The organism is Bacillus sp. 005/A4HT-01/001, from assembly GCF_004634445.1.
Classification (GTDB): domain Bacteria; phylum Bacillota; class Bacilli; order Bacillales; family Bacillaceae; genus Bacillus; species Bacillus altitudinis.
The window spans coordinates 115,344-156,058 of the sequence record NZ_SEIZ01000007.1 but is presented as its reverse complement, the minus strand read 5'-3'; the positions used below and the strand labels follow the sequence as shown (position 1 = coordinate 156,058).

The following is a 40,715-nucleotide window of genomic DNA, read 5'->3' as shown; positions in this document are numbered from 1 at the left end:
CAAAAAAGTTTCAATGCAGGCGATGCTTACTTTCGCTGCCATGAATCTTAAAAAGCTAGCAAACTGGACATGGAAAGGACCATGTCCAGTGTAAAACACATGATGTTTTTATCAAAAAATGTGAAAATCCCACTTTTACTTGAAGTAAAGGTGGGGTTTGTCTACGGTCTGAACCCAATAGATATACATCTATTGGGTTGTTTGTTTTGGCGCAGTCACACGAAGTGATTGATCTTTCCAAACGCTCTTCATATTGGTTTCATCTATTTTTGCAGGCATTAAAATGGTTTTGGTAAAGCTCGAATAGGAGGAAGTCGTGTCTGTTTTGATTTTTTCCTGTACCGATAAGTGTAAATATTGCGCTTTCACTTCTAGTGCGATATCACCTTCGACAAAATGGTCTGGAAATCGAATCTCAATATATACATATTGATCATCTTCTGCCACATCGGTTGTAATGGACGCAAGTGAATGGCTTGTGGTCATCAGCGCCTCCGCACTATTTAAAATGTCGTGAAACGGCGATGATGCAAAAAATTGTTCAATCGCTTCATATAGAATGTCTTCATTTGCTAACAACTCGTGTTTCTTTTCACTTTCATGTTTCATTTGAATCACCTCTCATCTATAGCCTATGCAAAAGGGGCTCAGGCGGTTATCAATTGATGAGAGGAAAAAATTATGATTAAATAGTGTTGAATGAAGCAAGGTGTATGAGCGAGAAGGTTTATACACTGAATAGATCTAGAAGCAAAGCTTGAAGGGAGCAAATGAACATTGCTGAAAAAATTATTCGGTTTCGGAAAAAACCAAGATGATGTAAAGGAAGAAGTCATTTATTCTCCAGTTGATGGAGAGTTAATGGATATGACCGATGTACCAGATCCCGTTTTTTCTCAAAAGATGATGGGAGACGGCGTAGCTGTAAAACCAAAAAACGGCACCATTGTGTCACCAGTAGATGGTGAAATTATTCAACTCTTCCATACAAAACATGCAATTGGGATTCGAACACTCTCGGGGCTTGAGCTTCTGATTCATATCGGACTTGAAACGGTTGGATTAAATGGTGAAGGCTTTGAAGCACACATAAAAGAAGGGGATAAAGTGAAAGCAGGTGATCCTCTCATTACGTGTGATTTAGCGCTGATTGAAGAAAAAGCGGCAAGCACAGTGACACCAATTGTCATCATGAATGGTGATTTAGTAGAACATCTTGACAAAGAACCTAAGGGCTCTGTAGAAAAGCAGACGTCCAAGCTTTTTACAGTGAAAATGAAATAATCCAAAAAAACTACCCTGAGTTGATAGGGTAGTTTTTTGATTGAGTACATTAATCCTCCATTGGAACCCAGCCTTTACTTGCTTCCATGACAGTCCATAAACCCTCTGGAATCATGTACTTGTCTTTTTGACTGCGTTTAATAACGGTTTCAATCTCGTTTTCTCTGCCTTCTTTAATCTTTACTGCCCAATCGGGATCAACAATGACTTCTCTTGCAACAGCGATGAGTGGAATCCCTTGATTGTATGCATTCAGTGCATCCTCAGCTGTAATGACGCTACCGACGCCGATGAGTGGAAGCGTGTCACCACAGCGCTCTTTTAATAACTCCATCCGCGTCTTACTTGTATCAGCACCACGTCTTGCCTTAGCGTCAATCTCCATTAAAGAAATATGCAAGTAATCAAGGTTTTTCGTCTTAAGTACGTCCACTAAAGTAAATGTTTCTGTCATGGTTAAACCAGGTGTTTCTGGTTCTTCAGGTGATAATCGATACCCAAAGATAAATGGTTTTGTTACATGCTCTTTGATTGCTTCTTTCACCGCATCTACAACTGCAATTGGAAATGCGAGACGTTTTTCTTCGCTTCCGCCCCATTGATCTGTACGCTGATTACTATGCGGGGAGTAGAATTGCTGTAATAAATATCCGTTCGCTCCATGGATTTCGATCCCATCAAATCCTGCTTGGATTGCGCGCCTTGCTGCTTCTTTAAATGAGTCGATGATGTGAGGTATTTCTTCTTCTGTCAAAGCTCTCGCAATTTGTTTTCCATCTTTAAATACATCACTTGGCGCAACGACATCACCGTTTGGGACTAAATGAGGGAGAGCCTGAGAGCCGCCATGATGAATTTGCATAATGGCTTTTGTTCCTTTCGCTTGAATCGCAGAAGCAAGCTTTTGAAGGCCAGGTATATCTTCATCCCTTGCAATAGAAGGCTGCCCTTCAAACGCCTTACCATCTGGCGTTACGTTTGCACATGCGGTGATGACCATGCCCATTTCGCTTGATCTAGCGGTAATAAAATCAATTTCTTCCTTTGAGATCGTGCCATCCTCATGAGAACCGAAGTGTGTCATTGGTGCAACGACTAAACGGCCATCAATGGAGGCACCCCCTGGGAATGTAAAAGGTTCAAATAAAGGCTTAAATTCGTTTTTCAATCTGATCATCTTCTTCCTTGATAAAATCATTTCACTATAGAAGTGTAATAGATATTGTTACAACACATCAAAATATTTGCTCACAAGCGGTGCATCAAAAAATTGCCGCCTAGTCATGCAAACAAATATTCGGTACACTAGAATGAGAGGTGGATACCAGATGAAGAAGAAAACAATGAACGAACTCATAGAAGATTTAAAAAAAGATGAACAGATTGAGCATTGGCATGAAATTGAAGCGAAGCCTGCACTGACTTCTTCAATTCCTGAAAGAGTAAATGACAGGCTCAAAGTGGCGCTTGAAAAAAGAGGTGTGAGCGAACTGTACATTCATCAAAAGGAAGCCTTTGAACGTGTGATGGATGGTGAGAATGTGGTGACTGTGACACCTACAGCTTCAGGTAAAACGCTTTGCTACAATCTGCCAGTTCTTCAGTCGATCGCAGAAGATCAGACAAGCCGCTCCCTCTATTTATTTCCAACAAAAGCACTTGCGCAAGATCAAAAAAGTGAATTAAACGAAATCATTCATGAGATGGATGTTCCAATTCACAGTGAAACCTATGACGGGGACACCTCCCCAGCGATTCGCCAGCGCGTCAGACAGGCAGGACATATTGTCATCACAAATCCAGATATGCTGCACTCAGCGATTTTGCCTCATCATACGAAATGGGTCAGTTTATTTGAGAACTTAAAGTATATTGTCATTGATGAACTTCATACATACCGAGGCGTGTTTGGCAGTCATGTCGCCAATGTCATTCGTAGACTAAAGCGAATTTGTGCATTTTACGGAAGTGACCCGACCTTTATTTGTACATCAGCGACCATAGCGAATCCGAAAGAGCTTGCAGAGCAGCTGACCGGAAGCAAGGTGCATCTCATTGAACGCAACGGAGCACCTAGCGGTAAAAAGAATTTTGTCTTTTACAACCCGCCAGTCGTCAATAAGCCATTAAACATTAGACAAAGTGCGGCCACTGTTGTGAATCAGCTCGCTAAAACATTTTTAAAAGAAAAAATTCAAACGATTGTTTTTGCTAGAAGTAGGGTAAGAGTTGAAGTCATCCTAAGCCATATTCAAGAACTAGTGAAAAAAGAAATTGGTCCTAAATCGATCCGTGGTTATCGCGGGGGCTATTTGCCGAAAGAGCGGCGTATGATTGAAAAAGGCTTAAGGGAAGGAGACATTCTCGGTGTTGTCAGCACAAACGCACTAGAATTAGGAGTAGATATTGGACAGCTAAAAGTCTGTATCATGACCGGATATCCTGGCAGTGTAGCGAGTACATGGCAGCAGGCTGGACGAGCTGGAAGGCGTCATGAGGAAGCACTCATTATCATGGTCGCAAGCTCATCGCCACTTGACCAATATATTGTCAGACACCCTGAATACTTCTTTAACAGACCACCTGAATCGGCAAGAATCAATCCTGAGAACCTTATCATCTTAGTCGATCATCTAAAATGTGCGTCCTACGAGCTACCGTTTCGAGAAGATGAACAGTTTGGCAGTATGGAAGTAGAAGAAATCTTGCAATACTTACATGAAGAAGGGGTTCTTCATTTCAGCGGGAACCGTTATTATTGGTCAGATCAATCGTTCCCGGCTCATGGCATCAGTCTGAGATCTGCAAGTCAGGAAAATGTCGTCATTGTCGATCAATCCGATGTAGCGAACGTTCGAATTATTGGGGAGATGGATCGATTCAGTGCGATGACCTTACTTCATGATGAAGCGATTTATTTACATGAAGGGGTTCAGTATCAAGTGGAAAAGCTAGATTATGAGCATCTTAAGGCTTATGTGAAACAAGTCGATGTAGAATACTATACAGATGCGAATTTAGCAGTTCAGCTCAAGGTGCTTGAAATTGATCAGACAACAGAGAAGGAAGCGGTATCTGTTCACTACGGTGATGTGACCGTCAATGCAATGCCGACCATTTTCAAAAAAATTCGATTATCAACTGGGGAAAATATCGGTTCCGGCCCGATTCACTTACCTGAAGAAGAGATTCATACGAGTGCTGCTTGGTTTGAATTACATGAAGCAGAGCGGACATTTGAAGAAAAAACACTTGAACAGCTCTTGCTCGGTATTGCCAATGTTCTTCAGCATATTGTTCCGGCGTTTGTCATGTGTGACCGTTCAGACATTCATGTCATTTCTCAAATAAAGGCAGCCCATACGGGGAAACCGACCGTATTTTTATATGATCATTACCCAGGTGGAATCGGTTTAAGTAAAGAGGTCCAGGCTCGCTTTGATGAAATTGCCCGTGCAGCCACTCAGCTGATTGAGCGATGCAGCTGCGAGAACGGCTGTCCATCTTGTATTGGCATGGAAATGAAAGAGATCGATGGAAAAATCAGGATCATTCAATTGATGGCAGGATTTTAAGGGAAGGGGGAATAGATGTACTCATGTCATTAAAAGGAAAATTAAACAGAATGAAAAAACACCTGTCGCACAATCAGTCAGATGAAAAGCGTGTGGCAGTAAAAGAGGGACAAACGCACACTGTGACGGCTGAAACCATTCCATTTCTAAAAGAGTGGGGGGAATTAGGTGCAGCTCCTTACTACTTTGAAGACTCTTTCTGCCTCATTCGGGAAGTGACCTATCCACTTGACCATCAGCATGGGCGATATTCATTTGCAGAACTGCCGGAGATGGTGAGTGCATGGAACAAAAGTGAGATTCAGCATTCTCTTTCTGCAAAAGGCTTCAAGCCTCACGAGCTATTTTTCTTCGATACAGAAACAACAGGACTGTCTGGCGGAACGGGAAATATGATTTTTCTGCTTGGGCATGCGAGAGTTTATTCAGATAAAGTAGTGGTAAAACAACATCTGCTCACGAATCCAGGAAATGAAGCGGCACTTTACAATAGCTTTCTTAGTGAGGTGGATGTCGAATCACTTGTGACATATAATGGAAAATCATTTGACTGGCCTCAAGTCAAAACGAGGCATACATTATTACGCGATCAAATACCTGCTCTACCTGAATTTGGTCATTTTGACCTTCTGCATGGGTCAAGGAGATTGTGGAAACATAAATATGAGCGTATGGCTCTTTCGGTTGTAGAAAAAGAGGAACTGCACGTCAATCGGGAGGGAGATACACCGGGGTTCCTCGCACCAATGATCTATTTTCACTTTTTAAAGGAACAAAACCCGAAACTGATTGAAGGAATTTTGACTCACAATGAACTTGATGTCTTATCGTTAATCAGTCTCTACATTCATTTGTCTAAAAAAATCTTATCTAAAGATGCGGTGAAGGAAGACGATGAGAAATATGCATTAGCTAAGTGGCATCTTGCTCACCGTGATGTGCAGGAAGCAACAAAGCACCTGCAAGAATTAACGGGAGCAGCGTTTGAGCATGCGGATCAAGCAGCTTATGATCTATCATTACAGTACAAGCGATTAAAACAGTGGGATGAAGCGGCATGTATATGGAGGCGTCTATTTGAATCAAGTGATGTTCATGTAAGATTAAAAGCGGGTGTAGAGCTTGCAAAGTATGAAGAACACCTTCAAAAAGATCCAAAAGCAGCCCTTTCCATTACCCAAACATTGTTATCACAATCGTCTTTAAGTGAACGAGACATTGTGGAACTTGACAAGCGAGAAAAGCGGCTCTTAAGAAAAGCTGGGCAATGAAATTATTGCCTGGGAAAGCGCAAAAAATGACAACGTTCGGCTCTCGGTCGAAAATAAAAATTGTTTAGCACTTTTATTGTAGAAAAGTCACGAATCCTGTAAAATAACGTTAGATATTGAATGAGGAGCGTAGAGCATGTATAAGGGTCTTTTCTACTTGTTTTTTCTTGTTGTCATATTGGTCGCTTTTGTTTTTTCAAACTATAAAGATGTTTTTCTTGCAAACTTTTAAAATAGGTTAATGCATTAGTACATGTACACCTCTTGATTCATACATTGTTAATGTAAGAAAATCAAGGAGAGGGGAATGCTACATGTACCATCATCATCATTGCAATCCAAATGTTACACAGCCAATTGTACATCCAACGAATCACTGCTGTACGCACAGTGAGTCAACTACAATTGTGCCACACATCCACCCGCAGCATGTAACAAATGTTCATCACCAAAATTTCCAACATGTTCACTACTTCCCGCATACGTTTTCTCAGGTGGACCCGGCAACACATCAACACTTTAACTGCGGTGGACCTTGCTGTAACAGATAAAGTGAAATGGGACTTTTATAAGTCCCTTTTTTTAAAAGCAGGTGAAAAAATGAAAATTATTGCTGTCACAGGGTACAAGCCATTTGAGCTTGGGATCTTCAAACAAGACGAGCCTGCACTTCAATACATAAAAGCGGAACTTCGGAAAAGGCTGGCGGCACTCATTGAAGACGGGCTGGAATGGGTGCTCATTTCAGGTCAGCTAGGTGCAGAAATATGGACAGCTGAAGTGGTCTTTGAGCTTCAAGAGGAGTACCCAGATTTAAAACTTGCTGTCATTACACCATTTTATGAACAGGAAGAGCGCTGGAATGAACAAAATAAAGAGCTGTATGAAGGCGTTCTTGCACAAGCTGATTTTGTAGAAAGTGTCACGCATAGACCGTATGAAAGTCCGGCACAATTTAAACAAAAGAACCGCTTTTTTATTGAAAAAACGGACGGCCTTCTCGTCTTATATGATCCCGAGCATGAAGGCTCGCCAAAATATATGATCAAAGAAGCTGAAACCTATACCGACTACCCAATTATGTATATCACTATGGATGATTTAAGAGCACAGGTTGAGGCGGAAGATCCGTTTTTTGACTAAAAGCAAGAGAAAATTTGACAACGTCACGTATTTCTGAAAAAATATACTATGAATTCACGATATGAGGTGAAAAAGATGCTTGCTGATAAAGTAAAGCTTTCTGCGAAAGAAATTTTAGAAAAAGAATTTAAAACAGGTGTCCGAGGGTATAAACAAGAAGAAGTCGATAAATTTCTAGATATGGTTATTAAAGACTATGAGACATTCCATCAAGAAATTGAAAAACTCCAACAAGAAAACCTTCACTTGTCAAAACAGCTTGAAGAAGCGGTTGAGCAAGGGAAAAGACAGCCTGCACAGTCCAATACAACAAACTTCGATATTTTAAAAAGACTATCTAATCTTGAGAAACACGTTTTCGGTAGCAAACTTTATGATTGAGTAATACCAAAAAAGCTTGTGTCAGATGACATTGTCGTTTATAATAACGCATGTTGATTAACGTTCGGGTAATCGCTGTAATGCTTTGACATTGCAGAGGAAAGTCCATGCTCGCACGGTGCTGAGATGCCCGTAGTGTTCGTGCCTGGCGAAAAAATAAGCCAGGGCAGCCTGGGAAAGGCTGACGGCAGGAAAAATGCCTACGTCCTTTTAGGATAGGGCAAAGTATCCTTGAAAGTGCCACAGTGACGAAGTCTCACTAGAAATGGTGAGAGTGGAACGCGGTAAACCCCTCGAGCGAGAAACCCAAACTTGGTAGGGGAACTTTCTCAAAGGAACCAAACGGAGAGAAGGACAGAGAATTCTGTAGATAGATGATTACCACCTGAGTACGAGGCTTTTGCCGTTTGCAGTACGATGGAACAAAACATGGCTTACAGAACGTTATATCCGTTATCATAAACATGATGAAATCAAAGCTCTCCTATTTCTACATATGGAGAGCTTTTATCTTGATTACAGAATAGAACGAGAAAACAGGTGATAAACAAATGAAAACCTATACACTCATCGCAACAGCTCCAATGGGAATTGAAGCGATTGTTGCAAAAGAAGTAAGAGACCTCGGGTATGAGTGCACTGTAGATAATGGAAAAGTCATTTTTCAAGGAGATGCACTTGCCATCTGCCGTGCGAATCTATGGCTGCGTACAGCAGATCGGATCAAGGTCCAAGTTGCTGAATTTTCGGCCAGGACATTTGACGAGCTTTTTGAGCAGACAAAAGCCATTGACTGGGCCGCTTTTTTACCGAAAAATAGTACATTCCCTGTCATTGGTAAATCTGTTAAATCTCAGCTTGCCAGTGTGCCGGATTGTCAGCGCATCGTCAAAAAGGCTATCGCGCAAAAACTTAGATCATCTTACAACATACAGTCTGAATGGCTAGAAGAGACAGGCCCTGAATACAAAATCGAGGTAGCGCTTTTAAAAGATAAAGTATTGCTGACGCTTGATACGTCTGGTGTGGGTCTTCATAAACGTGGATACCGTGCAGATCAAGGAGGCGCGCCGATTAAAGAAACCCTTGCAGCGGCGCTTGTCTTATTAACGAACTGGACACCTGACCGTCCGTTTGTCGATCCTTTTTGCGGATCAGGAACAATTGCTATTGAAGCAGCGATGATTGGACAAAACATTGCCCCTGGATTTAATCGTGAGTTCGCATCTGAATCATGGGAATGGATCGGTGAGGACGTTTGGAACAAAGCACGCCTTGAAGTAGAAGAAAAGGCGAACTATGATCAGCCGCTTCACATTATCGCGAGCGATATCGATCATCGTATGGTAGAGATTGCGAAACTGAACGCAGAAGAAGCTGGACTTAGTGAACTGATTCAATTTAAGCAAATGCAAGTGAAGGACTTTCAAACAAAAGAAGAGTATGGTGTAATTGTCGGAAATCCGCCTTACGGTGAACGTCTCAGCGATAAGCCAGCTGTGGAAAAAATGTATCAAGGCATGGGCGAAGCATTGAAAAACCTAGATACGTGGTCCATTTACATTTTAACGTCACATGAAAAATTCGAAGAGTGTTTCGGAAGAAAAGCGACGAAAAAGAGAAAACTGTTTAATGGATTTATTAAAACAGATTATTATCAATACTGGGGAAAACGCCGACCTAGAAGAGAAACAACTGAATCATAACAAATGTCCACACCACGAGACGGTGTGGATTTTTTATGCTAAAAAGGTATAAGTCTTCTCGGGACGGAATAAACTGAACTTGATTTTAAAAAAAGAGGTGTCTTCATGATTCATTATGATCAATTTCAGTTAATTCAAAAAGCACTCGCTTCAACAGCCCGAGAAATAGAGGGGATTGAAACAGGACAATCTGCTAAACTTACGGCAGCCATCGAGAACTTAGCAATGGCTCAAAACTACATAGACCATTCAGAGCACGCATTTTTAATGAAGGAAAGCTACCAGCATCGCCTGCGCTCTTAAAAAAAGATTGTCATACCCCAGCATAAATGTTACTATTGAATGTCTGAATGATTCAAAAGTTGGGGGTTGGAGCAGGTGACAGCATCTCGTTTGCCTTTTTCATTAACAAAAGAACATAATTTTTACGAAGAACTGGGCAACTGGATTGGTGATGTGTTTTATGACATCTTGCCAGAAAAGGGCTTTGATCTTCGAGATGAACAAATATTCATGGCTTTTCAGTTAGAAAGAGCCTTTAAAGAAAAAAGTGTGATGTTTGCCGAAGCTGGGGTAGGCACAGGCAAAACAATCGTTTACCTTTTATTTGCGGTCACATATGCAAGATATACAGGGAAACCTGCGATCATTGCATGTGCAGACGAAACGTTAATTGAACAGCTGGTCAAACAAGAAGGTGATATCTATAAAATTGCCAATCACCTTGATATTCAAATAGATGCGAGATTAAGTAAATCGCATGATCAATATTTGTGCTTAAAGAAACTAGAGAAAACGATGCAACGTGAAGATGATGAGAAGTGGCTCGACATTTATGAATCGCTTCCTTCATTTGTTCATGAATCTCATGGGATGCAGACATTTTATCCGTATGGTGATCGAAAAGAGTATCCAGAATTAACAAATGATGAGTGGTCAAGAATTGGTTATGACTCTTTTCAGGACTGCTTAACGTGCGACATGCGGCACCGCTGTGGCTTGAATTTATCAAGAGACCATTACCGAAAAGCCACAGACCTCATCATTTGTTCTCATGACTTTTACATGGAGCATGTATGGACAAAGGAGTCACGTAAACGTGAAGGACAGCTGCCGCTCCTTCCTGAGCATAGCTCTGTTGTATTTGATGAAGGACATCTTCTTGAGTTTGCAGCACAAAAAGCGCTAACATACCGAGTGAAGCAATCAACACTTGAGACGTTTTTGGAGCGTCTTTTGCAAAATGATATTCGTGAAGAGTTTGCAGAACTTGTTGAAGATGCACTTGCAACAAACGATCAGTTCTTTTACCTCTTAAAAACGAATGCCAAAGAAATCAAAGGATCACACCGTCTTGAAATTGGTCGTGTAGATGAGGTGAAGCGTTCAGCAAGTGAATTATGTGATTTGCTTGAGAAGATTGGAGAAGCGCTCGTATTTGAATCAGAGATGTACACAATTGATCAATATGAATTGTCTGTTGTGGAAGAGTACATTGAACAGATGGCGTATTCTCTGTCGCTTTATCAGAAAAATGCCATTAGCTGGCTGGAGAAGCAGGAATTAGATACAACCTTTGTCGTCATGCCAAAAACGGTAGCAGAGGTGCTTGGTGAAAAGGTATTTTCACAAAAAATCCCTTATATTTTCTCATCTGCTACGTTGTCTGAAAATCAATCATTTGATTATTTAGCTGAAAGCCTTGGGATCAAAGATTATTTATCCATGAGTGTGGCTTCGCCGTATGATTATGAGGAGCAAATGCAAATGTATTTCCACGGAATTCAGCAGCCAATGACAGAGTCAGATGTAAAAGGTCAGCACGTGCTGGCTCAGGTAAAAGAAAATGGCGGTCGATCTCTTATTTTATTCCCTTCATTTGATGAACTGCATGTATTTAGAAAGCAGCTCGATGCATCAAATGAACCACTGCCTTTCCATGTGTATTTTGAAGGAGACGAGGAGATCAGTACCATTGTTCAAAAGTTCCAAGCAGATGAAACATCTGTGTTATGTTCCGTTCACCTGTGGGAAGGGCTGGATATTCCAGGACAGTCTCTAACAAATGTGGTCATTTGGGGACTTCCATATCCACCGCATGACCCAGTATTTGAAGCAAAACGGAATGAAGCGAAAGATGCATTTACTGAAGTGGACCTTCCGTACATGCTGCTTCGTCTAAGGCAGGGCATTGGGAGACTGATTCGGACAAGCCAAGATGCTGGCAGCATTCATATTTACTTTGGCAGTCAGAAAGATATTGAGCTACAAAGTAAAATTGAATCCGTTCTTCCAGTGAGGCCAGTGATCTCTTAATAATAGAAAATGATTCAACAAAAGGAGGATACGAGCAGCGTATCCTCCTTTTTCATTGACAAAAGAACATTTATTGAAGTAGCCTTGAAACGTACATACATATTTTATTGATTGGGGGAACGAACGCATGAGTCTTGAATCAAAAGAGAAAGCGTTTTATCAATTACTAGGAAAAATCGCCCATTATACAGAGGCGCTTCATTTACTTTATTGGGACTCTCGAACACAAGCGCCTAAAAAAAGCGCTGATTTCAGAGCAGAAACCATCGGTCAATTATCCAGCGATATCTTTAATATGAAGACTTCTGATGAAATGAAAGATCTTCTTGTTGCTTTAAATAAAGAAAAAAAAGAGCTGTCAAAAGACACACAGAAGGCACTCGAATTATCGCAAAAAGAATATGATGAAAACAGTAAAATTCCAAAAGAAGAATTTAAAGAATACTCCATTCTACAATCAAAAGCAGAACATGTTTGGGTAGAAGCAAGGGAGAAATCAGATTTTTCACTCTTTGCGCCCTATTTAAAACAGCTGATTGATTTTAACAAGCGTTTCATTCAATACTGGGGCGTGAAAAAAACGCCATATGATGTGCTGCTCAATAATTATGAGCCGGATATGACGGTTGAACAACTCGATCAAAAATTTGGCGCACTTCGAGACGCCATCGTTCCTCTCGTGAAAAAAATTGAAGCTTCGCCAAATAAACCAGATACATCATTTTTATCGAAAAGCTTCCCGATCGACAAACAAAAAGAGCTGAGTCTCTTTTTCTTAAAAGAGTTAGGGTATGACTTTGACGCAGGACGACTTGATACAACGGTTCATCCATTTGCTGTGACATTAAGCAGAGGGGATGTACGTGTGACAACGCGTTATGATGAGCACGATTTTCGCATGGCGATCTTTGGCACCATTCATGAATGCGGCCATGCCATTTATGAACAAAATATTGATGAGGCACTGAGCGGAACGCTCTTATGTGACGGCACATCAATGGGTATTCATGAATCACAGTCTCTTTTCTTTGAGAACTTTATCGGCAGACATGAAGATTTCTGGAAAACGTATTATCAAAAGCTACAAGAGGCATCTCCTGAACAATTTAAAGATGTCACTTTAGAAGAATTTGTGCATGCGGTGAACGAATCGAAGCCGACTTACATTCGAATTGAAGCAGATGAACTCACGTATCCACTTCACATTATTATTCGCTATGAAATTGAAAAAGCCATTTTCAATGAAGAAGTAGCCGTTGAAGATCTGCCAGCGTTATGGAATGAAAAATATAAAGCATATCTTGGCATTACGCCGCCTAACGATGCGCTTGGTATTTTGCAGGATGTTCACTGGTCTGATGGTAGTTTTGGTTATTTCCCTTCATATGCACTTGGTTATATGTATGCGGCGCAATTAAAGCAGCAAATGATCAAAGATTTACCGAATTTTGATGAACTGATTCAAAATGGGTCTTTTGCACCGATAAAAGAATGGCTAACTGAACATGTCCATCAGCATGGAAAACGGAAAAAGCCATCTGAAATCATTCAAGACGCAACTGGTGAAGAATTAAATGTTCAATACTTAATTGATTATTTAACAGATAAGTACACGAAACTATATTTATCATAAATGAAAGGCACCCTTTGATCAGAAGGGTGCTTCAGCGTGTAGACAAACCCTCGCATTCGTTGTCAGTCCTGCGTGCTGGTGCTCACGAATGTTAAATTCGCTCTGCTCCGGTGCTCGCCCTTCCTAGACTGCAAAGGTTTTCTATCACGCTGAAAAGAAGACAAAGGGCTAAAATAAAGTTCATTTTAGCCCTTTGTCAACAATCTGAGGCACCCTTTAATCAGAAGGGTGCTTTTTTGCTGGTTGAATATTCTAAAAACGAACGTTTAAAGCTTAATGATTATTTAAGTTCGGTATTTTTCTAGAAAAGTGCTTTCCAAGCGTCTGAAATCTTGTTATAATTTGAACACTATGAAACACTCATATAATCGCGTGATGAAGGCACGCAAGTTTCTACCGGACACCGATACCGTCCGACTATGAGTGAGCAAAATGAAACAGCTTTTGTATGAGCTGAAGATCCTGTGGATCGTTTTCGCATTGCTTGCTCCTTAATGGACAGCAATGCTTTTTTTATGCAAAAAAATGAAAGTTGCTAATATGCTGGGAGGAAGAATGATGGAATTGTTACGTCAAAAGATCGAGAACGAAGGAATCGTTCTGTCAAATCAAGTGCTAAAGGTAGATGCTTTTTTAAATCATCAAATTGATCCTGTGTTGATGCATGAGATCGGTCAAGAGTTTGCTAGATTATTTAAGCATGATGGGATTACTAAAATTATCACGATCGAATCTTCTGGTATTGCACCTGCTGTCATGGCTGGACTTGCCCTTCATGTGCCAGTTGTTTTTGCCCGAAAGCGGCAATCACTGACTTTAACGGATAACCTTTTGACAGCAAGTGTGTATTCTTTTACCAAAAAAGTAGAAAGTACGATCGCTGTCTCTAACACTCACCTTAGTGAGGATGATTGTGTGTTAATTATCGATGACTTTTTAGCAAATGGAGAAGCCGCTAAGGGACTAGCTGCAATCGCAAAGCAAGCGAAAGCAAAAGTAGCTGGTTTTGGAATTGTTATCGAGAAATCATTCCAGCCTGGAAGAAAAGAACTTGTGCAAATGGGCTATAGAGTCGAGTCACTCGCACGTATCGAATCGCTCGAGGAAGGAAAAGTCACGTTTGTACGCGAGGTACAATCATGAGTGCCGCTAAAAAAGCCAAAACCCTTTCGCTAGGGATACAGCATGTACTGGCGATGTATGCAGGTGCGGTTCTTGTCCCGCTCATTGTTGGAGATGCGCTTGGGCTCACGCCAGCCCAGCTGACGTACTTAATTTCGGCGGATATTTTCATGTGCGGTGCCGCCACACTGCTTCAAGTATGGAAAAACCGCTTTTTTGGCATCGGTTTGCCTGTTGTACTAGGCTGTACATTTACTGCGGTATCTCCTATGATTGCGATTGGCTCTAAATATGGAATTTCGTCTATATATGGAAGTATTATCGCCGCAGGGTGTATTGTCATTGCTCTTTCATTTTTCTTTGGGAAGCTTGTGAAATTCTTCCCGCCCGTTGTCACAGGTTCCGTCGTCACGATCATTGGAATTACCTTAATTCCGGTCGCCATGAACAATATGGCAGGTGGTGAAGGAAGTGCAGACTATGGTTCTTTTGAGAATCTTGGACTTGCTTTTCTTGTATTGTTTATCATTGTCCTTCTCTATCGATTTACAAAGGGATTCATGAAAGCCATTGCCATCTTAATCGGCATTCTACTCGGAACAGCAGTTGCTGCTTTCTTAGGGAAGGTGGAGACAGCAGAAGTGGCGAATGCACAAGTTTTCCGCATCATTGAGCCTTTTTACTTTGGGTTGCCTACTTTTGAATTTGCACCAATCATGACAATGACATTAGTTGCCATTGTGTCATTAGTCGAATCAACGGGTGTATACTTTGCGCTCGGAGATTTAACGAATCGTTCATTAAAAGAGAAGGATTTAGCAAAGGGATATCGTGCAGAGGGAATTGCCGTCTTATTAGGCGGTATCTTCAACGCTTTTCCATACACAGCCTACTCCCAAAACGTTGGATTGATCCAGTTAACAGGTGTGAAGAAAAATCAGGTCATTGTGGTGACAGGGGTATTATTAATGGTATTTGGCCTTTTTCCTAAAATCGCTGCATTTACAACGATTATTCCAAAGTCCGTTCTAGGCGGTGCAATGGTCGCCATGTTTGGGATGGTCATTGCGTACGGGATTAAAATGCTCTCACGCGTCGATTTTGCAAAACAAGAAAACTTGCTCATTGTCGCATGCTCAGTTGGCATCGGGCTAGGAGTAACGGTTGTACCGCAAATGTTTGAGCATTTGCCAGAATCGATTAAATTGTTAACAAGTAACGGAATTGTCGCCGGAAGCTTTACCGCTATTTTGCTTCATATTATTTATCACATGATTCCTTTTAAAAAAGAAACAGAGCAGGAGCTAATGGAAGAACCTAAGCAATCTGTTATGTAATCACTTCTCTTGGAGAGGTGTTCAGATTGTTGACAAAGGGCTAAAATGATCTTTATTTTAGCCCTTTGTCTTCTTTTCAGCTTGATAAAAAACATTTGAAGCTCTAGGAAGGGGCGTGTAAGGGTTTGTCTACACGCTGAAAGCCCGCATCTTTTGGATACGGGTTTATTGTGATTAGCGCTATTAATGTTGTACCGGCGGCATTGTTTCGTTAATGACTGCAAATGTATAGCCACTTGCTTTTAGTTGTGTAATCAGGCTATCTAAATAGTTCGTGGTAGAGGGTTGATCATGCATTAAAATAACTTTTGGTTCCCATGGTTTATTTTTCTCAAACATTTGCAGTTGATTCAATACCTCTTGAACATATTGTGAGTTTTTATATCTCCAGTCAAGGCTATCAATCGTCCAATCCCAGTAAATAAAGCCATATTGGTTTAAGCGTACTTTTTGATCATATGTTAAATTTGGAACACTGCCATAAGGTGTTCTCACAAGACGGGTGTAAACGCCTGTAACAGAAGCAAGAATGTGCTGAGCTTCTCTCATTTCATTTGCGGGAGACTCACTGTTTTGATAAAAGCGGTTTATATCATGCGTCATGCCATGAAGCCCTAATTGATGTCCTTCTTGATAAAGTCTTTTCACAGCTGCTTGGTGAGCTTGGATTTGCGGTCCAAGCATGAAGAATGTCGCCTTCACTTGATGTGCTTTTAAGACATTTAACAGCTGATTTGATGTAGCAGAAGGGCCATCATCAAATGTTAAAAAGACCGTTTTATTCGTTGTCTGTTGGTTTGGATTGGTCTTAAATTGTTGATCCAATGTTCTTGTAGAATGATCTTTTGCTTTCAGACTGATACTTGTGTCTCGGAAGTCACTGCTAGTAACAATTGTTGCTTGCCCATTTGTCGCCTGCAAATGGGGTTTAGACATATCCCAGATAAAAAAGAGAAACAGTGTAAGAAGCACTAAACCAATTATCTTCGAGAGAAATATCGTGTTGTAGGGTGTTTGTTTTTTGGACACCTTTTTCATGACAATCACTCCAGTCAATTAAATTTTGTGCCGAATCATGTAGTAGATTCTGTCTTTTTTCACTGTTTTTCATGGTGTTCATATTGATTAAGTATACAGGAAAAAAAACCTTTTCATATATAATCATCAAATAAATTTGCATTTTATGGTTATTTATTTGTGTTGATCAGAAAAAAAGGTGATCCATTCATGTTTAAATGAAATAATTCTGAATAATGATCGAAACGTTGATATTTATACGCTAAGATAGCAACAGATTTAACCATTAATGCGAAGTGAAAGGAGATTCCGTATGAAAGTGTTGTAAAATGACGATTTCATTGAAAAAAGGATGCTCATGTGGATATTGGAGATAGAGGCTATCAATCGCTAATCGCGAAATACATAGAGAAAAACTCTTACCCTACAAAATAAAGAAGAAACAAAAGAAAGCAAAGTCAGTACAACTGAATCAGTGATTGACTACTATGTAAAAGGTGAACGTGAAAAGTCATTTGCTTATTCCTTTCATACAGCACTTTTACTTGAAGTAAAGGTGGGGTTTGTCTACGGTCTGCACTTTTCATTTGAGAGGTGTTTTTTTGCATAAAGCTATGTTAACTAACTCTATTAATAATCATTTTTGTTCTTTAGATATAAAATAAGATGAGAGTGAATTGTTAAGAATCGTATTGAATGACATCAACCAAGAAATAGATCTAAACGAATAGGATGATTGTTGAAATCTGTCTGCTCTCTCCATATGGGACCTATGATAAAGTTGGTTTATTAAGATTCTCCAAATGGGTGTTAAAAGGTGGGATAAGTAAATGTTAGGATTACCAAGAGGGGAAGTTTTTTTAGTGCCTTGGTCTATGGAGTGGAAAAACGAATATGAAAAAGAAAAGCGCCAGATAATAGCTGATATTGGTCCATACACAATCAATGTACATCAGATTGGAAGTACGGCAGTAAAAGGTTTAAGCGCTAAGCCAATTATTGATATTGCAATTGAAATAGAACATTTTTTTGATGGAGAAAAATGTGTAATAGCGTTGGAAGGACTCGGTTACTCATATAAAGGAACAAACGTATTACCTGAAAGACACTACTTTAATAAAGGAGAACCACGAACACATCAAATCCATATGTACCAAAGACATAATAAGTATTTACTTGAACAGTTAAATTTCAGAGATTACTTGAGAAATAATGAGCAAGCTAGAAGTGAGTACCAACAGCTTAAACTTAAATTATCAAGATTACATGGAAATGACAAACACAAATACGCACATGAAAAAACTGATTTTATTAAGTCAATCCTTGAAAAGATTTAGGTGAGGGTTTGCTCTATAGATGTTCATAAGAGAGGTCATTCACAGAGGAACTCCCAATTAACGGAGTTCTTTTTTTTCATTAAATCACCATTATTTTTGAACATAAATTGCATAAAAAAAAGCAGGTTCGCTTGGCTTGGAACGAACCTGTGAAGGAGGAAAACTACATCATGTTTTCACCTATATTATCCAATATTTATCAATTGTCGTCAAGACAAAAAGTTAGACGGAGGAAAATATTTTGACTGAATTGTGTCGTTTTGGCATGTATATCCTTTTTTTGATTGGGGATATTAACCGAAAAAAGAGGTGAAGCCGATGGCATACATTCTTTCAGTTGGAACAAGTCTGCCAAAACATCATGTGGATCAGCAAGCAGCTGCTCAATTTGCAAGGTCTCAATTTAAACGATCGTTTAAAGATATTGATCGGCTATTAAAAGCTTTTAATAATGGCGAAATAGAGAGCAGGCAGTTTGTCCAGCCTATTGATTGGTATCAAGAACATCACTCTTTTGAAGAGAAAAATAATCTCTATGTCGAAAAAGCATTGGCTCATGCGAAAGAAGCCGTTTTTCACTGTCTGCATGAAACAGCATTTCTTACAAAGCCAGTTCCTTTTGATGAGATTGATGCTTTGTTTTTCATCTCCAGTACAGGGTTATCAACGCCAAGTCTTGATGCAAAGCTGATGAATGTTCTTCCATTTTCTCCTTATACGAAACGAGTGCCAATTTGGGGGTTAGGCTGCGGGGGCGGGGCGGCAGGCTTATCCCGAGCTTATGAATACATCAGGGCGTATCCAGAAGCGAAAGTGCTAGTTGTTGCCTGCGAGCTTTGCAGCCTCACTTTTCAGCCGCAAGATCAATCAAAAAGCAATTTAATTGGAACCTCACTGTTCGGTGACGGGACTGCGGCCGTTCTTTTAACTGGAAAAAAGGCTGCCTCTAAGTATACGCGGTTAAAAACAGTACCTAAAGTGCTTGGTACGCAGTCAGTGACCATGAAAGATTCTGAGGATGTGATGGGATGGGATTTTACCGCCGACGGATTTCGGGTCATCTTCTCACGTGATATTCCGTCCATCATTTCTGGGTGGTTAAAAGAGCAAGTGGATCAATTTTTACATCAGCTAGGGTTTTCAACAGAGGATGTATCCGTTTTTCTTGCTCACCCTGGAGGAAAAAAAGTGATTGATGCCTATCTTGAAAGCCTATCTTTACAAGATCATCAGCTATTTTCTTCAAAAGAGGTTCTGAAACAGCATGGAAACATGTCCTCTGCCACCGTTTTATATGTGATAAAGCATTTTCTTGAACATCAGTCACTAGATGCAGGACAGGTGGGGCTTTGCGGAGCACTTGGTCCAGGCTTTTCGTCAGAATTATTGCTCATGAAATGGGAGGGGCTCTCGTGATGATTTTCTGGATAGTGATTGGCATTTTCATTTGTCAGCGCCTCATTGAAATGCTTGTGGCGAAAAGAAATGAAAAGAAGGTGAAGGCGATCGGAGCGATCGAATTTGGTGCAAGCCATTATCCTTATATGGTCGCTATGCATGCAGCATTTTTCCTCTCGCTTATTGGAGAGACATGGCTGCTGCATCGTCAACCGTCTCGTTTTTTCCTATTGCTGCTTGTGTTCCTGCTTGCTACCCAGGTGATTCGGTACTGGGCACTATGTTCACTTGGGACGTATTGGAATACAAAAATCTTAGTTGTTCCCAATGCGATGATTGTGAAAAAAGGGCCGTATCGCTGGTTAAAGCATCCTAACTATGTGGTGGTGGCGATTGAACTGATGTTCATTCCGCTGCTATTTAACGCATTTATTACTGCCATTTTGTTTACTTGTTTAAATGGATGGATGATGATGGTCAGAATACAAACAGAAGAAAAAGCGCTGAATCAATATTTACTAAATTAATATTGAAAATCATTATCAATTGTGCTACACTTTCATTAATGATAAACATTCTCAATCATGAAGGATGGACGGTGATCACATGACAATGATTTTCTTACTCGGTACGGTCTGTGTATACAGCTTATTGATTGGCTTCGTATTAAAAGGTGTTTCAAAAAAATCTGCTTCCTGATTGCAGTCCATTGTGACTGATCGGGCAGCAGATTTTTTTTATTTCCTCAGATCAGAAGAAAAATCTCTTTATTTTGTGTAAAATGGTACACATACATAACTGACTTTTCTAAAAACAAAGGGGTTTATCGTCATGAAAGACTTGTCTATTCGAGATTCGCTCGTTCAAACTACAGGTGCTTTATATCAAAGTCTTCTGAAAAGGGATGATCACGAGCGTGCAGCCAAACTTGCATCTATTATGAAAAAGGAAGCTGAAGAAGAAGTGTATATCGCATTTACCGGCCACTATTCTGCTGGTAAGTCATCACTAGTGAATCATCTTCTTCATGATCACATCCTACCCACAAGCCCAATTCCAACGAGTGCAAACTTGGTTGTTGTCAGGAAAGGGGTCAGTGAAGTTCAGCTCCATACGTCTGATGGACGTTTTGCAAAAATGAGCGGTTCTTATGATAAAGAAGCGGTGCAGCGTTTTTGTAAAGATGGGGAACAAATTGAGATGGTGGAAATTAGCGGTGATTATAGTGGACTTGAAGAAAAAGTGGCACTCATCGATACACCAGGAATTGATTCAACGGATCATGCGCACTTTTTATCCGCTGCTTCTATTCTTCATCAAGCGGATGCTCTTTTTTATGTCGTTCATTATAACCATGTCCATTCTGAAGAAAACATTCGCTTCATTCGCTCGATTAAAGAGAAAGTACCAAATCTTTATTTCATCGTCAATCAAGTGGATCGGCACGATGAACAAGAGACAACTTTTGAAGACTACAAAAAACAAGTCGTTGAGATGCTTTTAAAAGAAGGCATTGAGGAAGAACATCTATATTTTACTTCTGTGACGGATGAGGCACACCCAAAAAACGAAATGATCCGTTTAGTGAAGAAACTACAAGAATTACAAACCATGCCTAAAGCATTGCTTCGAGCCTATACAGAGCAGAAAATTGAACATGTTTTAAAAGAACATATGGAATCGTTAAAAGAAGAACTGCATGAAGAGGACCTTGACGCGCAGCTTCAAGAAAAAAGGAATGAAGTGAAAGAACTAGAAGAGAAACGCCGATTTATTGAAAATGGTGCAAAGCAGGTAGAAGATGAAGTGTCTTCTGAAGTAGAGAACATCTTAAAAAACGCAAACCTCACGCCATTTAAGATGCGAGAGCTTGCAAGTGACTATATCGAATCGAAAGCACCTGGCTTTAAAGTGGGTTTACTTTTTGCCAAAAATAAAACCGAGCAGGAAAAGGAAAAGCGGGCAAGTGATTTCTTAGCAGATGTAAAAAAGAGAATGAAAGCGGAAGTTGACTGGCACATTGCCGAGCTCCTTAAAAAAGAAATAAAACAGCATCAGCTTGGCGAAGCGTTATTAGACAAAGCCATGGCATTTGAGACACCTATTGAAGAATCACTGCTTGAAAAGATCATTCACCAAGGGGCAACTTTTTCTAACGAATACGTTCTTCAATATGCGAAAGATGCTGGTGAAGCATTGAAAAGACAGGCAAAACAGCAAGCGCTTCAATTGATTGAACAGATGATTGAGACCTTGAAAGACCAGCTCCGGAATGAACAAGAGAAGCAAGAGGAAAAATGGAAACAAGCGAAACAAGAGCTTCAGAGCCTTGAGGGGTATAACGAAAAAAATGAACAAATAAGACAGGATATTCAGCATATATGGGATATTTGGCAAAACGGAACGGATGAGCATATCCCAGGTGACTGGTTTTATGCGAAAAAGCAATGGATGCAGCACGACCAGCTGGAGAAGAATCACGCATCAATTCATGCTGAAGAGAGCGATCTAGCTGCTGAACGGACAGAGCGTAATCAATACCGTCAATCGCAGCATTTAACGACAGCACAATCGATTGCACAATTTAAAGAGCTTTCCCGCATTTTATCGCCTTTAGATATTCTAAAGTCTCAAAGAGATTCCTTTGAAAAACGAACAGAACGGCTGCAAGCAAAAGAATTTACACTCGCATTATTTGGCGCTTTTAGTTCTGGAAAATCTTCTTTTGCCAATGCGCTTGTTGGACGGAAGGTGTTACCATCATCTCCTACGCCAACAACTGCAACAATTAACAAACTGACACGACCTACGGAAGATCATCCTCATGAAAGTGTCAAAGTGGTGTTTAAAACCAAGCAGGACATTCTAGAGGAACTCGATCAGATTCTTGGATTTTCGATCACAACAGAAAAAGGAGATTCGTTTAAGGCAAAGCTGGAAAGAGTGCTGAAAAAACGGCAGCTCGAACAGGATCACCGAATCATTGTAGAACATTTTCTACAAGCCTATGCCAAGTTTCATGATGACATTGACAACCAAACCAATTTACATGTCACACTTCAAGAATTAAAGCCTTATGTAGCGGAAGAATCTGTTTCTTGTGTGGTGAAGGAAGTGACGGTGTATTTAAGTACACCTTTGACAGATAAAGGACTGACGATTGTCGATACACCAGGTGCAAGCAGTATGAATAAGCGTCATACAGAAATCGCCTTCCAGTATATGAAGGATGCAGACGCCCTTCTTTATTTAACGTATTATCAGCATTCTTTCTCAAAAGCTGATCGCTCATTTTTACGGAAGCTTGGACTCGTAAAAGATTCCTTTAGCATGGATAAAATGTTCTTTATCATCAATGCAGCTGATTTGGCTAAGGATCAAGCAGAGCTTGAAACCGTATTTGACTATGTACGAAGCGAGCTCACAAAAGAAGGCATCCGCAATCCAAACCTCCATCATGTGTCTAGTAAGGAAGAGATCGAAGGGAAAGAGCCGACATCTTATAATCAATATGCAACACTGAGAAAACAGCTCGACCATTTTATTGAGGAAGAATTAACGAAAGATGCCATTGAACTTTTGCATTTTGAAGCTAGTACATTATGTACAACGGTCGATAGACTACGTGCGACCTTGCATCAATCAGAAGATGAGAAAGAAGCTGAAAAGAAAAACATCAAGACATCCTATGAAGCCATTCTCGAAAAAATGCAAGATGTGAAACGGTCTAAGCTAGTGACCGAAAGCGTAAAAAAAGACGTGCATGAACAGCTCTATCATATTGTACAGCGGCTTTCATTATTTGCGAATGATCTGTTAAAGTCTGCCTTTTATCCTGGCATATCTCAAGGGAATTTTGGTCAGCAGTTAAAAAAGGCACTTGAGAAAGCGTTAAAGGAGTATGAATTTGAATTTGTGCAGGAGCTCAAGGCGCTTGATATCCGAATGGAATCGTTTATCCACCATTATTTCCAGGAGGAGTGGGAAAAAGGGATGCAGGCTGCATGTGCGGAAGATCCTTACTTTTCTCTCAGCCTGTCAGCCCCTGAGGAGAAAAATGCTGAGCTAAAACAAATTGAAGTCGAAGCAGAGATTGCACCATTTGAGCCACTTTTAAAGAAACAAAAATCAGCGAAAGCCTTTTTTGAACAAAATGAAAAGGCTACGTTTATTGAAGCCATTCGAGATGTTCTACATCAAATGACAACACGTTGGGCAGATAACGAAAAAGAAGAGTTGCTGAGCAGATATGAAAAGCTAGTGAAGACCTATACGGAAAGGTACGAACAAGATGCTCTCCAACAGCTCAATGAGCAAAAACAGACATTTATGACGAGCCTTACAACAGATGCTGAAAAACAGGCGGTCATTGAACAAGTTTATGAACAAACAAATGAATGGAAGAACCAGTTGAAAACGATATGATTCATGATAGACTATATAAAAAAGAAAGCAGTTGATAGACGATGACGAGCGTACACGAAGAAATTTCTGCACATTCACAGAAACAACATGCCCATATCCAATCTTTTCTTGCACTTGAACAAAAAAGAGAGCAGGCGATTGAATCGGCTGTGAAAAAATGTGAACACAATGAACCATTTTCAACAGATGAGATCAACGCCATTACGTCTAAAATGAATGAGCTTGCCCGAGGCGGAATTGTTCCGCTTCGTAAACACGTGACGATTGAGATGGTGGAGGAATACACCCAGCGTAAACAGAAGTAAAGAGTAATTTTCTCATTTTTGGTCATCTTAACAAATGAACCAGAAAGGGGAATGATCATGGCAAAAAAGCAAAACGTAAAGCAGCAGGAGGAGCGCATGCCGAAGGAAAAAGACATGCCATCCTACGCAGAAGCGGAAACGAAAAAAATGCAATATGGTAAAAAGTAATCGGGCTGCCTCTTCTTTATCAAAAGAAGAAGGCGCCTTTTTTATGTTCGTTTCGATGTTCTATGATAGAATAGGAGTATTGTTTATAAAAAGGGAGTTTAGATGAATGAATAAACACGTCTTACTTGTAGATGGAATGGCACTTCTTTTTAGGTCGTTTTATGCGACGGCTGTCCATCGCAATTTTATGATAAATGATCGTGGTGTACCGACAAATGGAGTGAATGGTTATTTGAAGCATTTGTTAACAGCTGTCCAAACATTTGAGCCGACTCATATCGTTTGCTGCTGGGATATGGGAAGCCAGACATACCGGAACGAATTATTTCAAGATTATAAAGCCAATCGAGGTGAGGCGCCTGTTGAGCTTATCCCGCAGTTTGATTTAGCAAAAGAGGCGACAGAAGAACTGGGGATCATGAACATTGGTGTGAAAGGTTTTGAAGCAGATGATTGTATTGGAACGCTTGCATCAATCTATCAAAACGAAGCACATGTGACCGTCTTAACAGGAGATAAAGATTTGCTGCAGATCTTGAATGAACAAGTGACCGTGGCTTTAATGCAAAAAGGCATCGGGAATTATAAGCATTATACAAAAGCCATTTTTGAAGAGGAAATGGGCATTTCTCCAAAGGCGCTGATTGATATGAAAGCGCTGATGGGTGATCCTAGCGATAATTACCCTGGTGTAAAAGGAATCGGCGAAAAAACAGCATTGAAATTTATTCAAACGTATGAAACGATTGATCGACTGTTAGAAAATGTTCATGCATTAACGGCAGCTCAGCAAAAGAAAATGCAAGCAGGTTTAGAAGATCTGAAGCTTTCTCGTATACTGGCAGAAATTAAATGTGATGTACCACTCAGCTGTCCGATTGATCAAACAAAAATGAACATCAATCCAGAACGGGTAGCCGCGATGCTGCGCTTGCATCAAATTAAAGGGATCGAACCAATGGTTAACCGCTTAAGTCAATTAGGAATCAGTTAAGGTTGTTCTTACGTAGAAAAGAAACAAAGGGCTACATGTATTAGCCCTTTGTGTTGCTTTTTTTCGCCTTATTTTCTAATTGCGATATTGGCTGTTTATCTTTTGTCTGCGCATCACCTTGAGGAGTCGTTCCGTTTGTGACACGGCCTCTGTTCTCTTTATCCAATTCGTATCACCTCACACATTAGCATAACCAAAAGAAAAGCGATTCATCCTTTTGAAAGGTGAATCGCTTTTCTAGCGAGCTGATCAGCCACTTGATTTTCCTTGCTCGGAATCCACTTAATGAAAAATAAATCAAATTCGCTTTGAAGCTGCAGCATTTCTTCGATAAAATGACGAAAAGATGGATTTTTAGCAAATCCTGCATTGGCTGCACGATCCACTACTTGTGAATCTGTGCGGAATGAAACGGTCCGTAATCCTTTTTCTACGCATATTTTCATGCCTTCAATGAGCGCAGAAAACTCTGCTTCATGATTGCTCATGATGCCAAGAGGAATGGAGAAAGACTCAGCTTTTCCGTCATATTTCAAGAAAATGCCGATGCCAGATGGACCTGGGTTTCCGGCACTAGCACCGTCAATATATATTTCAGCTGGCAATTTAATTCCCCCTTTCATCAATCGGAACCATTTTTTTCGCCGCATAGGCATAAGGTGTGCCAATGGCAGCGACGATAAATTTAATCACATAAGTCGTGATGAAAATTTCGATCCATATATGGAATGGGTAGGTACCAAGAAAGGCAATGGTTGTGAAAACGAGTGTATCAAGCAGCTGGCTAATCATTGTACTCCCCGCATTTCGCAGCCAGAGCGCACCGTCTGAAGGAAATATCCGGCGAATAAACGAATATACATAAACATCTAACATTTGACTGATGATATAAGCAGCAAGACTACCAAGAGCGACCCTTGGCATAAAGCCAAATATCGTTTCTAATGATGATTGGGAAATGTCAGATGGAGCGGGATGGAAAAGCAAAGCCTCCTGCATGACAACAGTTAATGTTAAAAGGGTGGCAAAGCCAATCCAGACAGCTTTTTTCGCTTCGGTTTGTCCATATTTTTCATTTAGGACGTCCGTTGCAAAGAACACACTGCCGTATAAAATGTTGCCAAGTGTTGCCGTTAAGCCAAATAATTCAACGGTTTTGACCACTTGTAAATTGGCAGCAACTGTTGCAAAACCAATCCAGACGAAAAGCCCCATCTTGCCAAATCCTTTATAAAATAGAAGAACAATGATAAAATTAATGATCGCAAATAAGATCCAAATACCTTCATTAAACAAGTGACATGAACTTCCTTTCTAAATGTAAAATGTAACTTTTTGATTATAGCATAACGAACGTTTACCTTAAAAGTACGGGAAGGCGATGTGATCAATGAAACTAAGAGCACACTATACAATGAAAGTGAAATCGATTGGGTCCATTGCTTTTTTCCAAGAAGATTGGATGGAGCTCAAAGAAGCCTTGCTTTTAGCAAAACATATAGACAAAAAAGAACCGCAGTCACTTCTATCATTTGAAGATGAAAAGGGTGCGATGTGGTCGATGAAAGAACTTGAAAAGCTAAACGAAGAACTTAGGCTTGAACCCGATCAGCTTCAGGTCTATTTTGATGCGAGTTTTCGCAAAGAAACAGGTGATGCTGGGCTTGGAATTGTTGTGTATTATCAGCTCGGACAGGATGCATACCGGTTAAGGAAGAATCAGCCTTTTCAGAGCACCACGAACAATGAGGCAGAGTATGCGGCTTTATTTGAAGCGGTAAAAGCTTTAAAAGAACTGGGAGCCAGCAGAAACTCTGTTACGATTAGAGGAGATTCTCTTGTTGTGATGAATCAGCTCAAAGGGGAATGGCCTTGTTATGATGATATACATAACAAATGGCTCGACCGAATTGAGGCTGCGATCAAAGAGCTGAAGCTCACGCCAACATATGAAGTCATCGATCGTAAACAAAATGCAGAAGCAGATCAGCTTGCCAGACAGATACTTGCAGACGTCCCCATCGAAAGTAAGTTGAAATTAGAAGCAGACGGAGCTGAATAAAGTGGATAAAAAAACAGCAGTAAAAGAATTAACAGATCTTCAAGACACGTATTGTTCAGATTGCTTGATTAAGAAGCACTTTCGCAAAGAATTTGGCAAAAAATACGCGCACTCCTTTTGTATACAGCAATGCACGGTAGGAGAGAAGATCAAACAATACGGGAATGAATTACTCAAAAAATAAGCGTACACTCCGGTTTTCCTCTAGATGTATCATACGCTCACGAAAAAAAACGAATAGAATGTGTAAAAAAAGAACATATTCTGAAAAATGAGCCGATATAACTATAGAAAGTTTTGGTTGAGTTACTTTTTGACTAAGTGACGGATAATAGAGGAAAAGGGGAAGGCCGGCATGGATAATAAGGATTTTGAAACGGTATTACATCGGACATTTCAAGAGGTGTACAGTGATCTAGAGCAACTGGTAGATGTAGCAAAGAAGGGAAGACCTTTTCTCGAAAAAGATATCTCTGAAATTGAACAAAGATTAAAGCAAAATATTTTAGCGATTGAAATTCAGCTGAAAATCAAATAAGAGAGGCATACGCCTCTCTTTATTTTGTCGTTTCATCATTGATTGAGTTGATTAGATTTTTGTTACGTTTGCAGCTTGAGGTCCACGATTACCTTCAACGATTTCAAAAGAAACTTCTTGTCCTTCTTCTAGAGATTTGTAACCGTCACCTTCGATAGCTGTGAAGTGAACGAATACGTCGTCTCCGCCTTCAACTTCAATGAAGCCGAAACCTTTTTCATTATTGAACCATTTTACTTTACCGTTTTGCATATTGCTTTTTCCTCCTAGTACTGTAGCACACCTTTTGGCATACTAAAAAAAATTTTTCATCACCTAACGACTTAAGCAGTTGTTAAATGATGGTTCCACTATACACCATCAAAAGTAAAGCGTCAAGCAGGCAAGCCAAATTTTGAGCAGAATGTTTGATTTTTTTGTTTTTTTAGTGAATGACATTTATCTATAAAACGTCCTAATCTCATGAAACCTAATGTATAACTTGTCCGTATATAGTAAAAATACAGAAAGAGGTGCGTCATGAATCGTTACACAATTGAGGAGTTTGTTCAGAATACGCAGCAAGAAGACAAAGGGGAAGGGGTCTTCGAACTTGAAACATCAAGATTGTTAGAAATTAATTTAACAGATACCATTTGGGCAAAGACAGGCTCCATGGTTTCGTATCGCGGGAAAATAAAGTTTGAACGTGAAGGTGTATTTGAACACGGTGTGTCAAAGATGTTCAAAAAAATGTTATCAGGAGAAGGAACCTCTTTGATGAAGGCCACAGGTGATGGGAAATTATATGTAGCAGACCAAGGGAAAAAAATCTCGATTCTTCGATTGGCTCAAGGGGAGTCTATTTTCGTTAATGGAAACGACCTGCTCGCATTTGAACCGTCAGTTCGGTGGGATATTAAATTAATGAAAAAGGTATCTGGCATGCTTGCAGGTGGATTATTTAATGTCAAACTTGAAGGACCAGGTCTTGTGGCAATCACAAGTCATTACGAACCGCTGACGCTGATTGTTCAGCCAGGTGATTCTGTTTATACAGATCCGAATGCGACGGTCGCATGGTCAGGAGATTTGCAGACTGAATTTGTGACAGATGTATCGTTCAAAACGTTTATTGGCAGGGGAAGCGGAGAGTCCATTCAAATGAAGTTTAGCGGAAGTGGCTTTGTTGTTGTTCAGCCGTTTGAAGAAGTATATACAACGAATGGAAATCAAGGTTAAAAGAAAAAAGGTGTCCGTCAATGACGGACACCTTTTTATGATAATGCTTGAGCATACGATTTGTTGCTCATGATCAGATCTGATTGTTCGACGATATCTTCTAAAATGGTTTGAGAAGACTGTTTTAAGTGTAATTTTTTGATGTTTTGTTTCATGGATTCTAATTTTTCTTCGTCTTGCAGCAAGTTGGTGACAGATTCTAAAATGTCTTCGTGTCTGTTGATGACAATGGCAGCGCCGTAATCTTCAAAGAAAAGAGCATTTTCTTTTTCTTGTCCTGGAACAGGTTTGTAAAGAATAACTGGGACACCAATTGCTGTTGCTTCTGTTAATGTAATTCCGCCCGGTTTTGTAATCATACAGTCCGTTACTCTGAACAATTCATCAATTTGTTCCACATATCCAAGCGCCTTCAATTGATTTGGGTGTGCTTGTTCAAGTTCGCTAAGCGATTGCTTCAGCGCTGCATTCTTACCGCACACAACAACAATTTGTACTTCACTGTCAAGAAGTAGTGCTTCACACAGTTCCTTCACATTTTTTAGTACACCATGGGCACCCGCCATAATGAGAAGGACTTTTTTGTCTGATGATAATCCATATTTTTTATAGATGATCGATTTAGGCACGTCTACTTCAAATTGTGGTCTAATCGGAATGCCTGTTACCTTGACATCGCTTGGATGTGTGCCGATTTCTACTAGCTTTTGTTTCACATACTCGGTTGCAACATAGTATCGGTCAATGTTTTCATGTACCCAAATTTTATGAAGACAAAAGTCTGTCATCACATTAAATGTTGGAATGACTTTACCTGTTTTGTTTCGGTATTCAGGTACAACAATCATCGGGAATGTAATGATGATGATATCCGGATTGTGTAATTGAATTAATTCATCAAGACGCTTATTTCCCATCTTTAAATAAATGTTAAATTTGCGTTTATTGTAAATTTTATCTACACCGTAATAAAACAAGCGATAAAATTGTTTCCCAATGGAGAAGCTCTTTAAATATAAATATTGAGTCACTTCAGACACAATGGGATTTGATTCTTGATACAAATTAGAAACTATCACATGTTCAAACCCTTGGGATTTGCATTCATCATACAGTGTTTTTGCAACCTGCATATGTCCATTTCCATAATTTGCGGTCAAGATTAATATTTTTTTATTGGTATTCAAGAATATTCACCTCAAATGTAATCAACAACAACAAAACTTCGTACGAAAACTATAAATCTCATAGGTCTACATATACATAAAGATAACATATAAACAGCGAGAGCATATCATTCGTTACGAAAGAATTAAACTAATTTTAAAAAACAAACAGACTAAATTGATAATGGAAGACAGAGCCATTTGTATTTTAACACATTTTAAGCATTTATCATCAGACTACAGTCTATTTTATTCCCACACATATGGTGTTTCTTGATAAACATAGTAATTAAGCCAATTCATAAACAGCAAAGTAGCATGGGCTTTCCAGCGGTTCACTGGAACTAATGTGTCTCCATCTTCTATGAAATAGTGGACGGGTTTTTTGACTGTATCATGTTTCAACAAATCTCTTTCATATTCCTGCTTCAATGTATCTGTATCGTATTCAGGATGTCCAGTTAAAAATACTTGTTTATCATCATCTGAAACAATTAAACAAACACCAGCTTCCTCAGACGTGCTCAATACTTTTAGATTCGGCGTGTTTTTTAATTGTTCTGTATTAATATCTGTATGCCTAGAATGTGGGACATAGTATACTTCATCGAAACCTCTTACTAATCTTTCTTTTTTCTCTTTGACAAGATGCTCAAAAACACCGAATTTTTTCTCTGGAAGCTTGATTTTTTCAATGCCATAATGATGATAAAGACCAGCCTGTGCCCCCCAGCATATATGGAGAGTAGACGTCACATTCGTTTTACTCCAGTCCAAAATGTCCTGCAGTTCTTTCCAATAGGAAACTTCTTCGAAAGCTAAATGCTCAATTGGTGCACCTGTAATGATCATGCCATCAAATTTTTTATGGCGAATCGAGTCAAAGGTCGTATAAAATTCATCTAGATGCTCTCTCGATGTATTCTTCGGTGTATGTGTACTTGGAATCAAAAATGTAAAATACACTTGCAAAGGAGAATTTCCGAGCATTCTCAACAGCTGCGTTTCAGTTTGTATTTTTTTTGGCATTAAGTTTAAGATCACGATATTCAAAGGACGGATATCTTGTTTGAATGCCCTTGTCTCATCCATGACGAAAATGTTTTCGCTCTCTAGTATTTGTTTTGCCGGCAGATGAACTGGTATGTTAATAGGCAACTCGCCACCCCCTGAACCAAAGCTAATTTCACTTCATTATAGGAACTTTCTGGCGATATTTCAATGTTTCAATTATGTTACAATGAAAAATAGAGCAAAAAAGAAAGCTGTTTCTGTCAAAAAAGGAGGCCATTAATCATGATCACAAAGCATTTATCAGATATTGACATTGCCCAAAAGGCAAAGCTGAGACCGATTCAAGACATCGCAGCAAAATTACAAATACATGACGAAGAATTAGAATGCTATGGTTTCACAAAAGCGAAAATATCTTTGACTATTTTTGACCGTTTAAAGGAACAAAAAGAAGGAAATGTGATTCTTGTGACTTCGATCAACCCAACGCCAGCAGGTGAGGGGAAGTCCACCGTAACAGTTGGCCTCGGTCAAGCCTTCGAGAAAATTGGGAAAAAAGCGATTATTGCCATGCGTGAACCTTCACTAGGTCCCACAATGGGTATTAAAGGCGGTGCAGCTGGCGGCGGATATTCACAGGTGTTGCCTATGGAAGAAATCAATCTTCATTTCACAGGGGATTTTCATGCGATTACATCTGCACATAACGCTTTAGCTGCTTTTATTGATAATCATATCCATCACGGAAATGAGCTTGGGATCGACGCACGCCGAATTGTATGGAAACGAGTGTTAGATTTAAACGATCGTGCTCTAAGACAAGTGGTCGTAGGACTTGGCGGTCAATTAAATGGGTACCCTAGAGAAGATGGATTTGATATTACGGTTGCATCCGAAATGATGGCCATCCTCTGTTTAGCAGACGACTTAAACGATCTAAAAAAACGTCTTTCTTCTATTGTTGTTGCCTACAATCAAGAAGGTGAACCGGTCACAGTTGGAAATCTAGGATATGAAGGCGTATTGACCTTGCTTTTAAAAGATGCGCTGAAACCAAACCTTGTTCAAACGATTGAAGGAACTCCAGCCCTTGTTCATGGTGGTCCTTTTGCCAATATTGCACATGGATGCAATAGTTTAATTGCCACAAAAATGGCGGCAAAACTAGCAGATTACGTCGTAACAGAAGCGGGATTTGGTGCAGACCTCGGCGCGGAAAAATTTCTTCACATCAAAACAAGAGCCGGTGATTTTAAACCAGGCGCTGTTGTCATTGTAGCAACTGTCAGGGCGCTAAAAATGCATGGCGGAATGCAGAAAACAGAGCTCAAGGAAGCAAATGCACAGGCTGTATTAGAAGGTATACATAATTTAGAGAAGCATATTGAAACAGTGCAAGCCTTCGGTCTACCATACATCGTTGCAGTGAACCGTTTTATTACCGATACAAAAGAAGAAATTCAAGCAATAGAAAACTGGTGCGAAACGAATGGACATCCAGTCAAAGCCGTCAATGTATGGGAAGAAGGGGGAGCTGGCGGCGTAGCACTTGCCGAAGAGCTCACGACACTCATTGAAAAGAATGAAAACAGCTTTTCTTATTTATATGAGGAGCAAGATTCCATTGAAGAAAAGTTGTCAAAAGTCGCCAAAGTGGTTTATGGTGCAGACGGCGTCAACCTTACATCAAAAGCAAGAAAGCAGCTAGCTGCAATTGAGAAAAATGGCTGGGCCCATTTGCCGGTTTGTATGGCAAAAACGCAATATTCACTATCGGATGATCCGGCTTTAATCGGCAGACCAAAAGGCTTCACCGTTACGATTCGAGAGTTAAAACCATCTGTAGGAGCAGGTTTTATCGTTGCACTAACAGGAAGCATTCTGACCATGCCAGGTCTCCCTAAAAAACCTGCGGCACTTGAGATGGATTTATTAGAAGACGGCAGTGTGACTGGACTCTTTTAGCAGAAAGCATAAAAAGCGATTTTCTAAAAGAAGCATGTTACGATAGGAAAAAGTGAATCCTAGGAGGCTATGAGATGTCAATTTATGATATTCAGGTCAAGACCATTAACGGTCAGGAAAAATCAATGGCAGATTACAAAGGGAAAGTACTGATCATCGTGAACACAGCGAGCAAATGTGGACTGACCCCTCAATTTAAACAATTACAAGAGTTATACGATCAATATCATGAAAAGGGCCTTGAAATTTTAGGATTTCCGTGCAATCAATTTATGAATCAAGAGCCAGAAGGGGAAGAAGCAATTCAAGAATTCTGTTCGTTAAACTATGGTGTGACCTTCCCGATGTTTGCAAAAGTAGATGTCAATGGTGACAATGCGCATCCGCTTTTCAAATACTTAACGAGTCATGCGAAAGGTGTGCTTGGTACAAAAACGGTGAAATGGAATTTTACAAAATTTATCGTTGACCAAAACGGAGAAGTGACTGAACGATTTTCTCCTAAAACACCACCGAAAGAATTAGAAAGCTCCATTATCGCTCTTTTGGAGAAATAAGCATGAATTTGAGTAAGCAGCAAGAACAATTGGAGGCAGCTGCCTCCTTTGTTTCAAAACAGCTAAAGAATGAACCGACTGGACACGATGAAGCTCATATCAATCGTGTGCGCCAGCTTGCCGTCCATATTGCACAACAGGAGGGCGGGTCGCTTTTTGTCATTGAAATGGCAGCGATTATCCATGATGTCATTGATGACAAGCTGTCTAGTGAATGGAAGCTTTCACCGCATGATCTCAAGCAGCAGCTCCTTTTGTGGGAAGTGGACACGCAAGATATTCGCTATATCATGGATATTATTACAACGATGTCTTTTCGTCACCGGCATATGCAGCATAAGCCAGTGACATTAGAAGGGGCCATTGTTCAAGATGCAGATCGGCTAGATGCGATAGGTGCAACTGGGATTGCAAGGGTGTTTACATATGCAGGTGCAAAAGGGGAGCCTCACTATACAGAGGGTGCTCACCAAGGCACAGTACTTTTGCATATGCAAGAAAAGCTGCTTCAATTAAAAAACTTGATGAACACACGTGCTGGAAAGCAGCTGGCTCATGAGCGGCATGAGTTTATGTGTCTATTTATTAAGACATGGAAAGAAGAATGCGGCCTTACAGATGAGTAGGGTCTTTATGTGTGTAAGGAGGATGTATAGATGAAAATAACTGCCATAGAACCAACGCCAAGCCCGAATACAATGAAAGTCATTTTGACAGAAGCGCTTGCAGGCGGTAAAAGCAATAACTACAAAAAAGATCAAAAAGACGAAGCGCCAGAGATGATCAAGCGCATTTTAACCATTGAAGGTGTAAAAGGTGTTTACCATGTAGCCGATTTCTTAGCGGTTGAGCGTAATGCGAAATTTGACTGGCAAGGTATTTTACAGCAAGTCAGAGAAGCCTTTGGACAAGAAACAGAAGGTCTTCAGGGAGAATCGCAGTCAGGTGATGACACATTTGGAGAAGTCAAAGTGTTTGTTCAAATGTTTAATGGGATTCCGATGCAGGTGAAGCTGACAGACGGTGAAAGAGAAGAACGATTTGGAATGCCTGAACGTTTCCAGGCAGCGATTTTAAAGCTAAGAAGCAGTTCAGATAATGTTGTATTTGAACGTGTGTGGAAAGAACATGGCGTACGTTTTGGAGAATTTGCTGATATCGGTCAAGAAGTCACAGAAGAGCTGCAAGCTGCATATGACGACGAGCGTTTATCCCGTTTAACAGAGGCAGTGAAGGAAGGTCAAGAGGCTGTAGATAAACAAGTGAACCGAAAAGCATATGATGTGACAGAAGAGATGCTGCGTGATGAAGATTGGAAGAAACGTTTTGCTCATTTAGAGCAAATGCAGCCAGAGAAAAAAGATATACCTGTTTTAATGAAAGCGATGGAGGACCCAAAAACATCGATTCGCAGACAAGCTGTTGTGAATGCTGGCATGATTGAAGATCCAGACATTTTGCCTATTTTGTATAAAGGGCTTGAAGATAAAACAGTGACGGTTAGAAGAACTGCTGGAGATTGTATTTCAGATCTTGGTGATCCTAGTGCGATTGAAGCGATGATCCAAGCCTTAAAGGACCCAAGTAAGCTTGTCCGCTGGCGTGCGGCCATGTTCCTTTATGAAGAAGGTGACGAAACAGCACTAGAAGCTTTAAAAGAAGCGGAGCAGGACCCTGAATTTGAAGTCAGTCTTCAAGTGAAAATGGCCATCGAACGAATTGAGCACGGAGAAGAAGCAAAAGGCTCTGTGTGGAAGCAAATGACAGAAAGTAGAAAAAATGCATCAGAATCATAAGAAAGACGAGCAGGCTGCCAATAAAAGGCAGCTTGTTTTCTGAAAATGGCTTTTTTATTGGCAGAAAAATTTTTTTAGAAAAATTATTTTGAATATTGTTGAAATATGAGAAAAAACTCTATATAGTAGTACCAATATAGAATATTGGAGGTCAGATTTTATGACACAATCCTTGCTGAGCACTTGCTTCAGCAGAGAAATCAGTCACTATCTATTATAGGTGGCTAAATAAACAGAAAATTTGTAAAATAAAATCAACTCAAAATCATACAGTCAACAAGACTAGTAGTATAGGAGGCTTTTTAAACAGATGGCAGAACTTCGCAGTAATATGATTAAACAAGGAATTGACAGAGCACCTCACCGAAGCTTACTAAGAGCAGCTGGGGTAAAAGATGAGGATTTTGGCAAGCCGTTTATTGCCGTATGTAATTCCTATATTGATATTGTCCCAGGGCATGTCCATCTTCAGGAATTCGGAAAAATTGTGAAAGAAGCCATTCGTGAAGCTGGCGGTGTTCCATTTGAATTCAATACAATCGGGGTAGATGATGGTATTGCGATGGGGCATATTGGGATGAGATATTCATTGCCAAGCCGTGAAATCATTGCTGATTCAGTAGAGACCGTGGTGTCTGCACACTGGTTTGATGGCATGGTTTGTATTCCTAACTGTGATAAAATCACGCCAGGTATGATGATGGCTGCCATGCGTGTGAATATCCCAACTGTATTTGTCAGTGGTGGACCGATGGAAGCTGGGAGAACAAGTGATGGCAGAAAAATTTCTCTTTCTTCTGTCTTTGAAGGCGTAGGCGCATACCAATCAGGGAAAATTAATGAAGAGGAATTAAATGAATTAGAGCAATTTGGCTGTCCAACATGCGGATCTTGCTCTGGTATGTTTACAGCCAACTCAATGAACTGTTTAGCAGAGGCGCTTGGGATTGCTCTTCCTGGAAATGGAACCATTCTGGCGACTTCACCAGAACGAAGAGAATTTGCGAAGAAGTCAGCAAAACAATTGATGGAGCTAATCAAAAAAGACATTAAACCACGTGATATTGTCACGGAAAAAGCGATTGATAACGCATTTGCTTTAGATATGGCACTTGGTGGTTCAACAAATACAGTTCTTCATACATTGGCGATTGCAAACGAAGCAGGCGTTGAATATTCACTTGAGCGTATCAATGAAGTCGCAGAACGTGTGCCGCATTTATCGAAACTTGCTCCAGCTTCAGATGTATATATTGAAGATTTACATGAAGCTGGCGGAGTGACTGCTGCACTAAATGAATTGTCCAAAAAAGAGGGGGCTCTTCATTTAGATACCATGACCGTCACAGCGAAAACGTTAGGCGAGAACATTGCAGGTCATGAGGTAAAAGATTATAACGTCATTTATCCAATTGACAAGCCATTTACTGAAAAGGGCGGCTTAGCCGTTTTATTTGGAAACCTTGCGCCAGATGGAGCAATCATTAAAACAGGCGGTGTACAAGACGGCATCACACGTCATGAAGGACCTGCGATCGTATTTGAATCCCAAGAAGAAGCACTTGAAGGAATCATTAATCGAAAAGTAGAAGCAGGACATGTTGTCATTATTCGTTATGAAGGACCTAAAGGCGGTCCAGGTATGCCTGAAATGCTTGCACCAACTTCACAAATTGTTGGAATGGGACTTGGTCCAAAGGTTGCTTTAATTACAGACGGACGATTCTCCGGTGCTTCTCGCGGATTGTCTATTGGACACGTTTCTCCAGAGGCAGCAGAAGGCGGCCCGCTTGCCTTTGTTGAAAATGGTGATCATGTCGTTGTTGATATCGAAAAACGCATTTTAAGTGTAGATGTCCCGGAAGAAGAATGGGAAAAAAGAAAAGCAAACTGGAAAGGCTTTGAGCCAAAAGTAAAAACAGGTTACCTTGCCAGATACTCAAAACTTGTGACATCAGCCAATACAGGCGGAATCATGAAAATTTAATGTGAAATTGATCATTTGAAAATTGGCTCTCTCTATAGTATCCTTTATTCACAACATAAGGATTATAGAGGGGGCTTTTTTATGTCAATGGCATATGAAGAATATATGCGTCAGCTCGTCGTACCAATGCGCCAAGAACTAACAAGTGCAGGGTTTCAAGAGTTGACGACTGAAGAAGAAGTAGAAAAAACGATGCAGAAAGCAGAAGGAACAACATTTGTTGTCGTCAATTCCGTATGCGGATGTGCTGCTGGTTTAGCACGCCCTGCTGCTACTCAAGCTGTCATGAAAGCAGAAAAAGCACCAGATCGAATGGTGACGGTCTTTGCTGGTCAGGACCGGGAAGCAACGGCTAAAATGAGAGAATACTTCACAGGTGAGGAGCCATCTTCTCCATCTATGGCACTTTTAAAAGGAAATGAACTTGTTCACTTTATCCCGCGTGACGAAATTGAAGGTCATGAAATGGAAGATATTATGAAGAACGTCTTATCTGCATTTGAAAAACATTGCTAATACAAATGTTGAAATGTCCTGTGATCCATCAGGGCATTTTTTCTTGATTATGATGGAGGAACGTCATGCTCATTACAACAAGCTTTAGAGCAAATGAACAAACAATTGAAACGGCAAAGGCCCTCGCAAAGGACTTGCATGGTGAGTATATCGAGCGGCGTAAACAATCTGTCAAACAGCTTGCGATCAAGCGGGGGGATGTACTCGTTGTTGGGAAAGAACGATTTGAATGGTATCAGCCAAATGGTGAAAAGTTCTTTTTCCATCCAAGCTCAGCGATGTTTAGGGTGAAGCGGGTTCTGCGAGGGGAAAAAGATCCATTAATAGAAGCAGCACAATTAAAGCCGGGCGATTCCTTTTTAGATTGTACGCTTGGCTTAGGATCTGATGCGATTACCGCAAGCTGCACTACAGGAACCAATGGAAAAGTGGCCGGTATTGAAAAAAATCCGATGACGGCATTGCTTGTTCGAGAAGGACTCATCACATGGGAAACGGGTGTGAGAGAGGCAGACGAAGCGATGAAACGGATATCTGTTATCAGCGGGGATAGTATTGAGCAGTTAAAGAAGCTCCCTGATCGATCCTATGATATCGTCTATTTTGACCCAATGTTCGAAGAAACCATACAAGAGTCTGCTAGTATGATGCCGCTTCGTCATGCAGCTGAGCATCATTTTGACCATGAAACCGCTGTGAAAGAAGCAATGAGAGTGGCTAGAAAAAGAGTGGTTTTAAAAGATCATTGGAAAAGCACACGATTTACCACTGATTCCTATCAATTTCAGGTGATGAAACGTAAAACCGCCCAATTCCATTACGGATATATCTCAATAGAAGAAGACAAATCAACAAAACTTTAATCACTCTTAACAATTAAAAAAGCCCTATTTCAGGGCTTTTAATCGGTGATCTCCATATAGACAAAATAAAATAACGTCAGCAAGGAAGCTGTGATGAAAAACCCTTCAAGCATATCCATTCCTCCCAAATTTTAGTCGTCGTTACTGTCATTGTAAACGTTTTATCATGAAAAAGAAAGTCTCAACTCAATGACCAAATTGAATGACTGAAAATTCATTATATGCTAGAATAGCAGTATGATAACTTATGGAAGGAATTAGATATCATGAAAATGTGGATGAGAAAAACGCTTGTTGCACTCTTTACGATTGCGACTTTTGGTTTAATCTCTCCTCCATCGGCTTTGATGACAGACAAGCCATCTGAACTTTCTTCATCTGATAAAGCACCTTATACAGCAGTTTATGATACATCAGATGATACGCGCAGCTGGGAATTATCGCAAGAAGACAACAAAGAGCGGGTAGACCCCTTTGAGCAATATAAGCAAGAGGTTCTATCAAGTGCAGAAAACCAATCCTTTCTCAAATTTGGTCGTAAAATCACACCTGTCATTGAGGACGAGTATAGAGAAGAGATTCAACCAAAAATTGAACAAGTGTTAACCGACTTTTTAACAAATTTCAAAGATGACGAAAAATTTCAAGATGTTGTTTTAACTGATCAACCTTCAAGCGGAAATGGGGAAAAAATCTTCCACATTTATAATAGAAAGACTGGAGAAGATTTGCTTCGTTTTCATGTCAGGAGAGATCAGCCGCCTCACAGCGGATATTGGTTTAATTTTCACTACCATACAGCAGAAGATGGATTCCAGACGCATCATGAACTCGGTAATATTTACTGGGATAAAAACACCCCGCCGAGCTGGATGAGCCACTAGAAGGAGATGTCATGCCAATTGAAAAAGTATACAATGAACGAAATGGTTCGCATTACAAAACAGATGTTAAACGAGCGTGGAGTGAAAATAGAAGATATTGCACACATTGTGCTGAAACTCCAAGAGAAATACAACCCAAATCTTCCACTTAGTGTCTGCATTGAAAATGTTGAAAAAGTGCTGAATAAAAGGGAAATTGTCCACGCAGTTTTGACAGGACTTGCGCTTGATCAGCTGGCAGAAAAAAAGCTTTTGCCAGAACCTTTGCAGCATTTAGTTGAAACAGATGAACCGCTATATGGAATTGATGAGATTATTCCGCTTTCCATTGTCAATGTATATGGATCAATCGGTTTGACCAACTTCGGTTATCTAGACAAAGAGAAATTTGGTATTATTAGAGAATTAGATGAAGGTCGTCCTGGTGAAGTACACACCTTCCTTGATGACCTTGTCGCTGCGCTTGCCGCCGCCGCCGCAAGTCGCATAGCTCACTCTCACCAAGATATTAAGGACGAAGAGCAGGATCGAGTGAATCAAGCATAAAAAAGAAAAACATGTCTGCTCATCTTGCAGACATGTTTTTTTGGTTTCAATTGGTTTCAACAAAAGCAGAAATAAGGTAAACTACAACAAGAACATAAATAAAGGATGAAAAAAATGAAACAATACAAAGAGTTATGCCGTCATGTATTACAGCACGGGGATGAAAAAGGTGACAGAACAGGAACAGG

The 40,715-nt window shown here is 40.2% G+C and carries 42 protein-coding genes, 1 other RNA gene and 1 riboswitch (1 of these 44 only partly in view); of the genes, 34 read left to right on the top strand and 9 right to left on the bottom strand.

Features of this window, described 5'->3' with window-relative positions:
- Window positions 1-189: 189 nt before the first annotated feature.
- The gene (locus tag ES896_RS17730) at window positions 190-609 is read right to left on the bottom strand and encodes an Hsp20/alpha crystallin family protein (RefSeq protein ID WP_072368255.1); all 420 of its coding nucleotides are present in this window, start codon (window positions 607-609) and stop codon (window positions 190-192) included.
- A 168-nt stretch (window positions 610-777) separates the two neighbouring features.
- Between ES896_RS17730 and ES896_RS17725 the strand changes: the two genes are divergently transcribed.
- On the top strand, window positions 778-1,284 hold the full coding sequence (locus ES896_RS17725) for a PTS sugar transporter subunit IIA (protein ID WP_008344623.1): 507 nt from the start codon (window positions 778-780) through the stop codon (window positions 1,282-1,284).
- Between the two features lie 49 nt (window positions 1,285-1,333).
- On the opposite strand, the gene ES896_RS17720 is transcribed toward ES896_RS17725, so the two are convergent.
- Window positions 1,334-2,452: an NADH-dependent flavin oxidoreductase gene (locus tag ES896_RS17720; RefSeq protein ID WP_024718533.1), complete on the bottom strand. Its 1,119-nt coding sequence runs from the start codon at window positions 2,450-2,452 to the stop codon at window positions 1,334-1,336.
- Between the two features lie 160 nt (window positions 2,453-2,612).
- On the opposite strand from ES896_RS17720, the gene ES896_RS17715 reads away from it, so the two are divergent.
- From ES896_RS17715 to pbuX, 12 genes are all read left to right on the top strand, one after another.
- Entirely contained in the window at window positions 2,613-4,859 is a 2,247-nt protein-coding gene (locus tag ES896_RS17715; protein ID WP_135227116.1) for a DEAD/DEAH box helicase, read from the top strand.
- A gap of 23 nt (window positions 4,860-4,882) precedes the next feature.
- The gene (locus ES896_RS17710; RefSeq protein ID WP_135227115.1) at window positions 4,883-6,130 is read left to right on the top strand and encodes a ribonuclease H-like domain-containing protein; all 1,248 of its coding nucleotides are present in this window, start codon (window positions 4,883-4,885) and stop codon (window positions 6,128-6,130) included.
- A gap of 314 nt (window positions 6,131-6,444) precedes the next feature.
- Window positions 6,445-6,681 carry a spore coat protein CotD gene (gene cotD / locus ES896_RS17705; RefSeq protein ID WP_072368252.1) on the top strand — a complete coding sequence of 79 codons (237 nt, stop codon included), beginning with the start codon at window positions 6,445-6,447 and terminating at the stop codon, window positions 6,679-6,681.
- Window positions 6,682-6,730: 49 nt separating this feature from the next.
- Window positions 6,731-7,273: an SLOG family protein gene (locus tag ES896_RS17700; protein ID WP_285850555.1), complete on the top strand. Its 543-nt coding sequence runs from the start codon at window positions 6,731-6,733 to the stop codon at window positions 7,271-7,273.
- 75 nt (window positions 7,274-7,348) lie between these two features.
- Window positions 7,349-7,654 carry a cell division regulator GpsB gene (gpsB, locus tag ES896_RS17695; RefSeq protein ID WP_008344631.1) on the top strand — a complete coding sequence of 102 codons (306 nt, stop codon included), beginning with the start codon at window positions 7,349-7,351 and terminating at the stop codon, window positions 7,652-7,654.
- Between the two features lie 60 nt (window positions 7,655-7,714).
- Window positions 7,715-8,096, top strand: an RNA gene (gene rnpB / locus ES896_RS17690) — RNase P RNA component class B.
- A gap of 109 nt (window positions 8,097-8,205) precedes the next feature.
- Entirely contained in the window at window positions 8,206-9,360 is a 1,155-nt protein-coding gene (locus ES896_RS17685; protein ID WP_017359722.1) for a THUMP domain-containing class I SAM-dependent RNA methyltransferase, read from the top strand.
- A 105-nt stretch (window positions 9,361-9,465) separates the two neighbouring features.
- Entirely contained in the window at window positions 9,466-9,663 is a 198-nt protein-coding gene (locus tag ES896_RS17680) for a hypothetical protein (protein WP_017359721.1), read from the top strand.
- A 75-nt stretch (window positions 9,664-9,738) separates the two neighbouring features.
- Complete coding sequence (locus ES896_RS17675) at window positions 9,739-11,676, top strand: ATP-dependent DNA helicase (protein ID WP_048001897.1); 1,938 nt, start codon at window positions 9,739-9,741, stop codon at window positions 11,674-11,676.
- Between the two features lie 127 nt (window positions 11,677-11,803).
- Entirely contained in the window at window positions 11,804-13,309 is a 1,506-nt protein-coding gene (locus tag ES896_RS17670; protein ID WP_048001898.1) for a carboxypeptidase M32, read from the top strand.
- 340 nt (window positions 13,310-13,649) lie between these two features.
- A riboswitch (purine riboswitch) is annotated at window positions 13,650-13,749 on the top strand.
- A 118-nt stretch (window positions 13,750-13,867) separates the two neighbouring features.
- Window positions 13,868-14,452 (top strand): xanthine phosphoribosyltransferase, encoded by a 585-nt coding sequence (gene xpt, locus ES896_RS17665; protein ID WP_008346333.1) that lies wholly within the window; start codon window positions 13,868-13,870, stop codon window positions 14,450-14,452.
- Complete coding sequence (pbuX, locus tag ES896_RS17660) at window positions 14,449-15,768, top strand: xanthine permease PbuX (protein ID WP_007500846.1); 1,320 nt, start codon at window positions 14,449-14,451, stop codon at window positions 15,766-15,768. The genes xpt and pbuX overlap by 4 nt, the downstream gene beginning before the upstream one ends.
- Before the next feature lie 183 nt (window positions 15,769-15,951).
- Here pbuX and ES896_RS17650 read toward each other — a convergent pair whose 3' ends face one another.
- Window positions 15,952-16,806 (bottom strand): polysaccharide deacetylase family protein, encoded by an 855-nt coding sequence (locus tag ES896_RS17650; RefSeq protein ID WP_135227113.1) that lies wholly within the window; start codon window positions 16,804-16,806, stop codon window positions 15,952-15,954.
- Window positions 16,807-17,615: 809 nt separating this feature from the next.
- Between ES896_RS17650 and ES896_RS17645 the strand changes: the two genes are divergently transcribed.
- The 7 genes from ES896_RS17645 to ES896_RS17615 all read left to right on the top strand — a co-directional run bounded on the left by ES896_RS17645 (window position 17,616) and on the right by ES896_RS17615 (window position 25,412).
- A complete protein-coding gene (locus ES896_RS17645; protein ID WP_135227112.1) occupies window positions 17,616-18,122 on the top strand; it encodes a GrpB family protein in 507 nt (168 codons plus the stop codon).
- A gap of 318 nt (window positions 18,123-18,440) precedes the next feature.
- Window positions 18,441-19,538, top strand: coding sequence for a type III polyketide synthase (locus tag ES896_RS17640; RefSeq protein ID WP_135227111.1), 1,098 nt, complete (start codon window positions 18,441-18,443; stop codon window positions 19,536-19,538).
- A complete protein-coding gene (locus ES896_RS17635; RefSeq protein ID WP_017367476.1) occupies window positions 19,538-20,047 on the top strand; it encodes an isoprenylcysteine carboxyl methyltransferase family protein in 510 nt (169 codons plus the stop codon). The genes ES896_RS17640 and ES896_RS17635 overlap by 1 nt, the downstream gene beginning before the upstream one ends.
- A 64-nt stretch (window positions 20,048-20,111) precedes the next feature.
- The gene (gene fbpC, locus ES896_RS20455) at window positions 20,112-20,219 is read left to right on the top strand and encodes a Fur-regulated basic protein FbpC (RefSeq protein WP_306172627.1); all 108 of its coding nucleotides are present in this window, start codon (window positions 20,112-20,114) and stop codon (window positions 20,217-20,219) included.
- A 132-nt stretch (window positions 20,220-20,351) separates the two neighbouring features.
- Window positions 20,352-23,945 (top strand): dynamin GTPase, encoded by a 3,594-nt coding sequence (dynA, locus tag ES896_RS17625; RefSeq protein ID WP_135227110.1) that lies wholly within the window; start codon window positions 20,352-20,354, stop codon window positions 23,943-23,945.
- Window positions 23,946-23,986: 41 nt separating this feature from the next.
- Window positions 23,987-24,250: a YpbS family protein gene (locus tag ES896_RS17620; protein WP_008346351.1), complete on the top strand. Its 264-nt coding sequence runs from the start codon at window positions 23,987-23,989 to the stop codon at window positions 24,248-24,250.
- A 274-nt stretch (window positions 24,251-24,524) separates the two neighbouring features.
- Window positions 24,525-25,412 carry a 5'-3' exonuclease gene (locus ES896_RS17615; protein WP_017359713.1) on the top strand — a complete coding sequence of 296 codons (888 nt, stop codon included), beginning with the start codon at window positions 24,525-24,527 and terminating at the stop codon, window positions 25,410-25,412.
- Window positions 25,413-25,452: 40 nt separating this feature from the next.
- Here the strand turns inward: ES896_RS17615 and ES896_RS17610 are convergent, their stop codons facing one another.
- From ES896_RS17610 to ES896_RS17600, 3 genes are read right to left on the bottom strand one after another with little or no spacing between them, the layout of a single operon-like run.
- Complete coding sequence (locus ES896_RS17610; protein WP_008346357.1) at window positions 25,453-25,578, bottom strand: hypothetical protein; 126 nt, start codon at window positions 25,576-25,578, stop codon at window positions 25,453-25,455.
- Between the two features lie 43 nt (window positions 25,579-25,621).
- Entirely contained in the window at window positions 25,622-26,017 is a 396-nt protein-coding gene (locus ES896_RS17605) for a reverse transcriptase-like protein (RefSeq protein ID WP_017359712.1), read from the bottom strand.
- 1 nt (window position 26,018) lies between these two features.
- Complete coding sequence (locus ES896_RS17600; protein ID WP_017359711.1) at window positions 26,019-26,708, bottom strand: queuosine precursor transporter; 690 nt, start codon at window positions 26,706-26,708, stop codon at window positions 26,019-26,021.
- 94 nt (window positions 26,709-26,802) lie between these two features.
- Here ES896_RS17600 and ES896_RS17595 point away from each other — a divergent pair, with 94 nt between their 5' ends.
- From ES896_RS17595 to ES896_RS17585, 3 genes are all read left to right on the top strand, one after another.
- Window positions 26,803-27,474, top strand: coding sequence for a ribonuclease H family protein (locus tag ES896_RS17595; RefSeq protein WP_017367474.1), 672 nt, complete (start codon window positions 26,803-26,805; stop codon window positions 27,472-27,474).
- Window position 27,475: 1 nt separating this feature from the next.
- On the top strand, window positions 27,476-27,658 hold the full coding sequence (locus ES896_RS17590) for a zinc-finger domain-containing protein (protein WP_008346366.1): 183 nt from the start codon (window positions 27,476-27,478) through the stop codon (window positions 27,656-27,658).
- A 171-nt stretch (window positions 27,659-27,829) separates the two neighbouring features.
- Window positions 27,830-28,012 (top strand): hypothetical protein, encoded by a 183-nt coding sequence (locus tag ES896_RS17585; protein ID WP_008346368.1) that lies wholly within the window; start codon window positions 27,830-27,832, stop codon window positions 28,010-28,012.
- A gap of 51 nt (window positions 28,013-28,063) precedes the next feature.
- Here ES896_RS17585 and cspD read toward each other — a convergent pair whose 3' ends face one another.
- A complete protein-coding gene (cspD, locus tag ES896_RS17580) occupies window positions 28,064-28,264 on the bottom strand; it encodes a cold-shock protein CspD (RefSeq protein WP_003215784.1) in 201 nt (66 codons plus the stop codon).
- 267 nt (window positions 28,265-28,531) lie between these two features.
- Here cspD and ES896_RS17575 point away from each other — a divergent pair, with 267 nt between their 5' ends.
- Window positions 28,532-29,233 (top strand): AIM24 family protein, encoded by a 702-nt coding sequence (locus ES896_RS17575; protein WP_017359709.1) that lies wholly within the window; start codon window positions 28,532-28,534, stop codon window positions 29,231-29,233.
- 35 nt (window positions 29,234-29,268) lie between these two features.
- Here the strand turns inward: ES896_RS17575 and ES896_RS17570 are convergent, their stop codons facing one another.
- Both ES896_RS17570 and metA read right to left on the bottom strand, forming a co-directional pair.
- Complete coding sequence (locus ES896_RS17570; RefSeq protein ID WP_017359708.1) at window positions 29,269-30,420, bottom strand: diglucosyl diacylglycerol synthase; 1,152 nt, start codon at window positions 30,418-30,420, stop codon at window positions 29,269-29,271.
- A 228-nt stretch (window positions 30,421-30,648) separates the two neighbouring features.
- Window positions 30,649-31,557 (bottom strand): homoserine O-acetyltransferase MetA, encoded by a 909-nt coding sequence (metA, locus tag ES896_RS17565; protein ID WP_008346374.1) that lies wholly within the window; start codon window positions 31,555-31,557, stop codon window positions 30,649-30,651.
- Window positions 31,558-31,695: 138 nt separating this feature from the next.
- Between metA and ES896_RS17560 the strand changes: the two genes are divergently transcribed.
- The 10 genes from ES896_RS17560 to ES896_RS17515 all read left to right on the top strand — a co-directional run.
- Window positions 31,696-33,378, top strand: coding sequence for a formate--tetrahydrofolate ligase (locus ES896_RS17560; protein WP_099496572.1), 1,683 nt, complete (start codon window positions 31,696-31,698; stop codon window positions 33,376-33,378).
- Window positions 33,379-33,452: 74 nt separating this feature from the next.
- The gene (locus tag ES896_RS17555; protein WP_007500827.1) at window positions 33,453-33,935 is read left to right on the top strand and encodes a glutathione peroxidase; all 483 of its coding nucleotides are present in this window, start codon (window positions 33,453-33,455) and stop codon (window positions 33,933-33,935) included.
- A gap of 2 nt (window positions 33,936-33,937) precedes the next feature.
- The gene (locus ES896_RS17550) at window positions 33,938-34,561 is read left to right on the top strand and encodes an HD domain-containing protein (protein ID WP_025207517.1); all 624 of its coding nucleotides are present in this window, start codon (window positions 33,938-33,940) and stop codon (window positions 34,559-34,561) included.
- 30 nt (window positions 34,562-34,591) lie between these two features.
- Entirely contained in the window at window positions 34,592-35,731 is a 1,140-nt protein-coding gene (locus tag ES896_RS17545) for a conserved virulence factor C family protein (protein ID WP_025207516.1), read from the top strand.
- Between the two features lie 310 nt (window positions 35,732-36,041).
- On the top strand, window positions 36,042-37,718 hold the full coding sequence (ilvD, locus tag ES896_RS17540) for a dihydroxy-acid dehydratase (RefSeq protein WP_007500822.1): 1,677 nt from the start codon (window positions 36,042-36,044) through the stop codon (window positions 37,716-37,718).
- Between the two features lie 81 nt (window positions 37,719-37,799).
- Window positions 37,800-38,234 carry a BrxA/BrxB family bacilliredoxin gene (locus tag ES896_RS17535; protein ID WP_025207515.1) on the top strand — a complete coding sequence of 145 codons (435 nt, stop codon included), beginning with the start codon at window positions 37,800-37,802 and terminating at the stop codon, window positions 38,232-38,234.
- Window positions 38,235-38,299: 65 nt separating this feature from the next.
- A complete protein-coding gene (locus tag ES896_RS17530) occupies window positions 38,300-39,097 on the top strand; it encodes a class I SAM-dependent methyltransferase (protein WP_025207514.1) in 798 nt (265 codons plus the stop codon).
- Window positions 39,098-39,363: 266 nt separating this feature from the next.
- Complete coding sequence (locus tag ES896_RS17525; RefSeq protein ID WP_007500816.1) at window positions 39,364-39,981, top strand: YpjP family protein; 618 nt, start codon at window positions 39,364-39,366, stop codon at window positions 39,979-39,981.
- An 18-nt stretch (window positions 39,982-39,999) separates the two neighbouring features.
- Complete coding sequence (locus tag ES896_RS17520) at window positions 40,000-40,527, top strand: phosphatidylglycerophosphatase A family protein (RefSeq protein ID WP_008346387.1); 528 nt, start codon at window positions 40,000-40,002, stop codon at window positions 40,525-40,527.
- A 114-nt stretch (window positions 40,528-40,641) separates the two neighbouring features.
- A protein-coding gene (locus ES896_RS17515) for a thymidylate synthase (RefSeq protein WP_008346390.1) crosses the window boundary here: on the top strand, window positions 40,642-40,715 show its 5' end (the start). Its footprint extends 721 nt past the window's final position; 74 of the gene's 795 nt are visible here — the first part of the coding sequence; it begins with the start codon at window positions 40,642-40,644; its stop codon lies beyond the right edge, outside the window.

Excerpts from the sequence above, each read along its gene's own strand:
- xpt (WP_008346333.1), top strand. The coding sequence starts at position 13,868 with ATGGAATTGTTACGTCAAAAGATCGAGAACGAAGGAATCGTTCTGTCA.
- ES896_RS17595 (WP_017367474.1), top strand. The coding sequence starts at position 26,803 with ATGAAACTAAGAGCACACTATACAATGAAAGTGAAATCGATTGGGTCC.
- fbpC (WP_306172627.1), top strand. The coding sequence starts at position 20,112 with ATGGACGGTGATCACATGACAATGATTTTCTTACTCGGTACGGTCTGT.
- ES896_RS17525 (WP_007500816.1), top strand. The coding sequence starts at position 39,364 with ATGAAAATGTGGATGAGAAAAACGCTTGTTGCACTCTTTACGATTGCG.
- ES896_RS17545 (WP_025207516.1), top strand. The coding sequence starts at position 34,592 with ATGAAAATAACTGCCATAGAACCAACGCCAAGCCCGAATACAATGAAA.
- ES896_RS17645 (WP_135227112.1), top strand. The coding sequence starts at position 17,616 with ATGTTAGGATTACCAAGAGGGGAAGTTTTTTTAGTGCCTTGGTCTATG.
- ES896_RS17530 (WP_025207514.1), top strand. The coding sequence starts at position 38,300 with ATGCTCATTACAACAAGCTTTAGAGCAAATGAACAAACAATTGAAACG.
- gpsB (WP_008344631.1), top strand. The coding sequence starts at position 7,349 with ATGCTTGCTGATAAAGTAAAGCTTTCTGCGAAAGAAATTTTAGAAAAA.
- ilvD (WP_007500822.1), top strand. The coding sequence starts at position 36,042 with ATGGCAGAACTTCGCAGTAATATGATTAAACAAGGAATTGACAGAGCA.
- ES896_RS17680 (WP_017359721.1), top strand. The coding sequence starts at position 9,466 with ATGATTCATTATGATCAATTTCAGTTAATTCAAAAAGCACTCGCTTCA.
- cotD (WP_072368252.1), top strand. The coding sequence starts at position 6,445 with ATGTACCATCATCATCATTGCAATCCAAATGTTACACAGCCAATTGTA.
- ES896_RS17640 (WP_135227111.1), top strand. The coding sequence starts at position 18,441 with ATGGCATACATTCTTTCAGTTGGAACAAGTCTGCCAAAACATCATGTG.
- ES896_RS17620 (WP_008346351.1), top strand. The coding sequence starts at position 23,987 with ATGACGAGCGTACACGAAGAAATTTCTGCACATTCACAGAAACAACAT.
- cspD (WP_003215784.1), bottom strand. The coding sequence starts at position 28,264 with ATGCAAAACGGTAAAGTAAAATGGTTCAATAATGAAAAAGGTTTCGGC.
- ES896_RS17710 (WP_135227115.1), top strand. The coding sequence starts at position 4,883 with ATGTCATTAAAAGGAAAATTAAACAGAATGAAAAAACACCTGTCGCAC.
- dynA (WP_135227110.1), top strand. The coding sequence starts at position 20,352 with ATGAAAGACTTGTCTATTCGAGATTCGCTCGTTCAAACTACAGGTGCT.
- ES896_RS17550 (WP_025207517.1), top strand. The coding sequence starts at position 33,938 with ATGAATTTGAGTAAGCAGCAAGAACAATTGGAGGCAGCTGCCTCCTTT.
- ES896_RS17615 (WP_017359713.1), top strand. The coding sequence starts at position 24,525 with ATGAATAAACACGTCTTACTTGTAGATGGAATGGCACTTCTTTTTAGG.
- ES896_RS17715 (WP_135227116.1), top strand. The coding sequence starts at position 2,613 with ATGAAGAAGAAAACAATGAACGAACTCATAGAAGATTTAAAAAAAGAT.
- ES896_RS17555 (WP_007500827.1), top strand. The coding sequence starts at position 33,453 with ATGTCAATTTATGATATTCAGGTCAAGACCATTAACGGTCAGGAAAAA.
- ES896_RS17685 (WP_017359722.1), top strand. The coding sequence starts at position 8,206 with ATGAAAACCTATACACTCATCGCAACAGCTCCAATGGGAATTGAAGCG.
- ES896_RS17650 (WP_135227113.1), bottom strand. The coding sequence starts at position 16,806 with ATGAAAAAGGTGTCCAAAAAACAAACACCCTACAACACGATATTTCTC.
- ES896_RS17585 (WP_008346368.1), top strand. The coding sequence starts at position 27,830 with ATGGATAATAAGGATTTTGAAACGGTATTACATCGGACATTTCAAGAG.
- ES896_RS17535 (WP_025207515.1), top strand. The coding sequence starts at position 37,800 with ATGTCAATGGCATATGAAGAATATATGCGTCAGCTCGTCGTACCAATG.
- ES896_RS17700 (WP_285850555.1), top strand. The coding sequence starts at position 6,731 with ATGAAAATTATTGCTGTCACAGGGTACAAGCCATTTGAGCTTGGGATC.
- pbuX (WP_007500846.1), top strand. The coding sequence starts at position 14,449 with ATGAGTGCCGCTAAAAAAGCCAAAACCCTTTCGCTAGGGATACAGCAT.
- ES896_RS17730 (WP_072368255.1), bottom strand. The coding sequence starts at position 609 with ATGAAACATGAAAGTGAAAAGAAACACGAGTTGTTAGCAAATGAAGAC.
- ES896_RS17575 (WP_017359709.1), top strand. The coding sequence starts at position 28,532 with ATGAATCGTTACACAATTGAGGAGTTTGTTCAGAATACGCAGCAAGAA.
- ES896_RS17670 (WP_048001898.1), top strand. The coding sequence starts at position 11,804 with ATGAGTCTTGAATCAAAAGAGAAAGCGTTTTATCAATTACTAGGAAAA.
- ES896_RS17635 (WP_017367476.1), top strand. The coding sequence starts at position 19,538 with ATGATTTTCTGGATAGTGATTGGCATTTTCATTTGTCAGCGCCTCATT.
- ES896_RS17560 (WP_099496572.1), top strand. The coding sequence starts at position 31,696 with ATGATCACAAAGCATTTATCAGATATTGACATTGCCCAAAAGGCAAAG.